47 protein-coding genes and 2 riboswitches (2 of these 49 cut by a window edge) are annotated in these 57,671 nt (G+C 36.7%); of the genes, 32 read left to right on the forward strand and 15 right to left on the reverse strand.

Going from position 1 to position 57,671, the window contains the following annotated elements; translation table 11 throughout:
- On the forward strand, positions 1 to 1,879 hold the 3' portion of the coding sequence (locus QUH73_RS02245) for a ribonucleoside triphosphate reductase (protein WP_289528847.1). Its footprint begins 275 nt before the window's first position; 1,879 of the gene's 2,154 nt are visible here — the last part of the coding sequence; its start codon lies beyond the left edge, outside the window; it ends in the stop codon at positions 1,877 to 1,879.
- Positions 1,880 to 1,908: 29 nt separating this feature from the next.
- Complete coding sequence (locus QUH73_RS02250; protein ID WP_289528848.1) at positions 1,909 to 2,619, forward strand: anaerobic ribonucleoside-triphosphate reductase activating protein; 711 nt, start codon at positions 1,909 to 1,911, stop codon at positions 2,617 to 2,619.
- 85 nt (positions 2,620 to 2,704) lie between these two features.
- On the opposite strand, the gene QUH73_RS02255 is transcribed toward QUH73_RS02250, so the two are convergent.
- The 5 genes from QUH73_RS02255 to QUH73_RS02275 form a co-directional block, all read right to left on the reverse strand.
- A complete protein-coding gene (locus QUH73_RS02255) occupies positions 2,705 to 3,217 on the reverse strand; it encodes an acetyl-CoA carboxylase biotin carboxyl carrier protein subunit (protein WP_289528849.1) in 513 nt (170 codons plus the stop codon).
- A gap of 2 nt (positions 3,218 to 3,219) precedes the next feature.
- Positions 3,220 to 4,707, reverse strand: coding sequence for an acetyl-CoA carboxylase biotin carboxylase subunit (locus QUH73_RS02260; protein ID WP_289528850.1), 1,488 nt, complete (start codon positions 4,705 to 4,707; stop codon positions 3,220 to 3,222).
- 31 nt (positions 4,708 to 4,738) lie between these two features.
- Positions 4,739 to 6,280, reverse strand: coding sequence for an acyl-CoA carboxylase subunit beta (locus QUH73_RS02265; protein ID WP_289528851.1), 1,542 nt, complete (start codon positions 6,278 to 6,280; stop codon positions 4,739 to 4,741).
- Between the two features lie 60 nt (positions 6,281 to 6,340).
- A complete protein-coding gene (locus QUH73_RS02270; RefSeq protein ID WP_289528852.1) occupies positions 6,341 to 8,026 on the reverse strand; it encodes a putative transporter in 1,686 nt (561 codons plus the stop codon).
- A gap of 178 nt (positions 8,027 to 8,204) precedes the next feature.
- Positions 8,205 to 8,345 (reverse strand): hypothetical protein, encoded by a 141-nt coding sequence (locus QUH73_RS02275; protein ID WP_289528853.1) that lies wholly within the window; start codon positions 8,343 to 8,345, stop codon positions 8,205 to 8,207.
- Positions 8,346 to 8,473: 128 nt separating this feature from the next.
- Positions 8,474 to 8,658: riboswitch (cobalamin riboswitch) on the reverse strand.
- Between the two features lie 308 nt (positions 8,659 to 8,966).
- A riboswitch (cobalamin riboswitch) is annotated at positions 8,967 to 9,179 on the forward strand.
- Positions 9,180 to 9,314: 135 nt separating this feature from the next.
- On the opposite strand from QUH73_RS02275, the gene QUH73_RS02280 reads away from it, so the two are divergent.
- The 29 genes from QUH73_RS02280 to QUH73_RS02420 all read left to right on the forward strand — a co-directional run bounded on the left by QUH73_RS02280 (position 9,315) and on the right by QUH73_RS02420 (position 44,235).
- Positions 9,315 to 11,543 carry a TonB-dependent receptor gene (locus tag QUH73_RS02280; RefSeq protein ID WP_289528854.1) on the forward strand — a complete coding sequence of 743 codons (2,229 nt, stop codon included), beginning with the start codon at positions 9,315 to 9,317 and terminating at the stop codon, positions 11,541 to 11,543.
- A 99-nt stretch (positions 11,544 to 11,642) separates the two neighbouring features.
- Positions 11,643 to 13,157, forward strand: coding sequence for a PepSY domain-containing protein (locus QUH73_RS02285; protein WP_289528855.1), 1,515 nt, complete (start codon positions 11,643 to 11,645; stop codon positions 13,155 to 13,157).
- Positions 13,150 to 14,046 (forward strand): sirohydrochlorin cobaltochelatase, encoded by an 897-nt coding sequence (locus QUH73_RS02290; RefSeq protein WP_289528856.1) that lies wholly within the window; start codon positions 13,150 to 13,152, stop codon positions 14,044 to 14,046. Before QUH73_RS02285 ends, QUH73_RS02290 begins: the two co-directional genes overlap by 8 nt.
- Before the next feature lie 67 nt (positions 14,047 to 14,113).
- Positions 14,114 to 15,238, forward strand: a complete 1,125-nt coding sequence (locus tag QUH73_RS02295; protein WP_289528857.1) for an ABC transporter substrate-binding protein — start codon at positions 14,114 to 14,116, stop codon at positions 15,236 to 15,238.
- A gap of 5 nt (positions 15,239 to 15,243) precedes the next feature.
- Positions 15,244 to 16,284 (forward strand): FecCD family ABC transporter permease, encoded by a 1,041-nt coding sequence (locus QUH73_RS02300; protein WP_289528858.1) that lies wholly within the window; start codon positions 15,244 to 15,246, stop codon positions 16,282 to 16,284.
- 9 nt (positions 16,285 to 16,293) lie between these two features.
- Positions 16,294 to 17,337, forward strand: coding sequence for an ABC transporter ATP-binding protein (locus QUH73_RS02305; RefSeq protein ID WP_289528859.1), 1,044 nt, complete (start codon positions 16,294 to 16,296; stop codon positions 17,335 to 17,337).
- 307 nt (positions 17,338 to 17,644) lie between these two features.
- Entirely contained in the window at positions 17,645 to 18,052 is a 408-nt protein-coding gene (locus tag QUH73_RS02310; protein WP_289528860.1) for a transposase, read from the forward strand.
- Positions 18,033 to 18,176: a hypothetical protein gene (locus QUH73_RS02315; RefSeq protein ID WP_289528861.1), complete on the forward strand. Its 144-nt coding sequence runs from the start codon at positions 18,033 to 18,035 to the stop codon at positions 18,174 to 18,176. The genes QUH73_RS02310 and QUH73_RS02315 overlap by 20 nt, the downstream gene beginning before the upstream one ends.
- A gap of 161 nt (positions 18,177 to 18,337) precedes the next feature.
- On the forward strand, positions 18,338 to 20,341 hold the full coding sequence (locus QUH73_RS02320) for a fructose-1,6-bisphosphatase (protein WP_289528862.1): 2,004 nt from the start codon (positions 18,338 to 18,340) through the stop codon (positions 20,339 to 20,341).
- A 499-nt stretch (positions 20,342 to 20,840) separates the two neighbouring features.
- Entirely contained in the window at positions 20,841 to 22,814 is a 1,974-nt protein-coding gene (locus tag QUH73_RS02325) for a hypothetical protein (protein ID WP_289528863.1), read from the forward strand.
- 300 nt (positions 22,815 to 23,114) lie between these two features.
- A complete protein-coding gene (locus QUH73_RS02330; RefSeq protein ID WP_289528864.1) occupies positions 23,115 to 23,726 on the forward strand; it encodes a leucine-rich repeat domain-containing protein in 612 nt (203 codons plus the stop codon).
- Between the two features lie 395 nt (positions 23,727 to 24,121).
- Positions 24,122 to 24,541, forward strand: coding sequence for an acyl-CoA thioesterase (locus QUH73_RS02335; RefSeq protein WP_289528865.1), 420 nt, complete (start codon positions 24,122 to 24,124; stop codon positions 24,539 to 24,541).
- A 67-nt stretch (positions 24,542 to 24,608) separates the two neighbouring features.
- The gene (locus QUH73_RS02340) at positions 24,609 to 25,730 is read left to right on the forward strand and encodes a beta-ketoacyl-[acyl-carrier-protein] synthase family protein (RefSeq protein ID WP_289528866.1); all 1,122 of its coding nucleotides are present in this window, start codon (positions 24,609 to 24,611) and stop codon (positions 25,728 to 25,730) included.
- A gap of 3 nt (positions 25,731 to 25,733) precedes the next feature.
- A complete protein-coding gene (locus QUH73_RS02345; protein ID WP_289528867.1) occupies positions 25,734 to 26,333 on the forward strand; it encodes a hypothetical protein in 600 nt (199 codons plus the stop codon).
- A gap of 4 nt (positions 26,334 to 26,337) precedes the next feature.
- Positions 26,338 to 26,589: a phosphopantetheine-binding protein gene (locus QUH73_RS02350; RefSeq protein WP_289528868.1), complete on the forward strand. Its 252-nt coding sequence runs from the start codon at positions 26,338 to 26,340 to the stop codon at positions 26,587 to 26,589.
- 18 nt (positions 26,590 to 26,607) lie between these two features.
- The gene (locus tag QUH73_RS02355) at positions 26,608 to 27,795 is read left to right on the forward strand and encodes a beta-ketoacyl-[acyl-carrier-protein] synthase family protein (RefSeq protein ID WP_289528869.1); all 1,188 of its coding nucleotides are present in this window, start codon (positions 26,608 to 26,610) and stop codon (positions 27,793 to 27,795) included.
- 3 nt (positions 27,796 to 27,798) lie between these two features.
- A complete protein-coding gene (locus QUH73_RS02360; protein WP_289528870.1) occupies positions 27,799 to 28,866 on the forward strand; it encodes a beta-ketoacyl synthase chain length factor in 1,068 nt (355 codons plus the stop codon).
- Positions 28,848 to 29,621: a polysaccharide deacetylase family protein gene (locus QUH73_RS02365; RefSeq protein ID WP_289528871.1), complete on the forward strand. Its 774-nt coding sequence runs from the start codon at positions 28,848 to 28,850 to the stop codon at positions 29,619 to 29,621. Before QUH73_RS02360 ends, QUH73_RS02365 begins: the two co-directional genes overlap by 19 nt.
- Before the next feature lie 122 nt (positions 29,622 to 29,743).
- The gene (locus QUH73_RS02370) at positions 29,744 to 30,391 is read left to right on the forward strand and encodes a LolA family protein (protein WP_289528872.1); all 648 of its coding nucleotides are present in this window, start codon (positions 29,744 to 29,746) and stop codon (positions 30,389 to 30,391) included.
- A complete protein-coding gene (locus QUH73_RS02375; protein ID WP_289528873.1) occupies positions 30,366 to 30,971 on the forward strand; it encodes a hypothetical protein in 606 nt (201 codons plus the stop codon). Before QUH73_RS02370 ends, QUH73_RS02375 begins: the two co-directional genes overlap by 26 nt.
- A gap of 2 nt (positions 30,972 to 30,973) precedes the next feature.
- Positions 30,974 to 31,345, forward strand: a complete 372-nt coding sequence (locus QUH73_RS02380) for a hypothetical protein (protein ID WP_289528874.1) — start codon at positions 30,974 to 30,976, stop codon at positions 31,343 to 31,345.
- Positions 31,332 to 32,489, forward strand: a complete 1,158-nt coding sequence (locus QUH73_RS02385) for a DUF2062 domain-containing protein (protein ID WP_289528875.1) — start codon at positions 31,332 to 31,334, stop codon at positions 32,487 to 32,489. The genes QUH73_RS02380 and QUH73_RS02385 overlap by 14 nt, the downstream gene beginning before the upstream one ends.
- Before the next feature lie 8 nt (positions 32,490 to 32,497).
- The gene (locus QUH73_RS02390) at positions 32,498 to 36,340 is read left to right on the forward strand and encodes a trifunctional MMPL family transporter/lysophospholipid acyltransferase/class I SAM-dependent methyltransferase (RefSeq protein ID WP_289528876.1); all 3,843 of its coding nucleotides are present in this window, start codon (positions 32,498 to 32,500) and stop codon (positions 36,338 to 36,340) included.
- Complete coding sequence (locus QUH73_RS02395; RefSeq protein WP_289528877.1) at positions 36,341 to 37,831, forward strand: phytoene desaturase family protein; 1,491 nt, start codon at positions 36,341 to 36,343, stop codon at positions 37,829 to 37,831. It begins immediately after the preceding gene.
- 25 nt (positions 37,832 to 37,856) lie between these two features.
- Positions 37,857 to 39,377: a phytoene desaturase family protein gene (locus tag QUH73_RS02400; protein ID WP_289528878.1), complete on the forward strand. Its 1,521-nt coding sequence runs from the start codon at positions 37,857 to 37,859 to the stop codon at positions 39,375 to 39,377.
- A 10-nt stretch (positions 39,378 to 39,387) separates the two neighbouring features.
- The gene (locus QUH73_RS02405; RefSeq protein WP_289528880.1) at positions 39,388 to 41,064 is read left to right on the forward strand and encodes a C45 family peptidase; all 1,677 of its coding nucleotides are present in this window, start codon (positions 39,388 to 39,390) and stop codon (positions 41,062 to 41,064) included.
- A 50-nt stretch (positions 41,065 to 41,114) separates the two neighbouring features.
- Positions 41,115 to 41,609, forward strand: coding sequence for a hypothetical protein (locus QUH73_RS02410; protein ID WP_289528882.1), 495 nt, complete (start codon positions 41,115 to 41,117; stop codon positions 41,607 to 41,609).
- 149 nt (positions 41,610 to 41,758) lie between these two features.
- Positions 41,759 to 43,048, forward strand: coding sequence for a phenylacetate--CoA ligase family protein (locus QUH73_RS02415; RefSeq protein WP_289528884.1), 1,290 nt, complete (start codon positions 41,759 to 41,761; stop codon positions 43,046 to 43,048).
- A gap of 59 nt (positions 43,049 to 43,107) precedes the next feature.
- Positions 43,108 to 44,235 carry a 1-acyl-sn-glycerol-3-phosphate acyltransferase gene (locus QUH73_RS02420; protein ID WP_289528885.1) on the forward strand — a complete coding sequence of 376 codons (1,128 nt, stop codon included), beginning with the start codon at positions 43,108 to 43,110 and terminating at the stop codon, positions 44,233 to 44,235.
- Between the two features lie 153 nt (positions 44,236 to 44,388).
- On the opposite strand, the gene QUH73_RS02425 is transcribed toward QUH73_RS02420, so the two are convergent.
- The 10 genes from QUH73_RS02425 to QUH73_RS02470 form a co-directional block, all read right to left on the reverse strand.
- Positions 44,389 to 45,249 carry a hypothetical protein gene (locus QUH73_RS02425; RefSeq protein WP_289528886.1) on the reverse strand — a complete coding sequence of 287 codons (861 nt, stop codon included), beginning with the start codon at positions 45,247 to 45,249 and terminating at the stop codon, positions 44,389 to 44,391.
- 354 nt (positions 45,250 to 45,603) lie between these two features.
- The gene (locus QUH73_RS02430) at positions 45,604 to 46,911 is read right to left on the reverse strand and encodes an MFS transporter (RefSeq protein WP_289528887.1); all 1,308 of its coding nucleotides are present in this window, start codon (positions 46,909 to 46,911) and stop codon (positions 45,604 to 45,606) included.
- A 2,478-nt stretch (positions 46,912 to 49,389) separates the two neighbouring features.
- Positions 49,390 to 49,722 carry a hypothetical protein gene (locus QUH73_RS02435; protein ID WP_289528888.1) on the reverse strand — a complete coding sequence of 111 codons (333 nt, stop codon included), beginning with the start codon at positions 49,720 to 49,722 and terminating at the stop codon, positions 49,390 to 49,392.
- 154 nt (positions 49,723 to 49,876) lie between these two features.
- A complete protein-coding gene (locus QUH73_RS02440) occupies positions 49,877 to 50,290 on the reverse strand; it encodes a hypothetical protein (RefSeq protein ID WP_289528889.1) in 414 nt (137 codons plus the stop codon).
- Between the two features lie 74 nt (positions 50,291 to 50,364).
- Positions 50,365 to 51,432 (reverse strand): class I SAM-dependent methyltransferase, encoded by a 1,068-nt coding sequence (locus QUH73_RS02445; protein ID WP_289528890.1) that lies wholly within the window; start codon positions 51,430 to 51,432, stop codon positions 50,365 to 50,367.
- Positions 51,433 to 51,453: 21 nt separating this feature from the next.
- Complete coding sequence (locus QUH73_RS02450; protein WP_289528891.1) at positions 51,454 to 52,356, reverse strand: LpxL/LpxP family acyltransferase; 903 nt, start codon at positions 52,354 to 52,356, stop codon at positions 51,454 to 51,456.
- A complete protein-coding gene (locus QUH73_RS02455; RefSeq protein ID WP_289528892.1) occupies positions 52,356 to 52,607 on the reverse strand; it encodes an acyl carrier protein in 252 nt (83 codons plus the stop codon). The genes QUH73_RS02450 and QUH73_RS02455 overlap by 1 nt, the downstream gene beginning before the upstream one ends.
- A gap of 8 nt (positions 52,608 to 52,615) precedes the next feature.
- The gene (locus QUH73_RS02460; protein WP_289528893.1) at positions 52,616 to 53,833 is read right to left on the reverse strand and encodes a beta-ketoacyl-[acyl-carrier-protein] synthase family protein; all 1,218 of its coding nucleotides are present in this window, start codon (positions 53,831 to 53,833) and stop codon (positions 52,616 to 52,618) included.
- Between the two features lie 37 nt (positions 53,834 to 53,870).
- Positions 53,871 to 54,599, reverse strand: a complete 729-nt coding sequence (gene fabG / locus QUH73_RS02465) for a 3-oxoacyl-ACP reductase FabG (RefSeq protein ID WP_289528894.1) — start codon at positions 54,597 to 54,599, stop codon at positions 53,871 to 53,873.
- Between the two features lie 211 nt (positions 54,600 to 54,810).
- Positions 54,811 to 56,388, reverse strand: coding sequence for an HAL/PAL/TAL family ammonia-lyase (locus QUH73_RS02470; RefSeq protein WP_289528895.1), 1,578 nt, complete (start codon positions 56,386 to 56,388; stop codon positions 54,811 to 54,813).
- An 827-nt stretch (positions 56,389 to 57,215) separates the two neighbouring features.
- Between QUH73_RS02470 and QUH73_RS02475 the strand changes: the two genes are divergently transcribed.
- Positions 57,216 to 57,671: the 5' portion of an ROK family protein gene (locus QUH73_RS02475; RefSeq protein ID WP_289528896.1), read on the forward strand. Its footprint extends 756 nt past the window's final position; the window shows 456 of its 1,212 coding nt (coding positions 1-456); the start codon lies at positions 57,216 to 57,218; its stop codon lies off the right edge, out of view.

Here is a 57,671-nt window from a genome sequence, read left to right on the forward strand (position 1 = left end):
GAAACAACATGAATTGGCTCGCGATACCAAGGAGTTATTTTCCAATTTAAATTTGGTTGACGATTATTTAAATCTTCAGGACTGGAGAATAAAAGAAAGCGCGAATTCGTCTTATTCTCTGCAGGGATTGAATCAACACATTTCGACCATCGTGAGTTCTCAATATTGGCTGAATAAGATTTATCCACAGGAAATTGGAGATGCTCACAAGAAAGGAGCGTTTCACATTCACGACCTTGGGTTTTTAAGTGTGTATTGTGTAGGGTGGGATCTGGAAGATCTTTTACTAACAGGTTTTAAAGGCGCATCGGGCAAATTGGTTAGCCGGCCGGCCAAACATTTCCGTACCATTCTCGGACAAGTGGTCAATTTTTTTTATACCATGCAGGGAGAAGCCGCCGGAGCGCAGGCATTTTCGAATTTCGATACCTTATTGGCTCCCTTCATAAGGTACGATCAATTGGATGAAAATCTGATTAAACAGGCTCTTCAGGAATTTCTGTATAATATGAATGTTCCTACCCGGGTAGGTTTTCAAACGCCGTTTACCAATGTGACCATGGATTTGAATGTTCCAAAATTTATGAGTGATCAGCCGGTAATTATTGGCGGCAAATTGATGAACGAAGTTTACGGGGATTTTCAGGTTGAGATGGATCTCTTTAATAAAATCTTTGCACAGGTGATTGAAGAAGGAGATGCCAATGGAAGTGTTTTTTCTTTCCCAATACCAACTTATAATATCACATCCGATTTTGAATGGGATAAACCAGCGTATGAAAACATTTGGAGAATCACTGCTAAATATGGAATACCGTACTTTTCTAATTTTGTAAATTCTGATTTATCGCCTGACGATGTGCGAAGTATGTGTTGTCGGCTGCGTTTGGATAAACGTGAACTGGCACGACGTGGAGGCGGTTTGTTTGGTGCAAATCCGTTAACCGGTTCGGTTGGAGTGGTAACTGTAAATTTACCTCGTTTGGGCTACGAAGCAAGTAACGAAGCCGAATTCTTTAAGCGGTTGGAGCATCTGATGAATTTGGCGAAAAATAGTCTGGAGATCAAACGAAAAATGATTGAAAATTTAACAGAAAAAGGCTTGTTCCCTTATTCAAAATTTTATTTGCGTCATTTGAAAATCAGGAATGGCAAATTTTGGCAAAATCATTTTTCAACAATCGGAATTATTGGAATGAATGAGTGTTGCCTGAATTTTATTGGAAGCGATTTGGTTTCAGAGGAAGGAAATGCTTTTGCACTTCGGATTTTTGATTTTATGAAGCAAAAACTGCTTAGTTTTCAAGAGGAAACAGGTAATATCTATAATTTGGAAGCCACGCCGGCCGAAGGAACAACTTATCGTTTGGCTCAGCTTGACACCAAAACGTACGATGATATTATTGTTGCCAATCAGGAGAACTTTCGAAAAGGAGCAGCACCTTATTATACCAACTCTTCACAGCTTCCGGTTGCATATACCGATGATTTATTCGAAGCTTTAACATTGCAGGACAAGTTGCAGACACAATATACAGGAGGGACTGTGTTTCATACCTTTATTGGAGAAAAACAGCTTTCTGTTGATGCCGTGAAGTTGTTACTGCAAAAAATTACCAATAATTATCATCTCCCATACATTACCTTATCGCCTACATTTAGTATTTGCCACGAGCATGGATACATTTACGGCGAACATGAATTGTGTCCTAAATGTGCTAATTCAGGTCAACGGACGGAATGTGAAGTGTTCTCAAGAATTGTTGGTTATCTGCGTCCCATACATCAGTGGAACGACGGCAAAAGACAGGAATTTAAGGAAAGAAAATTATTTGACAAAAAGGCTCATGTTGAGGAAGAAGAGCTGGTAGTCGGTTAAATTAATTTTCATCATTCTAATTTATTTCAATGCAAATATCTGGATTTATAAAGAATAGCTTAATTGATTATCCTGAAAAGGTAGCTTCGGTGATTTTTACTCAAGCTTGTAATATGGCATGCAGGTTTTGTCACAATTGGGAACTAATTTCGAAATATCACCCCATGGGAGATTCTGTTGATGAGACTGAGATATTGGATTATTTGAAAAAAGCGAGGGGATTCATCGATGCTCTTGTTATTACCGGAGGTGAACCAACTGTTCAGCCGGATTTGGTCGCATTTATACGTAAAGTGAAGGAATTGGGACTATTTGTAAAATTGGATACAAATGGAACCAATCCCAAGCTTTTAAGAATTCTGATGCGGCAAAATCTGATTGATTATGTGGCAATGGATTTGAAGACTGTGCCTGAATTATCTGAATACAAAAGAATTGTTGGAAATCAGTTCTCAGAGAATCAATTGATGAATGTGAAAAAGTCGATTGCTATTCTTAAAGATTCGCCGATTGCTGTTGAGTTTAGAACAACACTAATTCGTGAGTGTCATTCCGAAGCCGATATTCGTAAAATGTGCGAAGTGCTTAAAGGAGATTACAAATACACTTTACAGGCTTTTTCACCGGTAAAAGTATTGGATTCATCTTTTGCAAATTATTCAGGCTATACTCATTTGGAGGTAGAAGAGATCATAAAATCCAACCAAGATTTAAATGGTAATATTTGTCAGCTTGGTTAATTGATATAAGTTTTTTTAGTTTGTGGTTAATCCCCCGCCCAAAGGATATTCCTTATAAGGCAGGGGATTTAACTAATTGCCAAAACTAGTCTATTTCAATTAAAACCTGATTGGACATTACACGATCACCGTCTTTAACCAGTATTTTAGATATTGTACCATCTTGCGCAGCCAATATCTGATTCTGCATTTTCATTGCTTCGAGCAATATCAGAGGACTTCCTTTTTCAATTACACATCCTTCAGATGTTAATACCTCTGTAATTTTGCCCGGCATAGGAGCAAGTAAATTACCATTGGGTTTGATGATATTATTTTTATGAAGTTTCTCTTTTCTTTGAAAAGTAGCTTCGGTGTCGATCGTAAAATTATAGGTATTGCCGTTTACTAATACAGTGCATTTGTTCTGTTTTAATTCAGCGATTTCACCAATGAAATTTTTTTCTTTGTATTGAATGATAAATTCATTGTCTTTTTCTTTTATTGTAAATTTATCGTGCTTTGACCGGGAAGAAAGTACCTGATAGTTTTGCGTTTTTAAGCTGTACGATTGATCTCCGGAAAGCACAAAGTTTTTGTTTTTTTTAAGTGTAATCATGGCTAAAAAAGTTTATTTCTCATTTTAGTAGCCCACGCGGAATCCTCCTTGTGAGTCAAATTACTTTCGATTTTTTGTTTCTCGTTTAAATAAGCCTGAAGAGCCATGATGGCTGCCGCCTTTTCTTCATCCTGTTCCTGAAAGAAAGGTTTATCCAGCTTTTCTGATATAAACGATGTGTTGTATGATCCATTGATAAAATCGGGATGATTGAGCACCAGTTTAAAAAATGGAATTGTTGTTTTTACACCTTTTATTACCGTGTTTTCAATTACCGCTAAAGCATGCTCAATGGCTTCTTGTCTGTTATCTCCCGTAATGATCAATTTAGTAATCATAGAATCGTAACTCGGAGGAATTAATTTGCCGTTTTCAAAACCTGTATCAACGCGCAGGAAACTGCATTCAGGAAATTCCATTCTATCAATAATTCCCGGATTAGGAGAAAAATCGGCTTGCACATCTTCGGCATTAATACGCAATTCAATTGCCCAGCCTTTTCTTTGAATATCGCCTTGTTGAAGTTCCAGTTTTTCACCAACTGCAGTTTTAATCTGTTGCTCAATTAAGTCGATTCCGGTTATTGCCTCGGTAATTGGATGCTCAACCTGCACTCTGGTATTCATTTCCAGAAAATAGAAACGATTATCTTTGTCCAATAAGAATTCAACCGTACCCAGTGTGTGGTAATTAATTTTTCGACAAAGATAAAGAGCCATTTCTCCCATTTTATTTCTCAAATCATCGGAAACAGCAACAGAGGGAGCTTCCTCCATTAATTTCTGATGTTTGCGTTGAATGGAACATTCACGTTCGAATAAATGAATGGCATTTCCATGCTGGTCGGACAATACCTGTATTTCGATGTGTTTAGGACTTTCAATGTACTTTTCAATTAACAGAGAATCGTCGTTAAAAGCTGATTTGGCTTCGTTTGTAACCAATTTGTACATCAGTTCCAATTCATCAGCCGAACGCACAATGCGCATTCCTTTGCCGCCACCTCCGGCAACGGCTTTCATAATCACCGGATAGCCAATTTGTTCCACCCAGGCTTTCGCATCGTAAAAATTAGTAATGTTTGTAGTACTGCCAGCCAAAACCGGGATTCCGCTTTTTTGAGCAATATTTCGGGCCATTCCTTTGTTTCCCATCGTATAAATGGCTTTTTCGCTTGGGCCGATAAACAGAACTCCTTCATCTTTGCATCTGCTTGCCAGATAAGGCGATTCGGAAAGAAAACCATAGCCGGGATGAATGGCTTCGATTTGGTGTTCTTTTGCCAGACGAATTAGTTCTTCGGCATTCAAGAAAATGGATCCGTTTGGATTTTCTTCAAGCGTAATAATTTCATCGGCAAAGTCGAGATACAAAGCATTTGCCTCTCTGTTTGTCTGAATACAATACACTAAAATCCCCATTTTTGTGGCTGTTTTTGCAATTCTAATTGCAATTTCACCTCGGTTTGCGATTAATATTGATTTGATCATTTTTAAGATATCAGTTCAAATTTGTTTGTATTTAAAGAGGAATATTTCCGTGCTTTTTAGCAATTTTCTCCATGTATTTGTTTTCCAGAGCTTCGAAAGCGGAAATTAATTTTTTACGGGTGTTGGCGGGTTCAATTACTTCGTCAACATATCCTTTTTCATCAGCAATGTATGGATTGGCAATATTTTCCTTGTAGTCAGCAATTAATTTTGCTTTTAGTTCATCGCTATTTTTCGATTGGATTAGTTCTTTTCGATGAAGGATTTTTACTGCACCTTCGGGACCCATAACGGCAATTTCTGCAGTAGGCCAGGCAAAATTAAAATCTCCTCCCATATTTTTACTGTTCATTACAATATAAGCTCCACCATAAGCTTTTCTTACAATTACGGTTATTTTAGGAACAGAAGCTTCGCTGAATGCGTACAATAATTTTGCGCCATGCCGGATAATTCCGGAATGTTCCTGATTGCTGCCAGGTAAAAAGCCGGGAACATCTTCCAAAACCAAAATTGGAATGTTGAAAGCATCGCAGAAACGAACAAAACGAGCCGCTTTCTCTGCCGAATTAATGTCCAGAACTCCGGCTAAAACCTTGGGCTGATTGGCAACCAATCCTATTACTTTGTTTTGAAGACGTGCAAATCCTATGATGATATTACCGGCAAAATTTTCAGATATTTCGAAAAAGCTGCCCTTATCTGTAATATTGTTGACAATATCCAGCATATCGTAGGGAATGTTGGCCTCTTCAGGGATAATTACACCAAGTTTTTGGGGATTATTGGGAGCTAAAGCTTCTTGAACTAATACAGGTGGAAAGTCTACATTATTAGAGGGTAAATACTGTAATAGTTTTCGAACACCCAAAAGTGTATGCTCTTCATCATCGTAAACAAAATGAGCAACCCCACTTTTGGAACCATGGATATCCGCACCTCCTAGATCTTCCGAATTTGTTTCTTCATTTAGGACTTCTTTAACGATCTCCGGACCGGTTACAAACATGTATGCAGTTTGTCTGGTCATAAAAATAAAATCGGTAAGAGCCGGAGAATAGACGGCACCACCGGCAGCAGGTCCAAGTATGACCGAAATTTGAGGAATTACACCCGATGCTTTTACATTGCGGTGGAAAATTCCGGCATATCCGGCTAAACTTGCTACACCTTCCTGTATTCGTGCTCCGCCGGAATCAATTAGTCCGATTATAGGATGCCCCATACTTAAGGCCATATCCTGAACTTTCATGATTTTGGCGGCATGAACCGATCCCAGTGAACCTCCCATAAAAGTAAAATCCTGAGCGAAGGCGAATACTTTGCGGCCGTTTATTTTGCCATGTCCGCAAATTACCCCATCTCCGTATATGTTCGTTTTTATATTTCCGGAAGGTTTAACAAATGCGTCTATTTCCTCGAAGCTATTTTCGTCGAACAGCAATTCAATTCTTTCTTTGGCAGTGAGTTTTCCTTTCTTGTGTTGCTTCGAGAAATATTCCCAATTGTATTGTGCCGCCAGCTGTTCTTGTCGGCTTGTATATTTTTGAAAAGGTATTCTGTTGTCTTTCATTGTTTTTAGTTGTAAAATTTAAATGAATTCATTGTGAGCTTATTTTCTAATAAATAGAACTTAGGTAAAAAGCAATACCAGTACTTGTGCGAGTAAAACCCGTAAGAACATGACCAAAGGGTACACGGTAGCGTAAGCGGTCGATTGTGCCTGAATCGGAGCTATTGAATTGGCAAATTCCAAGGCCGGCGGATCGGTCATAGATCCGGCCAGTAAACCACAAATAGTGAGGTAATTGATTTTTAAGGTATGTGCAATAACGGCAACGATAATGAGAGGAATAAAAGTGATCGCAACCCCATAAAGCATCCAGATATAACCTTCGTTTAGAAGCGTTTGTACAAAATATTTGCCCGATGAAATTCCAACACAAGCCAGGAAGAGAACAATACCCAGTTCCCGGATAAACAGGTTGGCACTTGGTGTCATGTAAAAATCAAGTTTACCAATCCGGCCTTTGTGCCCAAGTATAAGTGCAATTAATAGTGGTCCGCCTGCTAAGCCCAGCTTGGCCGGTGCAGGAAGGCCGTGAATATTTATCGGAAGTAAGCCAATAATAACACCAAGTAATATTCCTAGAAAAATGGGGAGAATATTAGGGTGTGATAGTTCTTTTACAGAGTTGCCAAGCAGAGAGGCAACTTTAATCAGAGCTTTTTTTTCTCCTACAATACGTACAGTATCACCAAATTCAATACTGTCTTCTTCCTTTGGCATTAACTCAATACTGTCTTCTTCCTTTGGCATTAACTCAATACCATTTCGGTAGATTCTGGTAATGTTTACAGGGAATTGGCGTGAGATCCCAATTTGCTTTATACTTTTTCCCGCCAGCTTTTTATTGGTGATCATGACTTGTTTCATTCCCAGTTTGCCAGACACCTCAACATCTTTGGTTGTATTTATTTTGCCCAAATTAAGTTGAATGTATTTAAAATTTGATTCTACCGATACTCCATAAAGAATATCTCCTTTTTCAAGAATTGTTTCGGAATCGGCAGCTATAAAATCATCGTTTCGTTTAATTCTTGAGAGAACAAAATTATTACTGCAGGTATCTTTCAGAAAAAGTATGCTTTTGCCAAAAAGGTTTTGGTTGGTAACCTCAACGTTTATGGCAATTGGTTTTCCATCGAGGCCGGTAATTTCTTTATTGTATCGTTCTTCTTCCTGTTTTACATCGATTTTGAAAATTACACGCAGTAATATCATGCTGATAATAATTCCAAAAATTCCGAACGGATAAGCAACAGCATAGCCCATGCCCGCAATTTCGATATTTTCGGTTGCGCCCATAACATCGCCAATGGTTTGCTGAGCAGCACCTAAACTTGGAGTATTGGTAACAGCTCCGCACATAATTCCGGTGATCACGGAAGTGGGAACATCGAAAATAAATTTTATGGCAACTGCAATAAAGAAACCTGAAATAACAATTCCTGAAGCGAGCAGGTTAATCTTTAATCCATTATTTTTAAGCGAAGTGATAAAGCGGGGACCTACCTCTAAACCAATGGAGTACACAAATAGAATTAAGCCAAACTCTTTAATAAAGTGCAATACGTGAGCATCGGTTGCTGCACCCAAATGCCCAATTAACAGACCGGAAAACAGTATGCCTGCAATGCCAAGTTTAATTTTGAGAAACGATAGTTTTCCAAATAGAATACCTAAAACAGCGGCCAAACAAATGATGACAATTGTGGATGCTGTTCCTGGTGTAGTTAGTAGTTCTATAATGTTCATGTTGAATTATTGGTTTTTTAAACGATATGATCTCAGAAGAAGATCATTTTTTTAGTGAGAAATAAAGGGATATGAAAAGAGCCGGAACTCCCATCTACCTTGATACGAAGTCAGGATATTATGAATTGGCAAATGAAAGTACCGGCTCAACTTTATTGATTCAGAAGCTAGTCAGAAATCAATAAGGAATGTTATGAACTTGTTGAAAAGGGAATGAAATAATTTTTTCGGAATAATTGGTTGTAAAGCCAAAATACATGTTGTATTTAGTCTTGACTGCTTTCTCCATTTCGCGAGGAGTGCTGCTTACTTTTTGCATAACAATACATTTTAAATGGTAAAACTGTATGCTTTGCGTCAATCAATAAAAAACAGGAATAATAGAATTAAAAAGGAACTTTTAATTCACTAGCGGGTCCTGATTTTTAGCTTTATGTCGCGAAAGCATCAATCTAATTAAATAAGACAGGTCTCCTGGCTTTTCCATTTGCAACGCCTTCCCATTCCATCTGTTGGAACAGTGACTTGATGTTGCAAACTGTTTTGGAATTACAGTTGCGCGTCAGCTCACGATTTTAACGTGATTCCCTATTAAACCCTTTTTACGGGGTATCTTAATTATTTTTCGAAAGCAAAGTTATCAAAAAAAGTCTCTAAAAAACAAATTTAAATTTCCTTTAAGTTTAATCAATTTGATTTTACGGTAATTAAAAAGGGGAGAAGGAATAGAAATAGGCCGTTAATAGAGTTATGGATTTTACAAGTAATCTATTGCTGAAGTGAACTTGACTTTCAGGAATGTTGATTGAAATATTAGAGCCTTAATTTACTTGTAATGAGAATTGTGAGCTGTATTGCCCATTCACCTAAACTTGCATGTCTATGCTGTGAAACACTTTTGGTTTGTTTGCCCCGAATACGATATCTTAAATATATATAATACATTTGCATCGATTTTGGTGTTCTGCTCAGGCTACCGTCTGACGGAATGAAAAGGGAATCCGGTGAGAATCCGGAACAGTACCCGCTACTGTAAATCTCATTTTGCCATGTGCAAAATATGGTTTTTACACCGCAAGCCACTCTCAGAAATGGGGGGAAGGCTGTAAAAACTGAGATAAGTCAGGAGACCTGCCAAGTCGTAACTAAAGAACATTTTGCTTCCGGGAATCGAAGTATATGTATTGAACTTACGCGCGTGTTCAGTATTTATTATTCCAATTTCTTTGTTTGTGTAAACATTTGGCAGCAAGATGTGATGTTTTAAAATTAAAAAAACAAAACGATCATGCAGTTTAAAAATTACATTCTGATTGGCCTTTTTATATTGGTAAGTCAGAGTTTGATTGCTCAAGTGGGGACATTGTCCGGAGCAGTCACAGAAAAGGACGGGACAAATCCTTTAATTGGTGCCAACGTTTATTTTCATGGAACAACTATAGGAGCCGCTACCAACAGCGATGGGGTTTATTCGTTTCGAAATGTAAAGGCAGGAGAGTACGAAATTGTTGTTTCCTATTCGGGATATGGAAGAAAAAAAGAAATCATAGAAATTAAGGAGGGAGCAAATGCTCTTGATTTTCAGTTGAATAAATCCGAGAGAGAATTGGGCGAAGTGGTAGTCACAGGTACAGGCACACCGCATCATTTAAAAAGTGCTCCCGTTCAAACCGAACTAATCAGCAACAAGATGGTGAAGGCTGTTTCTGCATCCGGATTTGATGATTTAATGACTGGAATCAGTCCATCATTTGATTTTAGTCCGGGCAGCATGGGAGCTTTTATGCAGCTAAACGGTTTGGGGAACGATTACATTTTGGTACTTGTTGATGGAAAAAGAATGTACGGAGATGTTGGAGGCCAGAATGATATCAACCGCATTAATCCTGATGATATTGAACGAATTGAAGTGGTTAAAGGTGCATCTTCATCCTTGTACGGATCGGAAGCCATTGCAGGTGTAATTAATGTGATTACCAAAAAATCGAAACGAAAAATATATGCTGAAAGCAATTCCCGTTTAAGCGAACATGGAAACAGACAGTACTTCAATAAAGTAGGCTTTAATTTAGGGCGTTTTTCATCTCTTACAACTTATTCCAGAAAGGAATCAGACGGTTGGCAGCTAAGCAAGTTCGAAATTGACGATGATATGGATAATGATGATCCATCGGATGATGTACTTGTTGCTACAGATGCCAAACAAGTGAATGCCTTCGAGGATTACACCATCAGTCAGCGCTTTGATTTTGCTGCAACCAATAAATTAAGCGTATATGCAATGGGATCGAAATACGAGAAGGATGTACTGCAGCCAATAACGGTAAAAAAATATGGTTATTACTACAACGATTTTTCTTATTCGGCAGGAGCTAAGTACCTAGTTAATAAGAAAGATTACATAAGTCTCGATTTTAATTCAGATCAATTCAAGTATTACTACAAATACAATCAGAATGATATATCTTCAAAATCCGGGAAAACACTTCATTCAATAAGAGAGAAGCTTCTAAATACGGATCAAAAACGCGAAGATGTAAATCTGAAATACGTTTTTAGTCTAAAAAAGGCGCACCAATTTACATTGGGAGGAGAATATGTAAACGAAAGCCTGAAATCGGAAGGTCGGTTGGCAAATGCCAAAGAAGATGCTTATACCCTTTCTGCATTTGCTCAGGATGAAATCAAACTAATTAAGAACCTCTCTTTGGTAGCTGGTGTTCGTTACGTAAAGCACAAAGAATTTGGTAATGATTTTACACCAAAATTATCCACACTTTACAAATTCAGCAATTTTAATTTTAGAGCAACCTATGCGAAAGGTTTTAAGGCTCCAACATTAAAAGAGTTGTACTATCATTACGAAAAAGCAGGGAATCTCTACTTGGGAAATACCAATTTGGATGCGCAAAAATCTGATTACTATTCTTTTTCGGTAGAATACATTGTTTCAAAATTATCGCTTAGTCTATCGGCCTATCAAAATAGTGTTGATGATATGATTTCCTACCAAACAGTTGAAACAAGTGCTGCAGATAAAGCTGATGGAATTAAAAAAACACGTCAGCATTACAACATTGGAGAAACAAAATCACAAGGAATCGATTTTCTTTTTAATGTGAAAGTTGGTGGCGGCTTTACTCTAGGCGGAGGATACTCCTATGTAGATGCCATGAATGAGACAGATGACATTCGTTTGGAAAATACAGCTCAAAATTATGCCAATTTCCGTTTGCTGTATGACAGAAACTGGAAAGATTATGCTTTAAACGTAAGTTTGATTGGCCGAATTCAGGATGAGAAATTTTATGAAGGTGAAAAAAATGCCGACGGATATAATTTATGGAAACTGACAAGCTCGCATCGGTTTACAAGTGCAGGAACATCTCTTGAAATAACTGCCGGAGTTGATAATATCTTCGACTACGTAGATGACAGTCCTTACGGATCTCATTACGGCACTTTAAATCCGGGACGAACCGTATTTATTGGCTGTAACATCAAATTTGCAAAATAGAATACACATTTATCTGCATAAGGCAAATTCCCTGAACTGTTTAAAAATTAGAAATTCCTGATCAGGGGATTTGCTCTTTGCCAATTTTGATACCCTAAGATGAGCAGATTAAAAAATATTATTCTCCAAATTCACAATCTATCAGGAAGTGTACTCAGCCTGATGTTTGTGATTTGGTTTTTATCAGGTTTTGTCCTGATTTTCGCAGGTTTTCCTCATGCTTCAAAAGAAGAAAGGTTTCTGCATCTGTCTTTTTTAACAAAGTCTGACTTTGATTCCATTCAAGCTCCTTCTGAGAATTTTACGGGCGAAATAGAATTAGAGAAAATGAATGGAAATCCGGTTTACAGAGTTTATTCCGGAAGAAAATCGCAGAAAGTATACAATGCCGTTTCTTTGAACGAAAGTGAAAAAACAACAGAGAAAGACGCAGTAAATATAGCGGAGGATTTTACGGGTGCGAAACTTCAATCGGTTGAAAAGATTGAAGAATTAGACCAGTGGATTCCTTGGGCCTACTACAATTCCTTACTTCCTATCTACAAATGTTATTTAAACGATAAGGATCATACACGGATTTACATTTCTGAGAAAACAGGCAGTATCATCCAGGAAACAACAAGAAAAAGCCGTTGGGCCGCACGACTGGGAGCCATTCCTCATTGGATTTACTTTAAATCACTGCGCCTGGAAAAAGGGCTTTGGCTAAAGGTAGTGGCCTCGATTTCTTTTCTGGGTATTCTGGTAAGTATTACTGGTTTGGTGGCAGGCTTTATTCGTTTGAAGAAAAGAAAGAAAAATTCACAGTGGACAGAATTTAGTCCTTATAAAAAGTTTTGGTACAAGTGGCATCACATCACAGGTTTTCTGTTTGGTTTTTTTGTATTCACGTTTATTTTGAGTGGCTTTTTCTCTGTTGTAGATATTCCCAAAAGCCTGGTGCCGGTACATGCAAAAGTATCTGCTAAAAAAGTATGGAATCAGAAATCTGATGTGAAACAGCATGCAGCAATATCAATGTCTGATTTATGGAATGCAATTGAGGACAATAAACCAATCCGAAAAGTAGTTTGGAAAACCGTTATGAATCAGGCCTGCTTTTGGGTGTATCGGGATCAGTTTGAATTGCCGGATGTGTATGTTGCCGAAGCTGATGGTGTTTTTGCAAAATCGGATTATTCCGAAAAGGAAATCAGCAGTTGGTGCAAAAGTGCATTTGCCGGCACCAATTACGATGTAAAGGAGTTGAACGAATTTGATGCCTACTATCAAAAATCCGGGATGTGGGGACGCCCTTTGCCGGTATGGCAACTGAGTTTACGCGATGCTGATCATACCTGCATGTATATTCATCCGAAAACGGGAGAAGTCATCAAAAGCTACAACAGCAATGACAGAGGACGCCGTTGGTTATACAAATCTCTGCACACTTTGGATTTCCCATTTTTAAAACAACACGAATGGTTAAGAAAGTTCTTGCTGCTGTTTCTTTCGTTGGGAGGAACCGTGGTAAGTGTATCAGGTTTTGTGTTGGGAATAAAATGGATCCGGAGAAAAGCTAAAAAATCACTGCCGGCAAGATTGAAACCGGTTAAAATAAAATCCAATGATTAAAAAAAATCAGTTCAGTAAATTTTTAAAGACAGGCTTGTTCCTGCTCCTAATAACATTTTCATTTATGACTGCAGCTCATACAAAAAAAGCGAATAAAACAGGAATTCTATTGGTCTCCTTTGGTTCCAGTTATCCCGAAACCCGGGCAACCTTTCAACACATCGAAGCGGAAGTGAAAGTCGCGTTTCCAGATTTGGAAATACATTGGGCTTTTACATCAAAAATAATCCGCAATAAACTTCGCTCACGTGGTGAAACGATTGATTCGCCTGCCGAAGCTTTAGCTAAAATGGGAGAGGAAGGTTTCACGAATGTTGCGGTTCAGTCTCTGCATGTAATTCCCGGAGAAGAATATGAAAATTTGAAAACAACAGTGGAAGCATTTTTTGGAATGCCAAAAGGAATTGATCAGGTTCAATTGGGCAAGCCGTTGCTGTATCATCAAAATGACATTGAAAATTTAGGTGATGTTTTGTTGCAAAATTTACCGGAAGGAATGGTGAAAGGCGATGTTGTTGTTTTTATGGGGCATGGCACGCATCATCCTGCAAATGTATATTATCCGGGCATGCAGTACTATTTATGGCAAAAAAATCCCAATGTATTTTTGGCTACAGTTGAGGGGTATCCTGAATTGAATCAGGTAATTGAGAAATTGGAAACCCGAAAGGTAAACAAAGTATGGCTGCTTCCTTTTATGACTATTGCCGGCGATCATGCCCGAAACGATATGGCGGGTGAAGAGGAAGAGAGTTGGAGATCAGTATTGGAAGCCAAGGGGTACAAAACAGAAGTCGTTTTGAGAGGAATGGCAGATCAGGATGATGTGGTTCGCATTTGGATTGAACACCTGAAAGAAGTACTGGTTGAACTCAAATCAAAAAAATAAGCTTTGGGAATTAAGAACAGGATCTGCAATTACAATAGCATTCATTCTAAGCATTAAATCAAAATTTATGGAAAGAAAGGCCTTCATTTTTAGTAATATACTACTTCTTTTATTCGCGCTAAGTAGTTGTAAATCAAATGAAAAAGAGATTCGTACTGAATCTGGAAAGTATCAGAAAGTAGAATTGAAGTATGCTAAAGGCTTTGAGATTTTTAATTCCGATAAGGATCAGGTTCTAAGAATTTATAATGGCAAAGCGAATGACTCAACTTATCAGGAATTTAAATTGGTGAGAGAGAAATTGGCAGGAGATAAGAGTCCGAATACCATTCAGGTTCCTTGTAAAAAGATCATCTGTTTGTCGTCCACTCAATTGACCTACTTTTTTGCATTACAAGATATTGACCGTATTGTGGCGACCAACAGCAGCCGGCACTTGTTTCATGAAGGTATTAACAAGCGAATAGAAGATGGCTGTGTAAAACGGGTTGGAAAAGAGGGGCATTTTAATACCGAATTGATTGCAGGTTTGAATCCTGATTTAATTATTGTTTCTCCCTACAAATCGGGTGGTTACGATGCTTTGAAGAATTTGGGGATTCCTTTGGTTCCTATGGCAGCTTACGATGAAAAATCACCGTTGGGGAGAGCCGAATGGATAAAAATGATTGCTCCTTTTGTTGGAAAAGAAAAGCAGGCCGATTCTTTGTTTCAGAAAATAGCCTTTCGATATGATTCCCTTAAAACCCTTACTGAAAAAGTGAAAATACGACCAACAGTATTCTCAGGAAAAATGAAGTCGGGAACTTGGTATGTGCCGGGAGGGAAAAGTTTTTACGCCAATTATTTCCGCGATGCCGGAGCCAAATATATTATTGAGGACGATAAACAAGGAGCTTATCCCTTGGGTTTCGAAAGTGTTTACACCAAAGCGGCCAATGCCGATTTTTGGCGGATTCTGGTTCCCGAACCCTTAGGTTTTGGGCGCAAAGCACTGATTGAGCAGGACGTTCGCTATGCCGATTTTAAAGCCTATAAAAAGGGAAATGTAATCATGTGCAACATCAGAGAGAAACCCTATTATGAGCAAAATGCCATGAAACCCGATGTGATATTGGCAGATTACATTCATTTCTTTCATCCCAATTTGCTGCCCAATTACAAACCGGAATTTTATGAAGTTTTAAAGTGAATCCTATGACACCTATTTTTCAGAGAAAATCAGTTCTTATTCCTTTATCTCTTGGTTTTTTGTTGATTTTGGCCGCTTTAAATCTGGCATTGGGATCGGTCAATATCCCTATTGCTGAAGTAGTCGATATTGTAACAGGAAAAGGATCGTCCAATGTTATTTGGGAGAATATCCTGCTGCGAACCCGATTGCCGCAAACCATAGTAGCTTTAGGAGCAGGTATGGCTCTCGGAGTAGCCGGACTGCTAATGCAAACGCTTTTTCGAAATCCTTTGGCAGGTCCTTCGGTATTGGGAATTTCTTCGGGTTCGAGTTTGGGCGTTGGCTTTGTTCTTTTGGTGGCAGGGCAGGTTTGGGGATTTTCGTTTTCCCGATTGGGCATTTGGGGCGATTTAGCCATAATTACAGCCTCGTTGGGAGGTGCTTTTGCTGTTTTAGCTTTGATCCTGTTCATCTCGCATAAAATTGGAGGAACCTTGAGTGTGCTTATCATCGGAGTGATGATTGGTTATCTGTCTAATTCAGTGGTGGGTGTATTGAAATTCTATAGCATGGAAGAAGATGTGCACAACTATGTAATATGGGGATTGGGCAGTTTTTCGCGCATGTCGGTTGACCGAGCCTATTTGTTTGCGATAATTACTATTGTACCCTCCTTACTTGCTTTGTTTTTAAGCAAATCGCTGAATTTAATGGCTTTGGGCGATCGGTATGCCAGCAATTTAGGATTAAAGATCAAGCGGGCACGCTTGCTGATCATTTTATGTGCAGGAACATTAACTGCTATTGTAACTGCCTTTTGCGGTCCCATTATTTTTATAGGCATGGCCGTTCCGCATCTGGCAAAATTGGTATCCCGCACAAGCAATCATTTATATTTAATTTGTAATGCCTGCATTTTAGGAGCAGCAACAGCATTGCTTTGTAATTTGCTGGCCCGTCTTCCGGGAATGGAGAGCGAATTGCCTATTAATTCGGTAACTGCTTTTATTGGTGCACCGGTTGTTATCTCAGTAATCTGGAAAAAACGCAAAGAAAATTTTTAGCCCTTTAGCATGAATAAAAACCTACTTCACATTAGAAATCTTTCGATAGGTTACGGCAGCAAAATTGTGGCCGGCGATTTATCAGCCATTATTCCGTCAGGAGAATTAATTTGCCTTTTGGGATCAAACGGGACAGGAAAAAGTACTTTGATGCGCAGTATTTGTGGTTTTCAACCTGTTTTGGGAGGTTTAATTGTGATTGATAATCGGGAAGTTCATCAATTGAACGAAAAGGAGTTGTCAAAACAGATTGCAGTGGTGTTAACCGATAGAGTTGTTGTTCCGAATGCGAGTGTGCAGGAATTGGTAGGTTATGGCCGCAGTCCTTACACAGGGATGTTGGGACGATTGAACGGAATGGATAAAATTATTGTAGCACGTGCCATGGAGCAGTGTGGAATTGCACACAAAAAAGACAGCTTGCTTACTTCTTTAAGCGACGGGGAAAGACAAAAAGCTTTTATCGCCAAAGCTCTTGCTCAGGATACGCCGCTAATTATATTGGACGAACCAACTGCTTTTTTAGATTTGCCCGCCAGAGTTGAGATCATGCAGTTGTTACGGGATATTGCCAATACATCCGGAAAATCGATTTTGATGTCGACCCACGATCTGGATTTGGCTTTGCAACTATCGGATCGATTGTGGTTGCTGCAAAATGGAGGTCCTTTAATTACAGGTAGTCCGGAAGATTTACTGCTTAAAAATGCCTTTCAAAAAATGTTTCAGCACAAAGGAATTGTGTTCGATAACAAGACTGGTTTATTTAAAGTGATGCATGCCCAACACTCACAGGTAGCAGTAAAAGGTCATGGATTTGAATATGTTTTACTTCGGCGGGCCTTATCCCGAAAAGGGGTTAGGCTTGTAAAAGCAAATCCGGAAGACTGCAACCGCCTTGAGGTGAATAAAGATGCCCAAAAACCATTCTCCTTGTATGTCGACGACCAATGCATACAGTCTGAAGACTCTGTTGAAGTTTTTGTTAATCGCGTATTGGCTGCAAAGAGTTTGCTTGAGGTACAAAGTGAATCACGTGTACTGTCTGAATAAACTAAAATTCCACTTCCCGTTTAGAATTGCTTGAAAATGAGATTTTCTTTGTCTCATGAATGAAGGCTTTGTGTCCCTTGCTTTTCTTTTAGCCCTATGTTTTTCACACTTTTCTGAACTACAGCAATTACTTGAAAAATAGAATCTAATAAGGATAATATTTACATATTTTGTTAATTTTGAAAACAATCAAAAATTTCAGACTATAATTTCGGATACAATAGATTCCAAAAAGGATTATTACAAAAAATGTTTGTGTAAGGTCAGAGACGCGATGCATCGCGTCTCTACAGAATAATAAATAAAAATGGCAGCAAAATTTCAAAATAAATACCGCATACCGTCCGCCCGATTAAAAGATTGGGATTACGGATCGAATGCCATTTATTTTGTAACCATTTGCACCCACGAACGCGAACATTATTTTGGCGAAATTACCAATGGTAAAATGATATTGAATGAAATTGGGGAATTGGCCGCAAGCGAATGGATGAAAACACCCGAAATCAGACCCGATATGAATTTGGAATTGGGCGAATTTGTAATCATGCCAAATCATTTTCATGTCCTAATCACCATTGGCAAAAATAATTACAATACCGGTACAGACGCGATGCATCGCGTCTCTACGTTCGGATCACAATCTAAAAATTTGGCATCAATCATTCGCGGATTCAAATCATCTGTAACCATCAATGCCCGAAATCAATTCTAATTTCGCATGGCAAACCCGGTTTCACGATCATATTGCGGGTGATTTTGCTTCCTGTCACAGAATTGAACAATACATACAAAACAATCCAGGCAACTGGAAAAATGACGAAATGTATGAATGGTAAAGACGCGGTGCATGGCGTTGAAATTGCAAATAGAGTGTAAAATAATTTATGAGACGCGAAACATCGCGTTTAAACCAAAAAAAAATATAATCTTACAATAAGCAGTCCTTAGGGGTTGCGGGGTAGAAAAGTAAATATCAAATTAACTGATACAAAGATAAATGGTTCCCAACTACAATAAAGATCAATTGGCAAAAAGCAATTACAGCGAAGACGAATTAAAATTTCTGAACCTGCTTGCTGAAAAATTTCCAACAGTTCAAGCGGCCTGTACCGAAATTATAAATCTTGAATCAATCATCAGTCTGCCCAAAGGAACGGAGCATTTCCTTACGGATATTCATGGAGAATACGAGACTTTTAGTCATGTACTGCGAAATGCATCGGGCATGGTACGAAAGAAAATTGATGTTGTTTACGGGAACACAATCAGCGAAAAAGAGAAGAATCAGTTGGCAATACTGATTTATTATCCTGAAGATAAACTCAAACTCATCACGAACGAAAAAGATAATCTGAACGAATGGTTTGCGGTAACGCTTCGCAGACTGATTGACGTAGCCCGTGTTTCGGCCGATAAGTATACACAATCGAAAGTAAGGAAGGCCATGCCACCCGATTTTGCCTTTGTAATTGATGAGCTGCTGAATGAACCGACTGAAAAAAAGGAAAAATTTTTCGAATGCATCATACAATCCATTATTGATGTAGATCGGGCCAACCAGTTTATTGTGGCCATAAGTAAGTTTATACAACGCTTGCTGATTGACCGGCTGCATATTATTGGTGATATATATGATAGAGGTCCCTATGCGGATAAGGTGATGGATGTGATACAGGATCATTATTCGGTAGACATTCAGTGGGGAAATCATGATATTGTTTGGATGGCTGCAGCATCAGGAATTCGTGCAAGCATAGCCGCCGTAATTCGTTTGAGTGCCCGTTACAACAATCTGGACACTTTGGAAGATGCCTACGGGATTAATCTGATGCCATTGGCTACCTTTGCCATGAAAGCCTACGAGGGCGATCCATGTGAAGCTTTCATTCCCAAGAATACACCAGTCGAGAACATTGGATCGACTCAGATTAAACTGACCAGTAAAATGCACAAAGCCATTATGGTGATTGAAATGAAACTGGCAGGAGAGATCATTCGGCGGAATCCGGAAATGGAAATGGACGACCGCTTGCTGCTCGACAAAATCGATTATAAAAAAGGAACCGTGATTATTGACGGACGGGAACTGGAGTTGAACGACAAATCATTTCCCACTATCGATCCCAAAAATCCTTATCAACTAACAGAAGAGGAGAAGGAGTTGGCCGAAAAACTTCAAATTTCCTTTTTGTATTGCGATAAACTGCAGCGTCACATTAAAACATTGTTCTCTAAAGGGGGGACTTATCTGTCCTACAATTCAAATTTGTTATTTCACGGTTGTATCCCTCTCGACGAAAAGGGAGATTTTAAAGAGCTTACTTTGCTGGGTGAAAAATACAAAGGCAAAGCCTTGTGCGATCAGTTCGATTTAATTTCCAGGCGGGCTTATTTTAACCGCGAACATCCCGAAAAAAGGAACAAAGATCGCGATTACATGTGGTATCTGTGGAGCGGGGCTTATTCGCCGCTTTTTGGCAAAAAGAAAATGGCCACTTTCGAACGATATTTTCTGAACGATAAAGAAGCTCAGCGCGAAGAAAGCAATACGTATTACAAGTTGAGAGATGATAAAGATTCCTGCTGTCGGATTTTAACAGAATTTGGACTCGATCCTGAAGTATCGCACATTGTTAACGGGCATGTGCCGGTAAAAGTGGGAAAAGGGGAAAGTCCGGTGAAAGCGGAGGGGAAACTCTTTGTAATTGACGGAGGAATGTCGAAGCCCTATCAAAAGGTGACCGGTATTGCAGGATATACCTTAATTTATGACTCTTACAGTTTAATTTTGGCCGAGCATACCTCCTTCGAATCGAAACACAAAGCCATTCACGATGAAGTGGATATTGTTTCAACCAGAAGTATGATTGAGCACGCAACCAAACGAATCAGAGTGGGAGATACCTATATTGGAGCCAATCTGCGCCAACAAATTTCAGATCTGAACCGATTGCTTGACGCGTACCGAAAGGGTGTTGTGAAAGTAAAGAGTGTAGGCTAAATGAAAGTATATCGATACGCTAAGACTTGAAAGTTCTTGCAATCTATTCCGATACGTTCAGCTATTTTATTAGGATCAATTGCTAGAAAGCTCGGTGAACTGCCCCCCAAATCCCTGCAAACAGGCCGTTCCGTAAGGAACAGGATTCGTGCAGACTCCCGTTCATTTGCAAAGTTTGTAAGCCGATATCTATCTGACAGACAAATCCTCCATGTATTGGGGGATTTTTTATTGCAGGACCGTATCAAATTTTTAAGCATTTAACCAACAATGTATGTTTAGTAAAATTTTGGCAGGAATGATTGTTCCATTACAAAAAAATGTTCAAGTCGATTTAGTTATAATTTTTTATGTATTTTTAGAAACTTTTATAATATTAATTTTATTAAGCTATTTAAAATGGTATGGATAGCTTAGATAAAGCTGTTGTTAATTATTCTTTTTGATTAATAACTCAGCAAAGAAAAAACATGCCGTTACTAAACCTTAAACAAAAACTATGAGATTAATTAAAAGCTTTTTTCTATTAACGCTTCTATGTGCGCTATGTTATTCGTGTTCAGATTCAAAAGACGAACCAGATTTACCACCTGAACCAGGCAAAGGGATTTTATCAATTAGCCCTACAGAATTCAGTAATACGAAATCTTCAGCAGGTACATCATATGAATTGTCTGATTTAGTAACTGCAGTAATTACAATAGAACAAAACAATGTGGTACTTGAAGCTTACAACTCAAAAGAGATAACACTTGAGAAATGGGGCGATAAAAGCTACACAATTAAAGGAATTGAATTAGAAGAAGGAAACAATTACAGCATTACTGCTTTTAAATTAAAAAATGAAGAGGATAATACAACATTTGCGTCTCCGATAACCGGATCGACTGCTTCTGCATGGGTTACTGAATCTTTACCTATTTCTTTTACTATTGATACTGACAAAACTACTGAGGTTGATCTTCAGGTAGTTACTACCTTAGGTTCTAAGCCGTCTGATTTTGGTTATCATTCATTTACATTCTCTGATAATACGCCAAGCGTACAATCTTATCTTGAAAACATTGAGACTATTTTTCTCGATAAAAATGAGAAGATTGTTCATCACTTTACGCAAAGAGGAATTCCAACTTATTCAGAAATATATAGAAATCACAGTATAAACAAACACATTTCCATTGATATTATAGCTGAAACAATTAAGCATTATTACACCGGAGATGGGGTTTTTCCACAGAAAGTTATTCTTGAACGCCACACATCTAAGGAAGCCTCAATGGAATATCTTTTTACAGAGCATTATGAATCTGGGAATATCGCTAAAATGGAATCAAACATTGAAGTTAGGGAATTTGATGACAATGGCTTACCAACAAAATATATTTCTTTAAACTCAGCAGGTGTTCCAGAGTGGCATGTGGAATATTCACATAATGACAAAGGATATTTAGAATCCAAACATTACTTTGATATTGAGGGGATCAAAGATTACTCATACAATTACACTTACGACGATGAAGGGAATCAAATTTCAAAATCAAAAGTCAATTCAGATGGGACTTTATTAGCCAGCCAAGTTGAATATGAGTATGTTAATGGATTGATGAAACGGTCAATTTACTATAATATTAATGAAAATCAAGAAAAAGAAGAATATGCACGTGAAGACTTTGAATACAATTCCGATAATTTATTAGCTAAAGAAAGTATGATCTTTACTCCATCAGAAATAGTTAATACTTTAGACTATATTTATTCAGGAAATAAATTAGTTTCATCAGAGTCTAGAATATCTACGGACCCGGATTTCCTTAAAATATATTACTATGACGATTTGGGATGGATGGAAAATGAAAATTCCAATAAAATTTATGATTTTAGAGGGCACCTAATTGAGGATCACTACGTATCCGGAGAGTATAAAATTGTAGAATTGTATAATGATGATTCCAATATTTCTGAAAAGAAAATTTATAGTATGGATGGAGTCTTATTAAAATCAGTACAGCCTGAAAATAATAATGCAGTAATAAATTATTGGGCCAATGGTTTTGCAAAATCTGAAACATTTTTCAATAATAATTTTGATATTCTTTATTATCAAAATATGACCAATACTGAATTTGACACTCATAACCCAACTGAATCTGATCAGTTTGAATTGTTGAATCATGTTCGATATCACATCAATAATAATGAATCCGGTGTTATGCTTTCCAGGGTTTATTTAGAAACTATGGCAAATGATGAATATTCATCAGGAATTATAATTCGTGCTGTTGATGAGCAATATGCAAAAGAAAAGGCAGATTACAGTGTCGTTAAAAGAGTGTACACTTATTTTTACTATAGTCAATACAATTCTACTTATGCAGATCCTAATGATCTATATAAATATGTAGTCGTAGTAGATGATTTAGTAACCGGAGAAATAACATCAACTTATTACGATGCTAATGGTAATAAAATTTAATTTCTGCTTAGAATATAATAGAAGCAGTAAATTCACATATTAATTATGAAGAACCTGATAGTTTGTATAACTGTCAGGTTCTTTTTATCCGATTTTTTGAATTCAATCAGTAATACGAATAGGTATTGTTTTGCATTTTTAAAGTTTATGTTCTCATTCGAATTGGGGGATTTTTTATTGTAGGAAAAAAGTATTGGTAGCTGGTCCAACAAGACATTGATGCACTTCTTTTTGTTTGGTATAAATAATAAGTTTACATTGCTTTGTAGCAGCACGAATAAATAGTAGGAAATATTATCGATGGGAGACTTACTTATAATTGAAGAGTTGAATGCTCAGCTAAAGTGGAAAATAAAACAGGTTGAGAAAGTTACTTGGTTGATAAAAGGCTATCAGTTGAATGAATTGGCTCAGCTTACCCATTTAAATATTTCAAAAAAGAATTTGAAAGGCAAATGGCCTCCAGCACTTTTTAAGTTGAAACACCTGGAATTTTTAGACATTCAGGAAAATGAACTTGAATTGATTCCCGAGGAAATAGCTGATTTAAAGAGTTTGCGATGCCTGAATATTCGTCGGAACCAGATCAGTTCACTGCCTCAGTCAATTGCTAAAATACCAAATCTTCAAAAATTATATTTGGGTAACAATAGCTTTACTGTTGTGCCTTCGGCTCTTAGTACCTGTCCTAAACTGGAGCTAATTGATTTTACGAACAATGAAGTTTCCGAAGGACTGGAACAGCTTTTGCACTCAGCATCCATCACCAACATTTATTTGGAAAACAATTGCATAAAGTCATTTCCCTTTCATCTGCTTAAAAACCATCAACTCACCGAGCTGAATGTAATGGAAAATGAAATTGAAAATATCCCGGAAGATCTGCCAACTATCGGACGTTTCTTATTTTAAAATAACTTCTTTTGAAGATGTCTTTAGAAATCGAACCAAACGGCAGTACATTATTTCTCCGAAGAAAAGAGCGCCAGACTATCACATCTTGTTCAATTAACTTTCGGGTTGTCTGCACCCCTTAATTTTAAAATAAAGTAATTGTAACCCTAAGCTTATGTAATTTCATTCAGACAATATTATATTCACAGACTTAAGTGCCACAACTTCAGAGTATCTATTAATTGCTTCTTCCATATTTATTTTTTTGAGAGTTTTACTAACTCAAATAGTCTATATTTATTGTTTCATTTGTATATTTGCACCGCTTTTTAACAGCATTTGCATTGCATTATATTGTAAGATTTTGGTTTTTAACTGCAATTGCAATTATCGTATTATAAAGATTCTCGATAATGAATTTAGTCGTTCGAAAAACAATAAATATACGTTTTAGTGAAGTTGATTCAATGGGAGTTGTTTGGCATGGAAGTTATGTCAAATTTTTGGAGGATGGACGCGAATGCTTTGGTGATAAATTTGGTTTAGGATATTTGGACGTGGCTGCGAAAGGACTATTAATCCCTATCGTGGATATGAAATTGAGCTATAAAAAATCCGCAAAGTATGGTGATGAATTGGTGATTGAAACCAGATTTATACATTCATTAGCAGCTAAAGTAATTTTCGAATATACCATTTATCGAAAAGCTGATATGGCGTTGTTGGTAAAAGCTCAAACTACACAGGTTTTTACAGATAGGGAAGGTCAGCTGTTATTGTGTTGTCCTGATTTTTATATTGGCTGGAAAAGTTCGGTAGGAATTTTGGAATAGATAATAAAATGATACGCTTTATCTATAGGTGTGCATTAAAGTTGACTGAAGCAAAGGGAAAAATAAAATGAATAAAGTATTTATAGCAGGTAGCAATATTATAAGTTCATTGGGTTTTACCACAACAGAAAATTTCAATAATGTTTTGGAAGGGAATTCGGGATTGCAGTATCATTCCGAAGATGATATTCATCCAATTTCATACATAAACAGAACCTTCTTTAAAGAACATTGTTTAAACCACAAAGTGGAAACCAAAGTATCTCTTTTTGAGAAATTGTGTATTCTTTCGATAAAAGATGCTGTCTCTCAAACGATAATTGATCTTAAAGAAGAGGATTGTTTGTTAATTATTGCAACAACAAAAGGGAATGTTGGGTTTCTCGAGAAAGAAAATAAACGAACTCAAGACATTCATTTGTGGGAGAGCGCAAATAAAATTGGCAAATACTTTGGTGTTGCAAATCGTCCGGTGCTTATTTCAAATGCCTGTGTTTCCAGTATTTTAGCTCAGGTAACGGCCGTAAGATTATTGAAGGCGAAAAAGTACAAACATGTGATTGTTTGCGGAGCTGATTTAATCTCTGAGTTTGTGTTATCGGGATTTAATTCTTTTAAAGCAGTAAGTAACAATCCATGCAAGCCATTTGATCTAAACCGAGATGGTCTTTCATTAGGTGAAGGTGCTGGAACTCTTGTCCTAACCACAGATTCAACACAAGCAATTTTCAATGGAGCTTCATGTGTTGCAGGGGCTTCTTCCAACGATGCAAATCATATTTCCGGACCTTCGCGTACTGGTGATGGTCTTGCAAATGCCATTACATCTACTCTGAATCAAGCACAAATGAAACCGGAATTCATTTCAGCACACGGTACTGCAACAATTTACAACGATGAAATGGAATCGAAAGCAATAAATTTAGCTCAGCTAAATGATGTGCCGGTAAATAGTTTGAAAGGTTTTTTTGGGCATACTTTGGGTGCAGCAGGAATAATTGAGACAATAATAACTCTTTGTGCTATGAATGAATCAAAGGCTTTAGAGACAAAAGGATTTGTAGATTATGGTGTTCCTGAACAGATTAATTTAGTGACAAGAACAGAGAATTTAAACTTCAATTCATTTCTGAAAATTGCTTCAGGATTTGGTGGTTGTAATGCTGCAATTCTTTATTCAAAATACTAAGCTATGCATATTTTAAAATATTGTTTCGTATCCGATGCAGAAATTTCTGATGGTTCCAAGATCCTTTTTAAATCGAATGATAAAGATTTAAAATCCTTTTTAAAAGAGTTTTATAAATCAGAAAAACTCGAATACCCGAAGTTTTATAAAATGGATGCACAGTGTAAACTAGCTTTTATAGCGGCTGAGGTTCTGTTTCGGGATGTTGTTAGGGAACAGTATAAAAATGAGGAAATTGCAATGATATTTGCGAATTCAGAATCTACTTTAGCAACTGATATGTCTTACTGGGAAAGCACCAAAGATATTGCGAGTCCTGCATTATTCGTATACACTTTACCCAATATTTTAATGGGTGAGATTGCGATCAAAAACAAAATAAAAGGAGAAAATTACTTTTTCGTATCTGAAAATTTCGATGCCCAATTGTTGCATCAGCAAACGGAAATAGTATTTCAAAACACTACGACTAAGTTAGTTGTAGTCGGTTGGGTAAATTACGAAAGTGAAACAAATTATTTCGCAAAATTATTTTTGGTTTCTAAATCAGAAATAGGTTTATTCCCATTTACGATAGATAATATTAACAATTTAAATAAATAATAGAATGGATTCATTAATTGAAGAACTAAAGATCAAGTTAATTGAGCAGTTAAACCTGGAAGATATGGAACCGGATGAGATTGAAGCTGATCAAGCTCTTTTTGGTGATGGTTTAGGCCTTGATTCTATTGATGCTTTGGAATTAATTGTTTTAATGGAACGTGATTACGGAATTAAAATAACAGATCCGAATAAAGGACGTGAAGTGTTTGCTACTTTAACAAGTATGGCAGAATACATAAAGGCAAATTCATAAATAGTTCAACTCAGCATTATGTCGAGAAAGGTTGTTGTAACAGGTTTAGGCATTGTTTCCGCTCTAGGTTTAGGGGTGGAGCAGAATATCCATGCTCTTCAAAATGGACAAACAGGAATTGCGCCAATTAAATACTTACAAACAAGACTTCGAGACCAATTTGTTTTGGGAGAAGTGAAATATTCCAATACAGAGTTGAAATCTAATATAGGTATTGGTGAAGATGAATTGATTTCCCGAACCAGTTTGTTGGGAATTCTTGCTGTTCAAGAAGCAACGAATATGGCTGATTTAACGGTTGATGAGCTAAAAACATGTGCTTTAGTTTCAGGAACAACAGTTGGAGGCATGGATTTGACTGAGCAAATTGCTGATTTTGAATCTGAGGAAAATTTGCATGAAATTCTGAATCTTCACCCATGTGGCGATTCCACCGAAAAAATAGCTTCCTATTTGGGAGTAGAAGGATTCGTTACAACTTACAGTACAGCTTGTTCTTCGGCGGCAAATGCCATAATGATGGGTGCTCGCTTGATTAAATCGGGTAGAGCAGATCGGGTAATTGCTGGAGGGACAGATGCTTTAGCTTGTTTTACTCTAAATGGATTTAATAGTTTACTGATACTCGATAGTGAGTATTGTAGACCTTTTGATAGATCCCGGGCGGGTCTGAATTTAGGCGAAGGAGCTGGTTTTATTGTTTTGGAGGCTGAAGATATTGCCAAACCAAACAAGGCGCTTGCTGTTTTATCAGGATATGCCAATGCCAATGATGCGCATCATCAAACGGCATCGTCGCCCGAGGGGATCGGAGCCAGCTTGTCTATGCAAAAAGCAATGGAAGTTGCCGGCTTAAAATGTGCTGATATTTCTTATATAAATGCTCATGGTACTGGTACACCAAATAACGATTCATCGGAGGCGAAAGCAATTCGTAATTTGTTTGGAGAGAATCATCCGGCTTTTAGTTCAACAAAAGCTTTTACTGGTCATACTTTAGGTGCTTGCGGAGGAATAGAAAGTGTTTTTTCAATCATGGCGATACAGAATCAGGAACTTTATGCCGGTTTAAACTTTTCAGAAGCGGATGAAGATTCAAATATTGTTCCGATAGATCAGTATGCGAAGTCAGAAATAAAACACGTACTGTCGAATTCTTTCGGTTTCGGAGGGAATAATAGTAGTCTTATATTTTCAAAAATATAAAAAATGGCCATATATATAAATGCATCATCAATGGTTTCAGCTCAGGAAACTCTGGGAACTGAAAAATGGCCCGTGAATACTGTTTCTTCTGAAAACTCGGGTCTTAAGGTGATCGATCCTGTATATAAAGAATACATACCGCCAGCCATGTTGCGACGCATGAGCAGACTCGTGAAATTTAGTTTGGTGTCAGCCTTCGATTGTTTACATCAAGTTGAACCAAATAGTATTGATGCCATAATAACAACAACCGGACTAGGTTGTATTGATGATACGGGTGTGTTTTTAAAACAAATGCACGAGAATGGTGAGACATTAATGAATCCCACTGCTTTTATTCGATCGACACACAATGCTGTGGGAGGTCAAATTGCTTTAATTAAAGGTTTGCGAGTACCAAATTATACTTATTCGCAAAAAGAAACGTCTTTTGAAACGGGTTTGATTGATGCGATAATGATGATTGAGGAAGGCGAAGCCAAAACTATTTTACTTGGTGGCTTTGATGAATTGACGCCTCTTAGCTTAAATCTGTGGAAACAAATGGGTTGCCTGGCAGAGAAAGAACTGGATAAGAATGGACTGAAAAAGGCTTCTAACTCAGGTGTAATTTTAGGCGAAGGTGCTGGTTTTTTTGTATTATCAACAAAAGAACGAAGCTCAAAATCTTCCAAACTGGTAGATATTGAGATTCATCGCGAATCAACTTGCGATTGCAATTGTTTAGTTCAGAAATTTTTAGACAAACACAATTTACATTCAAGCGATATCAATTTATTACTATTGGGTTTGGATGGAACTCCTAACACCAAGAATTTAACTACTTTACTAAATTCTGATTTTGAAAAATCACTAATAGCAGGCTTTAAACATTGCTCAGGAAGTTTCGATACAGACACAAGTTTTGCTTTGTGGATGGCGCACACAGCAATACAGAATGGATGTATTGGCGAAGCGACTTATTTACAAGGAGATAAAGATCAAGAGATTGAAAGAGTTTTAATTGTAAATTCATCAAGAAATAATTCATATTCATTTATTTTATTGACAAGATGTCAAAGTTCACAATAACCAATATCGCTATTGCTTTGCTTGCTCTGCTTTCATTTGTTTTGGGAGTGCTTGAGTTTGCCTGCGATTGGCATGTTATGATTATAGGCATCGTGATATACATGTGCGTATTGATTTGTGGAGTAGTGAATGTAAGGTGGCAGTTTTTTATGCCAATTATTTGTGAGATTCCTAATTCGGAGAAAGAAATATTCTTAAGTTTTGATGATGGACCGCAAGAACAAAGCGAAGCGGTTTTGAATTTGTTGAAAAAACACAATATGAAAGCCAATTTCTTTTGTATCGGAAAACATCTTGAGGAAAATCCCAGATTGGCACAGCGCTTGTTTAATGATGGTCATTTTGTTGGAAATCACACTTATTTACATGAAGTGAAATTTCCAGCGAAATCGGTGAAGAATATGATTGCCGAATTGGAAAAAACGAATGAGCTTATTGAGCGTTTATCAGGAAGTAAACCGGAATATTTCCGACCCCCTTTTGGCGTTAGTAATCCAAATATTGCAAAAGCAGTGACAAGCCTTAACATGAAATGTATCGGTTGGACGATCCGTTCTTTTGATACGTCAGACTTTAAGGGAAGTAAAGCTTTGCAAAAAATAAAAAAGGAATTGAAATCGGGTGATATTGTGTTATTACACGATCATTCACCTCATGTTCTTACCATTTTAGAGGGGTTACTGCCCTTTTTGAAAGAAAATAATTATAAAACTCAAAGAATTGATAAGGCTTTGAGTGTAAATGAAAAATGCTAACTCTATTACTTAAGACCAAATTGTATGAAACGTCCATGGCAAAGTGATTTTGACACACAGGGAGATGATTATCCCAGCATGGTAAGTTTCATATAGCAACTAAAAAAACAAATTATAATTATATGAATAGAATATATATAAAAGCTTTATTGTGTTTTGGTTTTGTTTTTTGTTTGTCAACATCAAAAGGTAAAGCTCAAAATTTCACTTTGGTGAAAGATGTAGAGGCTGTTCAAATGGAGATTAATAAAGTGGCTTCGTCTATTGAAACCATTAAAAGTCGATTTGTACAAGAAAAACATTTGAGTTTTATGACCGAAGCAATTGTATCGGAAGGACTTTTTCGTTTTAAAAAGGAGAATCAGCTTCGATGGGAATATACACAACCATTTGAGTATCTGATTTTATTTAATGGCGATAAAATTATCATAAAAGACAAAAACAAAACGAATCAATTTGATGCAAATTCCAATGCCGTATTTAGGCAAATAAACGATTTAATGTTAGGAGCAATCAAGGGTGATTTGGGCAAAAATAAAGATTTTGAAATGAGTTTAAAAGAATCTGCCAAGCAATACCTTTTAACTCTGAATCCGCAAAATGAAGCTTTGAAAGCTTATGTTTCTGGTGTTGAGATTCGGTTCGAAAAAACAGATTTGGCCGTTAGCAGTATTAAAATGATTGAATCTACTGGTGATTTTACGGATATCAGGTTCGAGAATAGAGAATTTAACACGATAATTGATGAGAGTACTTTTAGTCCTAATTAGTTGCTGTTTAATTTGTATTTCGTGCAGTACAAATAGAACAGCCTCTAAATTATCAAATAGTAAGAGGGTTGAAGAGAGAACTCCTTTGTTTAAGGAGGGATTAAACGAAGCTGTTTTTAGAGGAAGTATCAGTATTTATAAGCATTACTTCTCGGGTATTTTTGCTTTAAAACAAGAAGCAGATAATAAATACCGCATGGTTTTAATGTCTGAAGTAGGAATGACTTTGTTCGATATGAGCTTTACATTAGATACTTATCATTTGAATTATTGTATTGAGCCAATTCGGAAAAAGAGTTTGTTTAAGTTGATGCATCAAGATTTTCTTTTGTTGGTTCATGCACCAAAACAAGAAGATTTAAAGTTTAAAAATGAGGCAGAGGCAATTTCGAAGTATCAAAAAAATGAGAGTCGGGATTTCTATTTTTACGAGAATGAACTGATGCAGAAAATCGATTCTAAAGGATTTTTTAATCGAATACATATTGAATTTAATGAGCAGGAAAATGGGGTTTCAAATTCCATTCAAATACAACACTGGCCAATAAAGTTGAAAATGGAGCTTAAAAGAATGAAGTAGTTATGTTGCTGAATAAATTATATACATACGAACAGGTAGAGAGTGAATTGCCTTCTACATTGAAATTTAAGGTGAGTATTAATGCCGGACATGAGATTTTTGATGGACATTTTCCCGGAAATCCAATTACTCCAGGGGTTTGTCAAATGGAGATGCTTAAAGAAATTCTTAGTGATCATTTAAGTCAGGATTTGTTTTTCAATTCAATTTCCGATATGAAATTCATTAGCATGTGGGCGCCTAAAGAATCTGAACTTGTTTTTATGGATATTGCGTTTAAAATGACTGAAGATGTCTATAAAATAAATGCAAAAATTTATGGTGAGAGCACCGTTTATTTCAAATTAAAAGGGAATGCAAATGTCAGTAAATAATCTGTTTAAAGACCTAAAGGTTTGCGTAATTATTCCAAGCTATAATAACGATCGCACACTTGCCGATGTTATCGATAGGGTGTTGCTGCATACAAGTAATGTAATTGTTGTAAACGATGGAGCGACCGATTCAACGGATTCTATTCTGAAAAGCTATCAATCGTCGCTTGAAATTGTAACGCATAGTAAGAACAAAGGAAAAGGATGTGCTTTGCGAAATGGATTCAAAAGAGCATTGGAATTGGGTTATGAATATGCAATTACCATAGATTCTGATGGGCAGCACTTTCCCGAAGACCTTCCTAAGTTGATCCAACGACTGAAAGAAGAACCTAATTCATTAATTATTGGAGCTCGAAATATGAGTCAGAAAGATGTTCCGGGAGGAAGCAGTTTTGGAAATCGTTTTTCAAATTTTTGGTTCCTGGTAGAAACGGGAATAAGACTCCCGGATACTCAATCCGGTTATCGGGTTTATCCAATAAAAAAACTTGCGGAACTTACTTTTTACTGTACAAAGTTTGAGTACGAAACAGAAGTTCCTGTGCGTGCATCATGGGCTGGTATCCCTGTTCTTTCGGAACCTGTTCAAATTAAATATGACAAGGGAGAGGATCGAGTTACTCACTTTAGACCGTTTAAAGATTTTTTTAGAATCAGTGTTTTAAACACAATTTTATGCTTTATCGCTTTTGCTTACATTAAGCCACGTGATTTTTTCAAGAACCTTACCTGGAAAAATATAAAAGCCTTTTTAGACATAAAAGGTGAAAATAATTTCAAGTTGGCAACATCAATAGGTTTTGGTGTTTTTATGGGAATTGTACCTATTTGGGGTTATCAGATGATTGTTGCCTTGGCCTTGGCCTATTTATTAAAATTGCATAAACCCTTTGTAATTGTTGCTGCGAATATTAGCATTCCGCCAATGATTCCATTCATTATTTTCGGAAGTATTGCAACCGGAGCATTAATTATGGGAATTCCCATGACTAATTTAAGTTTTTCGGATGGTTTTGGTCTTGATTCAATCACCAGTAATTTATTGCAATATGCCATTGGCAGTCTGGTATTAGCTTGTGTTGCAGGAATTTTAAGTGGGAGCTTTTCATATTTATTGTTGTTACTATTACGAAGAAAATAGAAGATTTGATGGGAACTTTCTTTTGGAGTATATTCTTATTTATTAAGCGTTTTCGCATTGTTACTTCTATTGCTGTTGCAGTATTGCTGGCTTTTTTGTGGCTTGGCACCTCAAAAATTCATTTTGAGGAGGATATTTCCAAGGTGCTAATGAGTAGTGGGGAAACGAAGGCTGTCAATCAGTTAATGGAGAACATCGATTTCTCCAATAAAATTGTTTTAGTAGTTTCTCAAAACGATACCCTTTTAGCTCCAAATTACGATTCCTTAATTGTTACTGCTGCACGATTTGTTGAATCAATGAATCCAGCAGATTCTTTAATTAAAAAGATGAGCTTAGGTCTTGGGAAAGACAAAGTGAGTCAAGCCTATGATGTTTTTTATAGAAATCTTCCTCTCTTCCTGGAAGAGGAAGATTACGAAGTCATTGCCAAACGAATTGATGAGTCATCAATTAAAAATACGATAGAAGGGAATTTTAAAGCCTTAATGACACCTGCCGGCATTGGAATGCGCTCCTATATTTTAAATGATCCACTTCATTTTACACCATTGGTTTTAGAAAAGCTAAAGCGTTTACAGCTTGGTGATGCATATAAACTGTACCAAAACTATTTGTTTTCCGATAATGGTTATCATTTGTTCTTTTTCATGGAGTCAGCTTATGCTTCTTCTGATACAGGAAACAATGCCCTTTTGGTTGAGAATATTGCTCGGGCCAAAACGGAAGCCGACAATGAAATTTGCACTTTAGATTATTATGGCGCTCCGGTTGTTGGAGTTTGTAATGCAATTCAAATTAAAACAGATATACTGCTGACTGTTAGTTTGGCATTGGTGCTTTTAATATTACTAATTAGTCTGTTGTTTCGCTCATGGCGGATTTTCATACTCGTATTTTTGCCTGTTGTTTTTGGTATTTCTGTCAGTTTGGGATGCTTTTATTGGGTAAAAGGATCCATATCAGCAATTGCCTTAGGGGTTGGATCTATTTTAATGGGAATAACCATAGATTACACCCTTCATGCATACGTTCATTTCAGGTCTAACCGATCAGTAAAAAGTCTTTTACATACATTGTCACAACCTTTATTGATTAGCGGTGTCACCACTTCCATCGCATTTTTGTGTTTGTATTTTGTTGATTCGCCTGCACTACAAGAACTAGGAGTGTTTGCTGCCCTAAGTATTATTAGTGCTGTATTGTTTGTTCTCATAATTACACCGCATTTTTTAGAGTCTGAATCGACAGTCCAGAAAGTAAATCAAATTCCATTCTTAGATAAAATTACTGCAATTGAATTTGACAAGTTTAAACTCACGAAATGGATTATCCTTGCTTGTACCATAGTTTCTATATTTACAACAAGTCAGGTTGTTTTTAATACCGATTTGGATGCTTTGAATTACCAAACTGAGTATTTAAAAAATACAGAACAGAAATTAAAGGAGATTAGTTCTATTGCTTTTCGTTCGGTTTTCTTTGTAGTTGGAGGTGAATCTGTAGATGCTGCCTTAACTAAATTTGAGACATATACTGCCGTACTAGATTCATTACAAACCCATGGAGTTATCCGTAATATTTCAAGTCCCGGTTCTATTTTAAAATCAAAGAAAGAACAACAGATAAGATTGGATCGTTGGAATTCTTTCTGGACAGAGAATACGAAGAAGAATAGTATTCGATTAGTAAAGGAAGCCGGGGCTCAAAATCATTTTAAACCGGAAGCCTTTTCTTCTTTTGAGAATTTATTGGCAAAAGATTATTCCTATCTGTCAGAAAGCGATCAGGAATTCATTATTGACGGATTGTTCTCATCCCTGCTCAAGAAAAAGAATGATAAAGTATATCTTTTAAATACCCTTCGGGTTGATCAGAAAGATAAAAAGAGCTTGTATTCAACGATTGAAACAGATCGTGATGCTGTCCTTTGGGACAAACAATATTTTTCAAATCATTTGGTGGATACCCTAAAAGATGATTTTAACCGGTTGGTATGGATATCATTATTTGCAGTATTCTTCGTGCTTTTAATCTCTTACGGACGGTTCGAGCTGGCTGTAATTGCGATGATTCCTCTTTTACTTAGCTGGCTGTGGACACTTGGTTTGATGGGGTTGTTTGGCATCGAATTCAATATCTTTAACATCATTATTTCAACTTTTATCTTTGGATTAGGTGTTGATTATGCCGTTTTTATCCTAAACGCACTCATCGAAAACCGAAAATATGGTACTAATGAACTTGAATCCGCTAAGCTTTCCATTTTATTATCAGCAATAACAACTTTTGCGGGCATAGGAGTCTTGATATTTGCCAGACATCCTGCTCTGCAATCCATTGCCGCCTTATCAATTATCGGAATCGGATCCATTCTGTTTCTGAGTTTTACCTTATTACCTATTTGTTACCGCTTCTTGTATTTTACGAATGGTAAAGAGCGGACTACACCGGTGATAATACACAATTTATTTTCATCGGTATTCGCATTGATCCAATTTTTAACCGGATGCTTGGCATTAACATCACTGATACCGGTTTTACTGATTTTGCCCATTCGAATGAAAACGAAGAAGTACATTTTTCATTGTTTGGTGCAATTTTGCAGTAAGTTTATAGTCTATAGTATCTTTGGAATTAAAAAGAGGTTTATCAATCGCGAAAAATTCGACTTAAGCACTCCTAAATTAATTGTTGGCAACCATCAATCTCATCTCGATTTGGTTTTGCTTTTCATGTTACATCCAAAAATTGTAGTGATTACGAATAATTGGGTTTGGAACAATCCGTTCTATGGTTTTATAGTGAAATTTCTTGATTTTCATCCAACAAGCAAAGGTATGGAGAAGGTTGTTGAACCTCTTCAGAAATGTGTTGACAATGGCTACTCGGTACTTATATTTCCCGAAGGACGCAGAACAAGAGATGGTGAAATAGCCCGATTCCATAACGGAGCAGTATTTTTGGCTGAAAAATTATCACTTGATGTATTGCCCGTTCTAATTCATGGGGCAAATCATTGCATGGATAGAAATGAATTCTTCCTTAGAAATGGTCAGATTACCTTGCAATTTTTTGATTTGATAAAGAAAGAAGAATTTTCTAAAACAGAAACCTACGTTCAGCGAAGCAAGCAATTGTGTTCTTTTTTCCGATCGGAATTTGATAGAATGAGACAAGAGCTTGAGACTCCTGATTATTTTGCCAATAAATTGGTACAAGCCTATATCTACAAAGGCCCGGTATTAGAATGGTATTTACGTGTGAAGATTAGACTGGAACACAATTATAATTTTTTCGACAAGATAATCCCCAGAGAGGCTGTTGTTTGTGACATTGGATGTGGATATGGATTTTTAGCAGCCATGCTTAAGTTTGTTTCTCCGAAGCGTGAAATTTATGCACTCGATTATGATGAGAAAAAAATTAAACTGGCAGCGCAGGCTCATGCTAAAATTGAAGGATTGCAATTTGAGATTTGTGATATTTCAAAAGTTGATCCGCCCAAAGCAGATACTTATATTTTAAATGATGTTCTGCACTATATGCCCGAATCGCTGCAATCGGTTTGTATCGAAAAGTGCATGCAGAATCTTAAACCCGGAGGACAGATTATTATTCGTGATGCAGACACAGATCTGGAAAAACGGACGAAAGGAACAAAGCTAACAGAGTTGTTCTCAACAAAGTTATTGCATTTTAACAAAACAAAATACGAGAACTTATTCTTCTTTTCGGGAACCAGAATAGAGGAAATTGCTACTGAAAATGGATTCGAATTTGAAATTTTTGATCAATCCAGATATACTTCAAATATCATTTACAAACTAAAAAGAAAGACTGAACTATAAGTGGGGGAATTCGATGTTATAATAATTGGTAGTGGCTTAGGCGGTTTAATCTGTGCCAACATTCTTTCGAAAGAAGGAATGAAGGTTTGTGTATTGGAGATGGACAAACGAATTGGTGGAACCCTTCAGTCATTTGCTAAGGAAGGAGTTCTTTTTAACACAGGTCTTAATTATACCGAAAGCTTGAGCGAAGGCGAAGTATTGTACAGATACTTTAATTTTCTGGGTTTAATGGATGATTTAAACATCCAGCGATTAGATGTAGATGCTTTTGATAAAATTTCATTGGGAGAGGATGGCATTGAATATCCATTTGCTCAGGGGCATGAGAATTTTATTGAGCGAATGAGTGAGTTTTTTCCTAAAGAGAGAGCCAATCTGCAAAAATATTTCACTGAAATGGGCGAAGTATGCAATGCCTTTCCCTATTACAATTTAGAATCAGATAATTATTCGTTACACAGCCTGGGCAAGCAGCAAAGTGTTTCCGAATTTTTAAGAAGGACTACTCCGGATCGCAAACTTCAAAAAGTGTTGGCCGGAATGAATTCCTTATATGCCGGTGTTGAAGGACAAACACCCATGTATATGCATTCTTTAATCAATTATTCATTTGTAAAATCAGCATGGAGATTGGTGAATGGCAGTTCTCAGTTGGCTCTCTTATTGGCAAAAGGGATCAAAGCAAATGGAGGTGTAATTCGAACCGAAGCTCGCGTGCTTGCGCTGGAAGGAGAAAAGAATACAATTCACAGAGTACGATTGCAGAGTGGAGAATATTTACATGCAAAACAAATCATTTCAAATGCTCACCCAGCCTCTACAATAGAGCTTCTTTCTGAAAATATGCTTCGCAAAGTATATCGAAACCGGATTCTTTCTCTGGAAAATTCAGTGGGAATGTTTAGTCTCTATCTGGTACTTAAAAAGGACAGTTTAGATCTGTTCAATTACAATCACCATCATTTCCCCAATTCTAATGTTTGGGGAACGCAATATTCTGCAGAAAATTGGCCGGAGCATTTTATGCTCTATTCTCCTGCAAATTCGAAGGGCGGAAAATATGCCAATGGTTTAACCGTGATTAGTTACATGAAGTTTAGTGAGATCAGTCAATGGCAGAACACAACGAGAGAATCAAGACCTCAGTCCTATTGCAATTTTAAAGATCAGAAATCAGAGATCTTGTTAAAAGCAGTGGAGAAACGGTTTCCTGGTATTCGCAAGCATATCAAGTCGGTATATTCCTCAACCCCTTTATCTTATCGTGATTACACAGGTACTCCGAATGGTTCAGCCTACGGAATTAAAAAGAATGCGGAGAATCCAATGCTGTCATTGCTTAGCCCAAAATCGAGGGTGAACAACCTTTTATTTACCGGTCAGAATTTAAATATGCATGGCATTTTAGGGGTTACAATTGGTGCAGTAATGACCTGTCAGGAATTACTGGGAAGCGATTATTTAATCAATAAGATTAGAAAATACTAAGCAATAGTAGTTTCTAAAATAAAATATGGACAAAGAAAAATACGATATTGTAATAGTTGGAAGCGGACTGGGAGGACTGACATGTGCATACATATTGGGGAAATTCGGGTATAAGGTTTGTGTGCTTGAAAAGCATTTTAAAACGGGCGGAAACTTACAAACCTTCAAACGTAAGGGTTGTAGGTTCGACACAGGCATGCATTATGTTGGAAGTTTGGGAGAAGGAGAGGTTTTGCATAAGTTTTTCAATTATCTTGATTTACTGGGGAAGGTAGATGCCCGCAGATTGGACGAGGATGCCTTTGATGTGATTAATATTGCCGGGCGGGAATACAATTATGCCATGGGCTACGAAAAGTTTACCCAAAGTTTACTTCTTGATTTCCCTAACGAAGAGACTGCGATTCTGGCCTATGTCGGTAAAATTAGAATGCTAAGTGAAAGTTCTGATATTTTTAATTTGCGTCAGGTCGATTTGATGGATACATCCAATATGTCTTATTATGGGCAGAGTACCTCCGATTTTATTGCTTCGTTGACCGAAAATATTGAACTGAGATCTGTACTGACGGCATTGAATCCTTTATATGGAGGTGGTGAACAGACTACACCACTTTATGTGCATGCATTGGTCAATCACTTTTTTATTACCAGCGCCTGGCGCTTAACCGAAGGTGGAGATCAAATTTCCGATGCTCTGGTTGACTCCATTCAGGGAATGGGAGGTAAGGTCTTAACAAAATCTGAAGTTGTGAAATTTCATTTTGCGGGCAAACTCATGTCGGCCGTGGAAACCAAGAATGGAAATCTATTTGAAGCAGAACATTTTATTTCAAACATGCATCCTTCAGTCACAATGGATTTAGTCCCTGATGAGAAAATTAGAAAATCATACAAATCAAGATTGACCAATTTGAAAAATACCATATCCGCATTTAGCGTTTATATCGTATTGAAAAAAAATAAAATACCTTATTTGAATAAAAACTATTACTACTACAAAACAAATAATGTTTGGGGTGTTGATAATTACGATAAAGGCGATTGGCCGCAAGGTTTAATGCTTTATTTTGCTGCAGATAAAAACAATCCCGAATGTGCAGAGAGCGTAACGATTATAACTTATATGAAATATGAGGAAGTAAAGAAATGGGAGGGCACTAAGATTGAATGTCGGGGGGAAGAATATTTAGCCTTTAAAGCAGAAAAAGAAAGAGAAGTGATGGCTTGTGTATCGGAGGTTTTCCCTGATATTTTAGATGCCGTTGATACCAGTTATACATCAAGTCCTTTAAGTTTTAAAGATTACACGGGCACCAAGGAAGGCAGTATGTATGGGATTGCAAGGGATTGCAACAATCCAATTGAATCCTACCTGCCATCCCGAACCAAAATATCAAATTTACTTTTAACAGGGCAAAGTGTGAATTTGCATGGCATTACCGGAGTACTTTGCGGAGCATTGTTAACCTGCGGACAATTGGTAGATATTAATGCCATTCTTCAAGACATTAATTCTTGTTATCCTGAAGAATACAAGAAATAAAATCAAATAGATGAGAAAAAGAACAAAACTGTTATTGGCTTTCGTTGTCGTGCTTACTGTATTTTTTATTTACCTTTTTACGGTAACAAAAATGGAAGAGCCGGAGCACAATCAGATCAGTGATCAGGATTTACCGGTTCTCCAGCTAAGTGATTCATTGTCGGTTTGCGGAGACAGCTGGATGAAGTTAAACGAATATGGTTTATGGGAATTGTTCGTACAAGGCGATCCTTATACCATGGGATTTAAGAATGGACAATTAAGTAAAAATTTGGTTCAGTATCAGGAGGAAGCTTTTGTTGCCCAACTTGACAAATTGGTGCCTTCAAGATTCTATCTTCAGTTTCTACGTGTCTTTTTGGGTTGGTTCAACCGAGATTTACTAAACTACGTTCCCAAAGAATATCAGTTGGAAGTAGCAGGTATTTCCAAATCCGCATCCGATGAATTTAATTTTATAGCTCCCCCTTTTCAAAGAATCATGTCCTATCATGGAGCTCACGATATGGGACATGCACTGCAAAGCATGTGTTTGGTGGGTTGCACTTCTTTTGGCCTTACAAATGATTACAGCGCTGATTCAAGTGTACTGATCGGTCGGAATTTTGACTTTTATGCAGGAGATCAATTTTCGGAAAATAAGATCATTGCTTTCATGAAACCCGATGATGGATATCCATTCATGTCGGTTACCTGGGGTGGGATGATTGGTGTGGTTTCAGGAATGAATTTGGAAGGACTAACGATTACCTTAAACGCTGAACCTACCGGCATACCAACTAGTAGTAAAACACCAGTTTCTATTCTGGCCAGAAAAATTCTGCAATATGCTTCCACCATCGATGAAGCATATGCAATTGCTCAGCAATACGAAACCTTTGTTTCAGAATCATTCTTAATCGGGTCGGGCAAAGAGAATCAATTTGCATTGATCGAAAAAACGCCGGATAAAATCGCTCTTTTACATCCAAAAGAAAACTATTTGGCGGTTACGAATCATTTTCTTGATTCGAGTATGCTGTTGAACGGTGCAGACAGTCTGTCACATTTTGTGAATGCCACTCATTACCGATTGAATCGCGTTGAAGAATTAATTGATAGTACGGGCAAATTCTCGGTGCAACAAGTCGCTGATTTGCTTCGCGATCGAAAAGGGACTAAGGGGGCGAATATCGGATTGGGAAATGAAAAAGCAATCAATCAGTTGATTGCTCATCATGGAATTATTTTTAAACCTGAAGAGAAAAAAGTTTGGATCTCTGCAGCCCCCTTTCAATTGGGCGCTTTTGTGGCTTACGATTTGGATGAGATTTTTGCTGATCCTCAAGCTTATCGTTCTAAGAACCTGTATCTGTCTGCCGATGTAATTGCAGCAGATGCAATGCTGCAAAACGAGGAGTATACCAATTTTTTGAAATACAAAGCGGAACTGTTGAAAATACAGAAAGGAATAAAGGAAGAAAGAGATTTTCCCAAAGAGGAATTGGATGCTTTTATTTCTTTAAATGAGGCATTTTATTATCCATATCAGGTGGTAGGAAACTACTATTTTGAAAAGGGAGAATTTGCTTTGGCAAAAATACATTTCGAAAAGGCACTGCAATTAGAAATTCCACAAGAATCAGAATACGAAGAACTATCGAAATTAAGTAAGGAATCAAATGAGCTAATGCTCAAGGAAAAATAAATTAGAAGCATCACAAAACTAAGCTCTGCTATTTAAAAAATTATAAACATATGAATAAAACAATTTTAATCATCGCCATTATTTTATCTTCTTCAGTTACATATGCATTGGATACAATAAAGACAATACGAGGTGAAAAAACACCGACAGAAGTGATTGCTTATGAGTGGTCTTGTGATTCAAAAGGATTAAATAAGGACATGGAGACTGATGATTTCTCACAATTAACAAAGGCGAAAAATAAAGTTTTTATTGAATCAACAGATAAGAACGTTGTTATTCATGCAACTAAGGCTCTTGGTGGTTGGGGATATTGGACTATTACTGAAAATAAAGAGGAAGCTGATTTTATTTTAAATTTCTCATATCAGTTTACAGGCTTGGGAGATGTTTTTGGATATGCTGAATTCTTAAATCCTGAAAATGGAAATGTTATGAAGACTACAAAAGAAGTAAATTCAATGATGTCGATGGATTTTAATTCAAAAAGAGCAGTTATAAATAAGCTTGTAAAGAAGGAGATTAAACCCTTATTTCGTAAATAATAGGAGATAAACTTCGATTCTGGTTCACTATCAGAACCAATTATATTATCCTTTATCAATTCCAATTAACAAGCTTACTAGAAAAGAGCACACTATTATATTTTTTAGGAATAAGAATTTTAAACTTGTGCGAATACAAAAAAAAGACCATGTTTATACCCGAAATAGAAAAAGCCAGTCAAAAAGAGATCGTGAACTATCAGGAAGGTCGTTTGCCTGAACTGTTTGCTTACTTAACTGAAAACTCCCCTTTTTATTCCAGATTTTTTAAAGAGAATAACATTAAAACGGAGAACATAAAAACCATGGCTGATTTTGCCGCAATTCCTGTGACTACAAAGGAGATGCTGCAGGAACACAATATGGATTTTTTATGTGTGAATAAAGGCAAGGTGATTGATTACATAACAACATCAGGTACTTTAGGCGATCCGGTTACATTTACCATGACCGATTTGGATTTGGATCGATTGGCTTATAACGAATACATATCCTTTTTATGTGCAGGAGGATCTTCAGCTGATATCTATCAGTTGATGGTGACCATGGACAGACGATTTATGGCTGGAATGGCTTATTTTTTGGGCATTCGGAAAATGGGAGCGGGTGTTGTTCGTGTTGGGCCGGGAAATCCTGAACTGCAATTCGACAGCATTCAGCGCATTCAACCAACAAGTATTGTAACCGTACCCTCATTTTTGATTAAGCTGATCGAATTTGCTGAAGCAAACAACATCGATCTTACTAAAACTTCGATCAAAAAAGCCATTTGTATTGGTGAAGCCATCCGTAATAACGATTTCTCATTAAACAAACTGGGAGCACGAATAAAAGAGAAGTGGGATATTGATTTGTATTCTACTTACGCTTCAACCGAAATGGGAACGGCATTTACCGAGTGTGAATATGGAAAAGGAGGACACCATCATCCTGAAATGATTATTGTTGAGTTTTTAGATGAGAACGATCAGCCGGTTAAAGAAGGGGAAGCCGGAGAGGTGACCATCACTAATTTAGGTGTTGAGGGAATGCCTTTGCTGCGATTTAAAACAGGAGATATTTGTTATCATTACACCGATGCATGCGAATGCGGAAGAACAAGCATGCGTTTGGGGCCGGTAATCGGCAGAAAAAAACAGATGATCAAATTTAAAGGAACCACCCTTTACCCGCCCGCCTTATACGATATTTTGAATGATATTAAGCTGGTGAAAAATTATGTAGTGGAAGTTTCAACAAATAGTATTGGAACCGATCATATTTTGCTGAAATTAGGCGTCGAATCTCCATCGAAAGAGCTTGAGAAATTAATTAAAGATCATTTTAGAGCCAAGATAAGAGTAGCTCCCTTTGTTGAGTTTGTAGATATTCTTGAAATTCAAAAAATGCAATTCCCAAGTTTGAGTCGAAAACCAATTACTTTTATCGATAAGCGATAGCGATACAGATCTGGAAGGGAGAAGAAACAAATATTCACCGTATAGAGGACAATACATACATGACAAATTACACCAAGGAAAATACTTTTGACAGAATTAGATGTTACAACGATTCGGAAGCCGTTGATGCTTTAAAAAGAATGGTTGAGTACGATGAGTTTTATCCGGTGTTTAAGCATGTATTTCCGAATTTAGATCAGTCTGCACTTACCGATTTATTTTTATCAATTACAGGTTCATACGATTTTCAAAAGAGAGTCATGAATGATGCTGTGAAAACAGTAATTAAATTCAGTATGGATGAATTTTCCTGCGAGGGAATCAAAAATCTGAATAAAAATGAAGCTTATCTGTATGTGGCCAATCATCGCGATATTGTGATGGATGCGGCATTGTTGCAGCATGTTTTGGTCACCCATGATATGAATACCACCCAAATAACCTTTGGGGATAATTTAATGTCTTCAGATTTCATTATCGATTTTGGGAAGATAAACAAGATGTTTACCGTAATTCGCGATTCGGACAGGCGGGAAGCGCTTCGGAATTCTCAGGAGCTTTCGGAATACATGCGTTACGTAATTCGAAGCAAAAATGAATCGGTATGGATTGCACAGCGACCCGGACGTACCAAGGATGGATTGGATGAAACCCAGCAAGGTTTACTAAGAATGTTTAGCATGAGCGGCGAGGGGAGTTTTAAAAATCGCTTAAAAGACCTGAACATTGTTCCCTTAGCCATTTCGTATGAGTTTGAGCCCTGCGATTACCTGAAGGTTTATGAGCTTTGTGAAACGAAAAAAGGAAAGTATATCAAGAAAAAGGGGGAGGATTTTAATAGTGTTGTTGAGGGAATCAGAGGATGTAAAGGACGCACAAAACTGGTAATGGGTACATCTCTGTCTCCATTTATAGATGCATTGCCTGATGATATTGATAAAAAAGAGATTCTAAAAGTAGTTGCTGGTGAAATCGACAGACAGATTTATAGCAACTATCAGCTTTGGCCTACTAATTATATCGCTTACGATATGCTGAACGATGGCCGGCAATATACTGCGAAATATACACAGGAGGAAAAAGACCGCTTTGTTGCGCATATGAATACAAGTGCCGCCAAGCTTGATTTGGATGCTGAAGAATTCAAAACTGCTTTTCTCAGTCTATATGCCAATCCTATTAAGTAATAAAATCTAAACAGATTGCATATAAAAAGGAGAAACTCTGGGAAGTTTCTCCTTTTTTTTTGCCCTGTTTTAAATTAAGTTTTTTCAGTGGTGGGAGAGGTTTTCCGATAGACTAATGGCCTAGAGGGAGTCTACCGATTGGCAGTTGGGCTTTCATCTTAGTAATTCGTTTGCTATCTTTTTTTCTTCATGTTTTATTAGCTCTATTGTTACTAATTTTAGTACATCACTTAACATTTTAATTTCTGCTTTTTTATTAGCTATTGTACTCAGAATATTATCGCGATTTTTTTCATTCCCCTTATAACCTTCATCAGTTTTTGCTATTAAAAGAGCTCTATTTTTAGTAGATAATTCTCCCTTTTCAAGATTATCAATCCGAAATGGAATATCAACCACAACTTTCTCTATTGCAAGCAAGTGCTTAGTAAAAGCAATAAGTACAACATTCAAATTATTTACAAAATTATCAACTGAATCTTTATATGTTTTTTGTTGCATATCAACAAAGTTGTCATGATACAAAATTGACAAATTGGTTTGAGTACTTTTTAATTGTGACTCTAACTGTGCGATTTCTGCAATTAATTCCCTATTTGAACTTACGATGCTAATTTTATTAGACATTCTTTCTATGTTCCAAAAATCCAAAATATTAAGATTGTCGGATAATACAGCCTTCAAATCAATCAACCATTTTTGTTTTATCTGATTACCAAATAGTTTTATTTGAAAAGACATCTGTTGCCTGTTTAGTTCGTCTGCATGATCGGTCTGTTTTATATGATTTTTCTGGTTTTGTATAAGAGTGCTAAACAAAACGAATAATGTTATCAAACCACTAATTACAGCTCCAGAATAGCTACTCCAAAAAGAAAACCATTTTTCTTCATTTCCATTTATATTAAATAAGGAATTATTTAACGGTAATAAATAGTTGAGTCCAATTGGTACTGTAAATATTGCAATTGTTGCAATAACTATATATAAAATTATCTTTCTAGGTTTAATCATTTCTATAGGTTTCATGTGAATCTCCCAGCCTTACTGCCAACGGCAGTTTGTCTAAAAACTAATCAAACTGCTCAATTAAGTTTTAAATATAGCTGTTTTAAGGATACATAAAATTGAAAACACCTTCAAAATATGAAATGCAAATTATTATATGTGGCTAAAGCCTATCTATTAATTTGACAAGACCAGTTGGCTAAAGCCAAACTGAATTTAAAATATTCCTAGCCTTTTGCTTTAGCATCATTCTACTCCTTCATTAATGTAAAGCTTCGAGATTTTTAATCTAAAAAAAGAAGCTTTAAAAGCTCGCTAATCAGCAAAATTTTAAAGCTTCCATTTTATTTTTTAGAAATATTATTTGGTTGTGCAACGGTTACTTTTGTTAGCGGCTGTTATTCCACTATTTCTTTCTAAGCCAATCAACTTGTTGTTAATAACCTTCTTTAAGATTATTATTAAAATAGCACTTATAACAAGGATTGAAGTGAATATTATAAATGGTAATGCAGTATCTGAGGGTTTATAAAGAATAGCTCCCAAGAATAGTAATGAGTTTGAAATAGCCATTATAATATATGAAACTCCTTGAAATAGTCCTTTGTATCTAATAGGGGAGCTACGATAAATAATATATACTATTGTAGGTGACAATAGAGTCTCTGCTATTAGAATAAAAATAAATGCATTTATTATAATAATATTTCCACTTATTGAATACGACAATGTATCAAAGCTTGCGATCGTAATAAATGCAATAGAACAAAGAACAATACCAATTAAAATGATATTAAAAATATTCCCCCATTTTATATGTTTTCTTCGAGTAATTATTACAGAAAAAAGCACAAGGAATATTAGTGAAATATATTTTTCAATATTCGAAAATAATTGACTTAAATCGAATCCTTTTTCGGTGTAATCTCGCACGAAAAAAGTAAAAGTGAGTCCTTTTTGGTTTAACGCAAATCTAATTAACACTCCAATAGTAAGAATCGATATTAAAATTAATGTATTGATTTTCTTTTGAGAAATACTTACCGGATTGACTTCAGGACTAGATAAAAAGTCGAGTTTAGTATATATGCTTTTAAACTTTAAAAAGAGGATCAGAGATATTAAACCAAACAGAAATGCAAATAAAAATATTGCATTATATCCTAGGCTATTTTTGAGGTAAAATGAAAGTCCAGGTGCTATTAATCCACTCATATTGACTGCAAGTGAGAATAAGATAAATCCTGATAGTCCAAATATTTCATTTTCCTTTTCATTATAAATATTGCCAAGAAGGACTATAATGTTTGGTGATGTAAGTCCAATTCCAATACTTAGAAGAATTAAGGCTGTCAATATTAGAATGCTTATGCTTGGGAGAAAGGGAATAACCAAATACATAGCTGTTAATAGAAAAAATCCAATTTTAACAATTTTAGCTCTATCTCTTAAATCCCCAAGCAGTCCAGAAAAAAGAGTGGTTAATCCTATCATTCCATAGAAGATACTGTAATAAATTTCTGCTGTATCCGTTGCTAATTTGAATGATTCTGTTAAGTATTGAATAAGAATAGCCATGATGAGATAGAAAGCTAATCTTTCAAACATTTTTGAGAGTAATAATAATGAAATACTTGATTTCCTTTCTTTAGTCAATGTGTTTCTCATTTCTGTATTTAATTGCAACCAACTTGTTAGAATGTGCACCGGTGCACTTATTTTTAATATATCAAGTAAAAAGGTGCACAATACCTTGTCTTATGCTATGTCTTGTGCCTTGCTACCGCATGATTGCTATCCTCCAATAGGACAGACAAACAGCAACTTTCTCTAAAGGCCATTAAAACTAAGCATTAAATGCACTAAACAGTAGTAATTAGCTAGAGAAAGCAATTTGTAGAACTAAAAAAGAACTGCTCTACATAAGTTGAGGTAAAAAAAGCAGAAGAAGGTACAATTTATTGCGGAAGAATATCTGTACAATCATTATTGGGCTGGAAATGCCCGCTTTTACTGCTGCAGAGTCCACTTCTGGTCTGCAGAACTCATTTCTGGTCTACAGAGCCCATTTTTACACTTGCAACATCCATTTTTTGGTTTGCAGAGCCCATTTTTACACTTGCAACATCCATTTTTTTGGTTTGCAGAGCCCATTTTTACACTTACAACATCCATTTTTGGGTCTGCAGAGCCCATTTTTATACTTGCAATGTCCATTTTTGGGTCTGCAGAACTCATTTCTGGTCTACAGAGCCCATTTTTACGCTTGCAACATCCTTTTTTGATTCACAGAGCCCGTCTGGCTTGAAGACAAGACAAAGATGATAAGCTTAGGTTTAAAGTTGGCGGTTTTCTAAAATCAGATGCAGATTATTATTGAGTAAGGAAGAGCAAGAGGGAATGAGTGAAAATGCAAACACCACGGAGCAGCACAGAGAAAAAACAAAAACATTCACAAATTGTCATTGCGAAGGAGCATAGCGACTGTGGCAATCTGTTCCCATTTGAGAACAATCGTAAATTAATTCGAATACTGCAATTTGGTTCCTTCTCCTTTAGGAGAGGGTTAGGGTGAGGTGTTCGGAAAATTGTTTTCAAGGAAGTACACAAAAATCAGAAGGATCTGCGTCTTCATTTTTTAAAATTCGAAACGGTATTTGGTCATGCTCTGACTATAAGCAAGCCGTTCTGGTAAGGGTATGACTAGTATTTACAAATACTGCCACGGTACTTTGTACCTAAAAATCATGAACATGCTTGTTGCTACAAATACCACGGTGCTCTGCACCTTTATTTCTCATGTTTTATAATCAGTGCAGATCATATGAAATCATAAGGATCTGCGTCTACCTATTTTAAAATTTACTCCCTAATTCGAATACTGCAATTTGGTTCCCTCTCCTTTAGGAGAGGGTTAGGGTGAGGTGTTCGGAAAATTGTTTTCAAGGAAGTACACAAAAATCAGAAGGATCTGCGTCTCTGGTAAGGGTATGACTAGTATTTACAAATACTGCCACGGTACTCTGTACCTAAAAATCATGAACATGCTTGTTGCTACAAATACCACGGTGCTCTGCACCTTTATTTCTCATGTTTTATAATCAGTGCAGATCATATGAAATCAGAAGGATCTGCGTCTACCTATTTTAAAATTTACTCCCTAATTCGAATACTGCAATTTGGTTCCTTCTCCTTTAGGAGAGGGTTAGGGTGAGGTGTTCGGAAAATTGTTTTCAAGGAAGTACACAAAAATCAGAAGGATCTGCGTCTTCATTTTTTAAAATTCGAAACGGTATTTGGTCATGCTCTGACTATAAGCAAGCCGTTCTGGTAAGGGTATGACTAGTATTTACAAATACTGCCACGGTACTCTGTACCTAAAAATCATGAACATGGCTGTTGCTACAAATACCACGGTGCTCTGCACCTTTATTTCTCTTGTCTTATCATCAGTGTATATCATATGAAATCATAAGGATCTGCGTCTACCTATTTTAAAATTTACTCCCTAATTCGAATACTGCAATTTGGTTCCTTCTCCTTTAGGAGAGGGTTAGGGTGAGGTGTTCGGAAAATTGTTTTCAAGGAAGTACACAAAAATCAGAAGGATCTGCGTCTTCATTTTTTAAAATTCGAAACGGTATTTGGTCATGCTCTGACTACAAGCAAGCCGTTCCTGTCATGCTCTAACTAGTATTTACAGATAATACCACGGTGCTCTGCACCTTTATTTCTCTTGTCCTTTAGCCGGACGGGCTTTTCATCTTCGAGAAATCAACTTAAATAAAAAATACAGAGCTCTACTATTAATTAAACCAATTACAAGGAATGAAAAGCATAATTTTTCGCACAAAAAAAAGCGAGCTTTATGTGGCTCGCTTCTGTTCTGTAATTAGTTCGTTTTAGTATCTCTTGTACGATTTCATTGCCCGGTATAAACTGTTGGCCCAGTAGTTTCTTATACCCATTCCTGAAGCGGCCCCCTGAATTTTCTTAGTCGATAGCACCTCTAGGGTAGATCTGTCAAAGAAAGTCGCCCAAAAAGTCCCTGTAGTGTTTATCTTATCAAATGACTCAACAATAAAGACAAGACCAATGCCTTCCGTTTTGGGGTATTGTAAAATAATGTTCGTCACGTTTTGTTCACTAACAAGACTGTTTGCTGTTATCAACAATCAAATTTTCAGCAGATATCGCCGAGTTTTTTTTCTCAACAATGCTTAGGTCGTAATGGAGCGTCTCTATTTTAAAGAATTTGGAAACATTGAATTTTTTCGATTCATTGAGAACAATCTGATTCCATTTAAGCAAATAATCTTCTTTTATAACTTCGGGATTGGTGAACGCAGTTTTCGGAAAAAGTTTTGCCTCGGTAAAATCCAATCCTAACCAGGTCACCTCTTTTTTATAAGAATCCTGAGCAATGCTAATTGCAGTAAAAAAAGTGACAATTAATATCGATAATAGTAAACGTTTCATATGATTATAATTTTAAGTTTTTGCCATATGGAACTTACCATGCTGAGATAGTTATCTCCCTGTGTGTCAAACCGCTTTGGCATGGACGTTACATATATGAATTGTTTTAGTATTTACTGCACAAGATAGATAACATTTTTTTAAATCAGAATGATTATGGACAATAAATCTTCATATCACAGCTTGCAATCAATTCATCATTAAGATAAACCTCACCTTTAATTAAATTATAGTCCATCACTCTGTTTTCCTGCCTTACAATTGTTTTAAGAATGCTAAGCACATTAGGACGACGAATGATTTTTACGTTTTTAATTCCGGCAATAAATCCTTGCGGAACTTCCATTCCAATTTCTTTAGCCTGATATCCATTGCCCGCAGCAGCTGTTTGTGCAATGTTTTCCACCAAGCCGCCTTCGCTTAGTTTTCCATGATTTACAAGAGGATGATTTTCGGGCACCGTAAAATGACAAATCGTTATTTTATCGGAGACTGAAATGATCTGATCCACCAAAACAAAAGGATGTTTTTGAGGAATTAGACCCTTGGTGGTATGAGGGAATGTCATCTTTTAATTTTTTAGATAAAAAAGTGGAAGAGTATGGCTTTATTGATTGTTATCGTAAAGCCATACTCCGATACTTAGGCTTTTATTTTGCACTTATATAGTGTGTGACTAACGCCAATATCGTGAATTTCTTCAGCTGCATAAAGTCCTGCATTGTCGATAATGGCCAACATATCTTCAGAATGATACATTTGCGAACAGCCATTTGCCAGGCATGTGAAATATAATGATGTAGCATGCAGACTATAGGTTGAAGCCTCGTATTTTTGTTTGTCCCAATAGGTTTCCAAAATGTATACAGAACCATCTTCTACAATCGCATTTTTTGCTCTCTTAAGCAATTCTAAAATATCTTCTTGCGAGAAACAGTCCAAAAACTGACTCATCCAAACAATATCATAACCAGTTGGAAAAGGAACAGAATGATCGAGTAGATTTAGAGGGATACCCGTAACACGATCGCTAAGATTGTTCGCTTCTATATTTACATAGGCTTTTTCCAATTGACCCGGCAAATCGAGTATGGTAACCTGAACATCTTCGTCGTATTTTCCACATTGAATCGACCATTTTCCTGTATTGCCGCCAACATCAAGAAGCTTTTTAGGCTTATTTGCAAAAACGATGGGTAATACCTCCGGAAAAGCAGTGTCGGAGTAGTAGTGATCAAATTCGAACCAGCTTTTTTGAACTTGCTCAGGCAATTGAGAAAGTCCCTCGTATACCGTATCCCATTCGCCAAATACTTTTAAACCTTCCGGCTTTCCATTTTCTATGGATTTGTCAAGATCGAAAAATCCTTCGTAATTCACATCGTGCACAAAGTTCATGTTCACCTGAGTCAACGGATCGCTCAATAAAAAGAAACCTGTTTTGGTAAGAAAGTACCGGTTTTCTTCAACCCGAACAATTTCCATGCTCAGTCCGGCTTCAAGCAGAACTTTAACGCCATAAACCGGGATGTTTAGTTGTTTGGCTATCTCTGAAATCAGAATTCCCTTATTTCTTTGTTTTTTAATGATTTCAAGAATGCCCATTTTTTGAAGAGAACGTGCAGCCTGAAACATGATGGGTCCAAAAGCAATCTTTTGAGCATCAAATTTTGCTTGTAAAGCAGTCTTATTATCGTTACCAAAATTCATATGTTTTGCTTTATAGGTCTTTTAATTTGCAGCGTTTTTATCACCCCAAAATGAATAGAAGTTGAACCATTGATTCGGATTTTCGAGAACAATTTGTTCCAGATTCCTCACATAAGGTTCAATCATATTTTTAAGATCTTGATTTCTTGTTTTTAGCTTGTTAGGGTAGGGAAGTACCTCTGGTTTGCTTGCCTTAAAATGGTAGTGATATCTACTTGTTTTAATTGCGGAAACATAACAGACCGGAGCCCCGAATTTAGATGCCATATAAAATGGCCCGCTTGGGAATTGTGCTTCCCGGCCTAAGAATTCAGTACAAATTGTTTTACTGCCAGGTAAAAAGCGATCGCCGTGCAAGGCAATAAATTCGCCTTTTTTAAGAGCTTCTTCTATGGCGTGCAAATGATCGAAATTGTTTTTTATGGGAATGATCGACATTTGTTTATTACGCAGTACATTTTGCATTAATTCCTTTATTTTTTGATGCTCGGCATCGAGCATTACAACATGTACTTTGGTGTTAATTCGCGTGAGTAAATGACCGGCAATTTCCCAGTTGCCAACATGTGCTCCAATTAATATTCCTCCTTTTTTATCTTTGGCCAGGGCATGCAAATATTCTTCTCCATCAAAGTCGAAGGTAAATTTGTTTTTAATTCCTGCCATCACAACAATTTTATCGAGCAGGCATTGGCCAAGCATCACATAGTTTCTGTAAATGGCTTTATAGGCATCAAATTTACCATACTGAAGTCGGTTTTGATAGAAATAGATCAGAGGGCTCTTATCAGAAAAAAACCAGAAATAGACAGCAACCGCCCGCAAAAGAGCGTAAGAAAACCGAATATTTACCTTCTTTAGTAATAGGATAAATATTCGGTATCCTGTTGTACCACCACGGGTTTTACCTTCCCATGATGACATTAGGAGTGTATTTTTACTTGTTCTTCAATATAGTCGTATAGATCGGAAAGCTGACGAATGTGAGTCATTTCCTCGCCTTTTACTTTAAATCCAAATTCTCTTTCGATGATTACTACGATATCCACAAAATCAAGACTTTCAATCTCCAAATCATCTTTAAAATTGGCATCAGGTTTAATCTGATCCTCTTCAATTTCAAATTCATCAATTAAAAAGGCATCCACTTTTTCGATTACTTCTTCTTTAGTCATATGGGTTGTTATTTTACTTTTTTCACGATTAAGGTTGAGTTTGTACCACCAAAACCAAACGAGTTGGATAGGAAAGTATCAATATTTTTTTCAATTCGATTTCCTGAAATATTTAGTTTGGCGGAATACTCATCAGGGTTTTCAAAATTGATGGTTGGGGCAATGTATGAATTTTGCATCATCAGTATCGAATAAATAATTTCACTGGCACCACACATCCACATTTCATGACCAGTCATCGATTTGGTTGAATTGATAGGTGTTTTGGAGCCGAAAATATTGTATAAGGCCTGCGCTTCATTCATGTCACCAATAATAGTAGAAGTGGCATGAGCATTTATATAGTCGATGTCCTGAGCACAAAGACCTGCGTATTTAAGTGCTTTTTCGAGCGATTTTGTTGGGCCTTCAACATTTGGAACAGAAATGTGTTCACCATTCGATGAAAAGCCATAGCCGGTTAATTCGGCAAGAATTGGAGCACCACGCTTGATGGCCGATTCGTAGCTTTCAACAATTACTGTTGCTGCACCACCACTCGGCACAAGTCCGTCACGATCTCTATCAAATGGGCGGGAGGCTTTGGTCGGGTCATTGGTGTTAATTGAGAAGGCACTTAAACCATCGAAAGAACCCATTGATTCGGCATTCACCTCTTGTCCGCCGCCACAAATAATAATGTCCTGTAAGCCTTGCTGAATAAGTACCATTGCCATTCCAATGGCGTGCGAACTACTGGCACAAGCACCGCTAATGGTGAAATTCACGCCCGTTAGTTTCAATATAACCGATAAATTCATGGTTATAGTTGAGTTCATCGACTGAAAAATGCTTCCTGATCCCACCAGAGTGGTGTCTTTTTTGGCACGAACGATATCAATTGCATTGATTACCGGTACAGCAGAACTGTCATTACCATAAAGAATACCAACTTCATTCTTTAATCTGAAATCTTCATCGATTTGAGCCATTTCCAAAGCTTCCATGGTTGCAACATAAGCATATTCGCCTTGTTCGGGTAATCCTATCCGCATTCTTCTTGGCAATACACCTTTCAATATAGGGCGCTCAATAATTCCTGTTAAGGGAGATCTAAAACCGTCATCAATTCGTTTTGCATCAATTCCGATTCCAGAAACACCATTGTAAAGGGAATGGTTTACTTCTTCAATATTTTTTCCTATTGTGGAGTAAACTCCCATCCCTGTAATGACCACTCTCTTCATATCTTTTGACTTGTCAAATACTATTTAATGTTTACTACTAGCTGTACATGCCTCCATTAATAGAAATGGTTTCTCCTGTAATATAAGCAGCTTTGTCTGAGGCTAAAAATGACACCGCATAAGCTACCTCTTGGGCAGTTCCAAATCTATTTAGAGGAACTAGTTTTTTAAGTTCTTTTTCGTCTAAACCGGCAGTCATATCTGTTCTGATAAAGCCGGGAGCAACAGCATTTACGGTTATTTTCTTCTTTCCAATCTCCATTGCCAGCGATTTTGTTGCACCAATAACGCCTGCTTTTGCTGCCGAATAGTTTGTTTGACCAGGCATTCCTTTTTGTCCCGATAAAGAAACTACATTTATGATGCGGCCCCATTTATTAATAACCATATTTGTCAGCAACTTACTGGTAACGTGAAAGAAACTGTCCAGATTCGTTTTTATTACTGATCCCCATTGGTCTTCAGACATAAATACCATCAGGTTATCTTTGTTGATGCCAGCATTGTTTACCAGTACACTAATGTGTTGATCAGGATTGGAAGCCTGCCAGTTTTCCAGGCTGTTTTTAATTTCATCACTATTGGAAACATCAAAGGGAAGGAGTTCACCATTACCGCCTTGATCTTTAATTTCCTGTAAGGTGTTTTCGGCTTCTTCGTTGTTTGAACGATAATTGATAAGAACATACATTCCATCGGCAGCCAGTTCTTTACATATTGCTTTACCAATACCTCTCGATCCCCCTGTTACCAGCGCATATTTCATATGAGTCTAATTTGTTTTTAAGTTAGCATATGGTCCCGAAAGCTTTTGGGATTACCATGCTGGAATAATCATCTTCCCGTGTGTCAAAATCGCTTTGGCATGCACGTTTCATATTCTGAATTTTGTTGCTTTTACTATATTTTGAGATCTAATTGGCAAATTTTTCATTCCCAATTTTAAATATTCTCAATTCTCACCTAAATATTTCAGTCTATACCGTAAGGGCCTTTTCTGACTCTGCAAAAGTAGGAAGTTTAATTTCAAATTCCTTTATTAGTTTTTCTACAGCAGCCATTTCCTCATATTTAGGACTATCCTCGATAAATACAGGCACAATATCCCGGGCCATGGTATATAATTTCCGAGTAAAAGGCGAGAGTTCAGATTCTATTTTTAAGTAATCAATAGCCTGGCAAACAGCAATGATTTGTATGGCCAGTACTTGTCTGGTATTGTTTAAAACCCTTTGACACAATATTGCTGAGTTAGTTCCCATGCTTACAATATCCTGATTGTCATTGTTGTTAGGAATTGAATGTACATACATTGGGTTAGAAATTGTTTGGCATTCTGCAGTAGTCGAAGTCGCTGTAAATTGCATTGCCTGCATGCCTAAATTCAATCCCAATTTTCCTAAATTGATAAAAGGAGGCAAAATCTTATTAATCTTATTATTGAAAAGGAAATTTAATTGTCGTTCCGACAGCATACTCATTCGGGTGGTAACCATTTTTAGTTTATCCATTTCCAGAGAGATATAATCTCCATGAAAATTACCGCCATGCAATACATTTTCTTCACTAAGCGACACAATAGGGTTGTCGTTTGCCGAATTGAGTTCGTCCTCTAAAACACGCGCACAATTGTTTATCGTATCGAATACCGGACCTAAAATTTGCGGAACACAGCGCAAAGAATAATACTCCTGTACCTTCTTAGTAAAAATATCCTGATCCAAATTTTGATCGGTAAAGAAATGCTCCTCCCGTTTCAAAATTCGATTGCTGTTGCCAAGAATAGATTGCATTTGTCTGGCAACTTCGCGCTGTCCTTTATGTCTTTTGGCAAAGTTGAGTTCATCTGAAAAATGATCATCAAATGATTCAACAATTTCATTCATGATACAAGATAAACTTAAGGACCAATTGAATAAATTTTTAGCTTCCTGCAAATTGTTGATCCCCATACCTGTCATTACGGAAGTGCCGTTTATAATTGCCAAACCTTCCCGTAATTTTATTTGAATGGTTTGAAGTCCTTCCTTTCTGAATACTTCCTGAGTAGGACACCATTCGCCCAGATATTTTACTTTACCTTCGCCAATGAGATTTAATGCTAAATGTGCTAATTGAACCAGATCACCACTTGCTCCAACACCACCATGTTCAGGAATAAAAGGAAGAATGTTTTTCTTTATCATCTGACTAAGCAGTTCGATACAAGAATAATGAACGCCTGATTTTCCTTGAAGGAAAGAATTTAGCCGGGCCAGCATTGCCGCTTTCAGTGTTGCATCATCAAGAGGATTGCCTGCTCCAACCGCATGACTTCGAATAAGATTTAACTGCAGTTGAACCTGTTCTTCCTTTTGGATCTTATATTGAGCCATGGGGCCAAGTCCCGTATTTATTCCATAAATTATTTTGTCTTTAGAAAAATCGAACAAAAAATTATATGATTCTTTTAGCTTCGCACATCTTTCTTCCGAAATTTCGAAATCATGATCATTATTTATGATTGAGATAAAATCATTTAGCTCTAATAATGAATTATTTAATAGTATTGGCATTTGTTTGGTTGAGTTGTTTTAACAGGTTGCAAAAAAATAGAATAATAACTAAAATAGCAACGGTTTTGTTGAGTTATTGTAACCAATTGCTTATTTAAATAGAATAAATCAATTGATTGCATTATCCGTGTTTTATAACCAAATGATTATAATAACCTTACCCTAATATACATTTGTTTGGATGCATATTCCTACTCCAAAATTAAAGGTATTTCTTGCAATAATTATTTTTTTACTCCTTAAATAATGCATTCTTAAATAAGATTGTGCTGTTTGCTGGTAGAACTGTTTGTGACTAAAAGTGCATTATTGTCTGCTTTATGTGTTGTTTGTTTGTATTCTTCGCTAAGAAAAGTAAGCATATCGAATTTAAACAAGTCACCTAGATGAACTAGAATTTGTAAGATTATAATTTCCTCATTCTGTATATGTCAATTTGCTAACTTTCCGGAATGTTGACCATTTGAAATTAGAGACGGACAACTCCTTCTGCCAACCCATAACGAATACAAACCGAAACAATTCCAAACATATCTTTAAAGAACTTATCGTCCTGTACGTGCGGTCTTTACCATAATTCGGAATGTGGCAAATCAGCCGCACGACTGGTTCACACATTGATTTTTCCTGCAGATACCGCTCAATTCTCATCTTTGAGCGGATCGTAAATATTTTTTCAGCATGAGTTAAAATATCTGTTTGTTCAATCAAGTTGCTGCTAACAGTTTATTCTCTAAAAGAATAATATTCAACAAACTATTTGGAGTTAATAAAAAAAATTATAAACTTGCACGCACTAATTAAAAATAATAATAAAGATTGATTTAATGGAACTTTTTTTAAAAGACATAAGGAATGTAAACAATGCAAACAGGCACTATGCTCAAAAGCGTAAAATAATTTCATTGTTGAATAAAGCTGAAAATCCACTCACAATTCCTGGTATTTGTAAAAAGGTAAAATTAAGTATTCCTACCGGAACAAAGTTGATAAACGAATTAATAGAGACTCAGATCATTGTTGAGGTAGGTAAAATGGAAACCGAGAATGGCCGGCGTCCCTCAGTTTATAAGGTGGATCCAGATTATGCATATTGCATTGGTGTTGTCATTTTACTAAAAGGGATTTCATTTTCAATTTTCAATTTAGAAATGAATGAGGTTTACAAATTTGATAATAATGATTTTATTCTGGAAAACACTTCTAAATGTTTAGCCGATGTTATTGCTTTTATAGGAAATTCAATTAGCGATTCGAAGATCGATTTGAATAAAATATTGGGG

Origin of the sequence: Labilibaculum sp. K2S, from assembly GCF_030372765.1 — a bacterium.
In the GTDB taxonomy this organism is placed as follows: Bacteria; Bacteroidota; Bacteroidia; order Bacteroidales; family Marinifilaceae; genus Labilibaculum.

Excerpts from the sequence above, each read along its gene's own strand:
- QUH73_RS02260 (WP_289528850.1), bottom strand. The coding sequence starts at position 4,707 with ATGATCAAATCAATATTAATCGCAAACCGAGGTGAAATTGCAATTAGA.
- QUH73_RS02445 (WP_289528890.1), bottom strand. The coding sequence starts at position 51,432 with ATGAATTTTGGTAACGATAATAAGACTGCTTTACAAGCAAAATTTGAT.
- QUH73_RS02375 (WP_289528873.1), top strand. The coding sequence starts at position 30,366 with ATGAGAGTACTTTTAGTCCTAATTAGTTGCTGTTTAATTTGTATTTCG.
- QUH73_RS02450 (WP_289528891.1), bottom strand. The coding sequence starts at position 52,356 with ATGTCATCATGGGAAGGTAAAACCCGTGGTGGTACAACAGGATACCGA.
- QUH73_RS02380 (WP_289528874.1), top strand. The coding sequence starts at position 30,974 with ATGTTGCTGAATAAATTATATACATACGAACAGGTAGAGAGTGAATTG.
- QUH73_RS02355 (WP_289528869.1), top strand. The coding sequence starts at position 26,608 with ATGTCGAGAAAGGTTGTTGTAACAGGTTTAGGCATTGTTTCCGCTCTA.
- QUH73_RS02390 (WP_289528876.1), top strand. The coding sequence starts at position 32,498 with ATGGGAACTTTCTTTTGGAGTATATTCTTATTTATTAAGCGTTTTCGC.
- QUH73_RS02440 (WP_289528889.1), bottom strand. The coding sequence starts at position 50,290 with ATGACATTCCCTCATACCACCAAGGGTCTAATTCCTCAAAAACATCCT.
- QUH73_RS02360 (WP_289528870.1), top strand. The coding sequence starts at position 27,799 with ATGGCCATATATATAAATGCATCATCAATGGTTTCAGCTCAGGAAACT.
- QUH73_RS02280 (WP_289528854.1), top strand. The coding sequence starts at position 9,315 with ATGCAGTTTAAAAATTACATTCTGATTGGCCTTTTTATATTGGTAAGT.
- QUH73_RS02325 (WP_289528863.1), top strand. The coding sequence starts at position 20,841 with ATGAGATTAATTAAAAGCTTTTTTCTATTAACGCTTCTATGTGCGCTA.
- QUH73_RS02300 (WP_289528858.1), top strand. The coding sequence starts at position 15,244 with ATGACACCTATTTTTCAGAGAAAATCAGTTCTTATTCCTTTATCTCTT.
- QUH73_RS02250 (WP_289528848.1), top strand. The coding sequence starts at position 1,909 with ATGCAAATATCTGGATTTATAAAGAATAGCTTAATTGATTATCCTGAA.
- QUH73_RS02315 (WP_289528861.1), top strand. The coding sequence starts at position 18,033 with ATGCCCGAAATCAATTCTAATTTCGCATGGCAAACCCGGTTTCACGAT.
- fabG (WP_289528894.1), bottom strand. The coding sequence starts at position 54,599 with ATGAAATATGCGCTGGTAACAGGGGGATCGAGAGGTATTGGTAAAGCA.
- QUH73_RS02310 (WP_289528860.1), top strand. The coding sequence starts at position 17,645 with ATGGCAGCAAAATTTCAAAATAAATACCGCATACCGTCCGCCCGATTA.
- QUH73_RS02365 (WP_289528871.1), top strand. The coding sequence starts at position 28,848 with ATGTCAAAGTTCACAATAACCAATATCGCTATTGCTTTGCTTGCTCTG.
- QUH73_RS02370 (WP_289528872.1), top strand. The coding sequence starts at position 29,744 with ATGAATAGAATATATATAAAAGCTTTATTGTGTTTTGGTTTTGTTTTT.
- QUH73_RS02265 (WP_289528851.1), bottom strand. The coding sequence starts at position 6,280 with ATGAAAGACAACAGAATACCTTTTCAAAAATATACAAGCCGACAAGAA.
- QUH73_RS02340 (WP_289528866.1), top strand. The coding sequence starts at position 24,609 with ATGAATAAAGTATTTATAGCAGGTAGCAATATTATAAGTTCATTGGGT.
- QUH73_RS02435 (WP_289528888.1), bottom strand. The coding sequence starts at position 49,722 with ATGAAACGTTTACTATTATCGATATTAATTGTCACTTTTTTTACTGCA.
- QUH73_RS02350 (WP_289528868.1), top strand. The coding sequence starts at position 26,338 with ATGGATTCATTAATTGAAGAACTAAAGATCAAGTTAATTGAGCAGTTA.
- QUH73_RS02270 (WP_289528852.1), bottom strand. The coding sequence starts at position 8,026 with ATGAACATTATAGAACTACTAACTACACCAGGAACAGCATCCACAATT.
- QUH73_RS02285 (WP_289528855.1), top strand. The coding sequence starts at position 11,643 with ATGAGCAGATTAAAAAATATTATTCTCCAAATTCACAATCTATCAGGA.
- QUH73_RS02425 (WP_289528886.1), bottom strand. The coding sequence starts at position 45,249 with ATGATTAAACCTAGAAAGATAATTTTATATATAGTTATTGCAACAATT.
- QUH73_RS02420 (WP_289528885.1), top strand. The coding sequence starts at position 43,108 with ATGACAAATTACACCAAGGAAAATACTTTTGACAGAATTAGATGTTAC.
- QUH73_RS02255 (WP_289528849.1), bottom strand. The coding sequence starts at position 3,217 with ATGATTACACTTAAAAAAAACAAAAACTTTGTGCTTTCCGGAGATCAA.
- QUH73_RS02345 (WP_289528867.1), top strand. The coding sequence starts at position 25,734 with ATGCATATTTTAAAATATTGTTTCGTATCCGATGCAGAAATTTCTGAT.
- QUH73_RS02400 (WP_289528878.1), top strand. The coding sequence starts at position 37,857 with ATGGACAAAGAAAAATACGATATTGTAATAGTTGGAAGCGGACTGGGA.
- QUH73_RS02415 (WP_289528884.1), top strand. The coding sequence starts at position 41,759 with ATGTTTATACCCGAAATAGAAAAAGCCAGTCAAAAAGAGATCGTGAAC.
- QUH73_RS02430 (WP_289528887.1), bottom strand. The coding sequence starts at position 46,911 with ATGAGAAACACATTGACTAAAGAAAGGAAATCAAGTATTTCATTATTA.
- QUH73_RS02305 (WP_289528859.1), top strand. The coding sequence starts at position 16,294 with ATGAATAAAAACCTACTTCACATTAGAAATCTTTCGATAGGTTACGGC.
- QUH73_RS02275 (WP_289528853.1), bottom strand. The coding sequence starts at position 8,345 with ATGCAAAAAGTAAGCAGCACTCCTCGCGAAATGGAGAAAGCAGTCAAG.
- QUH73_RS02330 (WP_289528864.1), top strand. The coding sequence starts at position 23,115 with ATGGGAGACTTACTTATAATTGAAGAGTTGAATGCTCAGCTAAAGTGG.
- QUH73_RS02405 (WP_289528880.1), top strand. The coding sequence starts at position 39,388 with ATGAGAAAAAGAACAAAACTGTTATTGGCTTTCGTTGTCGTGCTTACT.
- QUH73_RS02470 (WP_289528895.1), bottom strand. The coding sequence starts at position 56,388 with ATGCCAATACTATTAAATAATTCATTATTAGAGCTAAATGATTTTATC.
- QUH73_RS02410 (WP_289528882.1), top strand. The coding sequence starts at position 41,115 with ATGAATAAAACAATTTTAATCATCGCCATTATTTTATCTTCTTCAGTT.
- QUH73_RS02320 (WP_289528862.1), top strand. The coding sequence starts at position 18,338 with ATGGTTCCCAACTACAATAAAGATCAATTGGCAAAAAGCAATTACAGC.
- QUH73_RS02455 (WP_289528892.1), bottom strand. The coding sequence starts at position 52,607 with ATGACTAAAGAAGAAGTAATCGAAAAAGTGGATGCCTTTTTAATTGAT.
- QUH73_RS02335 (WP_289528865.1), top strand. The coding sequence starts at position 24,122 with ATGAATTTAGTCGTTCGAAAAACAATAAATATACGTTTTAGTGAAGTT.
- QUH73_RS02295 (WP_289528857.1), top strand. The coding sequence starts at position 14,114 with ATGGAAAGAAAGGCCTTCATTTTTAGTAATATACTACTTCTTTTATTC.
- QUH73_RS02460 (WP_289528893.1), bottom strand. The coding sequence starts at position 53,833 with ATGAAGAGAGTGGTCATTACAGGGATGGGAGTTTACTCCACAATAGGA.
- QUH73_RS02290 (WP_289528856.1), top strand. The coding sequence starts at position 13,150 with ATGATTAAAAAAAATCAGTTCAGTAAATTTTTAAAGACAGGCTTGTTC.
- QUH73_RS02385 (WP_289528875.1), top strand. The coding sequence starts at position 31,332 with ATGTCAGTAAATAATCTGTTTAAAGACCTAAAGGTTTGCGTAATTATT.